Source organism: Pseudomonas vanderleydeniana (genome assembly GCF_014268755.2).
In the GTDB taxonomy this organism is placed as follows: domain Bacteria; phylum Pseudomonadota; class Gammaproteobacteria; order Pseudomonadales; family Pseudomonadaceae; genus Aquipseudomonas; species Aquipseudomonas vanderleydeniana.
Genome location: NZ_CP077093.1, coordinates 5,787,501 through 5,843,567, shown reverse-complemented (window position 1 = coordinate 5,843,567; position 56,067 = coordinate 5,787,501). Strand labels below are relative to the sequence as shown.

At 62.0% G+C, this 56,067-nt stretch carries 52 protein-coding genes, 4 tRNA genes, 2 pseudogenes and 1 riboswitch (1 of these 59 cut by a window edge); of the genes and pseudogenes, 36 read left to right on the top strand and 22 right to left on the bottom strand.

Going from position 1 to position 56,067, the window contains the following annotated elements; translation table 11 throughout:
- Positions 1-87, bottom strand: partial view of an NHL repeat-containing protein gene (locus HU752_RS26255; protein WP_186687170.1) — the 5' portion only. Its footprint begins 1,131 nt before the window's first position; the window shows 87 of its 1,218 coding nt (coding positions 1-87); the start codon lies at positions 85-87; its stop codon lies off the left edge, out of view.
- A 343-nt stretch (positions 88-430) separates the two neighbouring features.
- On the opposite strand from HU752_RS26255, the gene HU752_RS26250 reads away from it, so the two are divergent.
- The 3 genes from HU752_RS26250 (at position 431) to HU752_RS26240 (ending at position 2,570) form a co-directional block, all read left to right on the top strand.
- Positions 431-775: a YciI family protein gene (locus HU752_RS26250; protein WP_186687173.1), complete on the top strand. Its 345-nt coding sequence runs from the start codon at positions 431-433 to the stop codon at positions 773-775.
- Between the two features lie 62 nt (positions 776-837).
- Positions 838-1,329, top strand: a complete 492-nt coding sequence (locus HU752_RS26245) for an SRPBCC family protein (RefSeq protein ID WP_186687176.1) — start codon at positions 838-840, stop codon at positions 1,327-1,329.
- Positions 1,326-2,570, top strand: a complete 1,245-nt coding sequence (locus HU752_RS26240) for an RNA polymerase sigma factor (RefSeq protein WP_189656770.1) — start codon at positions 1,326-1,328, stop codon at positions 2,568-2,570. The genes HU752_RS26245 and HU752_RS26240 overlap by 4 nt, the downstream gene beginning before the upstream one ends.
- Positions 2,571-2,609: 39 nt before the next feature.
- Here HU752_RS26240 and HU752_RS26235 read toward each other — a convergent pair whose 3' ends face one another.
- Entirely contained in the window at positions 2,610-3,464 is an 855-nt protein-coding gene (locus tag HU752_RS26235) for a LysR family transcriptional regulator (RefSeq protein WP_186687184.1), read from the bottom strand.
- Positions 3,465-3,554: 90 nt separating this feature from the next.
- Here HU752_RS26235 and HU752_RS26230 point away from each other — a divergent pair, with 90 nt between their 5' ends.
- Positions 3,555-3,986, top strand: coding sequence for a multidrug/biocide efflux PACE transporter (locus HU752_RS26230; protein WP_186687201.1), 432 nt, complete (start codon positions 3,555-3,557; stop codon positions 3,984-3,986).
- Between the two features lie 5 nt (positions 3,987-3,991).
- On the opposite strand, the gene HU752_RS26225 is transcribed toward HU752_RS26230, so the two are convergent.
- Positions 3,992-4,900 carry a LysR family transcriptional regulator gene (locus HU752_RS26225; RefSeq protein WP_186687204.1) on the bottom strand — a complete coding sequence of 303 codons (909 nt, stop codon included), beginning with the start codon at positions 4,898-4,900 and terminating at the stop codon, positions 3,992-3,994.
- A gap of 112 nt (positions 4,901-5,012) precedes the next feature.
- Here HU752_RS26225 and HU752_RS26220 point away from each other — a divergent pair, with 112 nt between their 5' ends.
- Positions 5,013-5,879: an NmrA family NAD(P)-binding protein gene (locus HU752_RS26220; protein WP_186687207.1), complete on the top strand. Its 867-nt coding sequence runs from the start codon at positions 5,013-5,015 to the stop codon at positions 5,877-5,879.
- A 153-nt stretch (positions 5,880-6,032) separates the two neighbouring features.
- Here the strand turns inward: HU752_RS26220 and HU752_RS26215 are convergent, their stop codons facing one another.
- Positions 6,033-6,791, bottom strand: a complete 759-nt coding sequence (locus tag HU752_RS26215; protein WP_186687210.1) for an SDR family NAD(P)-dependent oxidoreductase — start codon at positions 6,789-6,791, stop codon at positions 6,033-6,035.
- A gap of 122 nt (positions 6,792-6,913) precedes the next feature.
- Here HU752_RS26215 and HU752_RS26210 point away from each other — a divergent pair, with 122 nt between their 5' ends.
- Positions 6,914-7,837, top strand: a complete 924-nt coding sequence (locus tag HU752_RS26210; protein WP_186687213.1) for a LysR family transcriptional regulator — start codon at positions 6,914-6,916, stop codon at positions 7,835-7,837.
- A 33-nt stretch (positions 7,838-7,870) separates the two neighbouring features.
- On the opposite strand, the gene HU752_RS26205 is transcribed toward HU752_RS26210, so the two are convergent.
- Positions 7,871-9,484, bottom strand: a complete 1,614-nt coding sequence (locus HU752_RS26205; RefSeq protein ID WP_186687215.1) for an inorganic phosphate transporter — start codon at positions 9,482-9,484, stop codon at positions 7,871-7,873.
- A gap of 80 nt (positions 9,485-9,564) precedes the next feature.
- Here HU752_RS26205 and HU752_RS26200 point away from each other — a divergent pair, with 80 nt between their 5' ends.
- The gene (locus HU752_RS26200; protein ID WP_217838497.1) at positions 9,565-9,810 is read left to right on the top strand and encodes a hypothetical protein; all 246 of its coding nucleotides are present in this window, start codon (positions 9,565-9,567) and stop codon (positions 9,808-9,810) included.
- 95 nt (positions 9,811-9,905) lie between these two features.
- On the opposite strand, the gene HU752_RS26195 is transcribed toward HU752_RS26200, so the two are convergent.
- Positions 9,906-10,928, bottom strand: a complete 1,023-nt coding sequence (locus HU752_RS26195) for a transporter (RefSeq protein WP_186688682.1) — start codon at positions 10,926-10,928, stop codon at positions 9,906-9,908.
- A 277-nt stretch (positions 10,929-11,205) separates the two neighbouring features.
- Between HU752_RS26195 and HU752_RS26190 the strand changes: the two genes are divergently transcribed.
- A complete protein-coding gene (locus tag HU752_RS26190; protein WP_186688684.1) occupies positions 11,206-12,828 on the top strand; it encodes a methyl-accepting chemotaxis protein in 1,623 nt (540 codons plus the stop codon).
- A 120-nt stretch (positions 12,829-12,948) separates the two neighbouring features.
- A complete protein-coding gene (locus HU752_RS26185; RefSeq protein WP_186688686.1) occupies positions 12,949-13,392 on the top strand; it encodes a hypothetical protein in 444 nt (147 codons plus the stop codon).
- A 98-nt stretch (positions 13,393-13,490) separates the two neighbouring features.
- On the opposite strand, the gene HU752_RS26180 is transcribed toward HU752_RS26185, so the two are convergent.
- The gene (locus HU752_RS26180) at positions 13,491-13,799 is read right to left on the bottom strand and encodes a PepSY domain-containing protein (RefSeq protein WP_054057925.1); all 309 of its coding nucleotides are present in this window, start codon (positions 13,797-13,799) and stop codon (positions 13,491-13,493) included.
- A gap of 137 nt (positions 13,800-13,936) precedes the next feature.
- The gene (locus HU752_RS26175; protein ID WP_186688688.1) at positions 13,937-15,076 is read right to left on the bottom strand and encodes a glycerophosphodiester phosphodiesterase; all 1,140 of its coding nucleotides are present in this window, start codon (positions 15,074-15,076) and stop codon (positions 13,937-13,939) included.
- A 224-nt stretch (positions 15,077-15,300) separates the two neighbouring features.
- Between HU752_RS26175 and HU752_RS26170 the strand changes: the two genes are divergently transcribed.
- Complete coding sequence (locus HU752_RS26170) at positions 15,301-15,627, top strand: DUF2025 family protein (RefSeq protein WP_186688690.1); 327 nt, start codon at positions 15,301-15,303, stop codon at positions 15,625-15,627.
- Positions 15,628-15,645: 18 nt separating this feature from the next.
- On the opposite strand, the gene HU752_RS26165 is transcribed toward HU752_RS26170, so the two are convergent.
- The 6 genes and pseudogenes from HU752_RS26165 to HU752_RS26145 all read right to left on the bottom strand — a co-directional run bounded on the left by HU752_RS26165 (position 15,646) and on the right by HU752_RS26145 (position 20,200).
- Positions 15,646-15,969: an antibiotic biosynthesis monooxygenase family protein gene (locus HU752_RS26165; protein WP_186688692.1), complete on the bottom strand. Its 324-nt coding sequence runs from the start codon at positions 15,967-15,969 to the stop codon at positions 15,646-15,648.
- Positions 15,966-16,676 carry a CTP synthase C-terminal region-related (seleno)protein gene (locus HU752_RS26160; RefSeq protein WP_186688694.1) on the bottom strand — a complete coding sequence of 237 codons (711 nt, stop codon included), beginning with the start codon at positions 16,674-16,676 and terminating at the stop codon, positions 15,966-15,968. The genes HU752_RS26165 and HU752_RS26160 overlap by 4 nt, the downstream gene beginning before the upstream one ends.
- A 164-nt stretch (positions 16,677-16,840) precedes the next feature.
- Positions 16,841-17,275, bottom strand: a pseudogene (locus HU752_RS32295) (methyl-accepting chemotaxis protein); the annotation flags it as partial.
- A gap of 114 nt (positions 17,276-17,389) precedes the next feature.
- Positions 17,390-18,157: pseudogene (locus HU752_RS32290) on the bottom strand (PAS domain-containing protein); the annotation flags it as partial.
- 175 nt (positions 18,158-18,332) lie between these two features.
- A complete protein-coding gene (locus HU752_RS26150) occupies positions 18,333-19,415 on the bottom strand; it encodes a diguanylate cyclase (protein WP_186688708.1) in 1,083 nt (360 codons plus the stop codon).
- Positions 19,416-19,585: 170 nt separating this feature from the next.
- The gene (locus tag HU752_RS26145) at positions 19,586-20,200 is read right to left on the bottom strand and encodes a TetR/AcrR family transcriptional regulator (RefSeq protein ID WP_186688710.1); all 615 of its coding nucleotides are present in this window, start codon (positions 20,198-20,200) and stop codon (positions 19,586-19,588) included.
- Between the two features lie 196 nt (positions 20,201-20,396).
- On the opposite strand from HU752_RS26145, the gene HU752_RS26140 reads away from it, so the two are divergent.
- Entirely contained in the window at positions 20,397-21,446 is a 1,050-nt protein-coding gene (locus HU752_RS26140) for an MBL fold metallo-hydrolase (RefSeq protein WP_186688721.1), read from the top strand.
- 93 nt (positions 21,447-21,539) lie between these two features.
- Here HU752_RS26140 and HU752_RS26135 read toward each other — a convergent pair whose 3' ends face one another.
- The 3 genes from HU752_RS26135 to HU752_RS26125 all read right to left on the bottom strand — a co-directional run bounded on the left by HU752_RS26135 (position 21,540) and on the right by HU752_RS26125 (position 24,097).
- Complete coding sequence (locus tag HU752_RS26135; RefSeq protein WP_186688722.1) at positions 21,540-21,869, bottom strand: helix-turn-helix domain-containing protein; 330 nt, start codon at positions 21,867-21,869, stop codon at positions 21,540-21,542.
- Between the two features lie 211 nt (positions 21,870-22,080).
- Positions 22,081-23,328: a ribonucleotide-diphosphate reductase subunit beta gene (locus tag HU752_RS26130; RefSeq protein WP_186688723.1), complete on the bottom strand. Its 1,248-nt coding sequence runs from the start codon at positions 23,326-23,328 to the stop codon at positions 22,081-22,083.
- A 505-nt stretch (positions 23,329-23,833) separates the two neighbouring features.
- The gene (locus tag HU752_RS26125) at positions 23,834-24,097 is read right to left on the bottom strand and encodes a DUF2790 domain-containing protein (protein WP_186688724.1); all 264 of its coding nucleotides are present in this window, start codon (positions 24,095-24,097) and stop codon (positions 23,834-23,836) included.
- Between the two features lie 401 nt (positions 24,098-24,498).
- On the opposite strand from HU752_RS26125, the gene acs reads away from it, so the two are divergent.
- The 14 genes from acs to astE all read left to right on the top strand — a co-directional run bounded on the left by acs (position 24,499) and on the right by astE (position 40,472).
- Positions 24,499-26,454: an acetate--CoA ligase gene (acs, locus tag HU752_RS26120; protein WP_186688725.1), complete on the top strand. Its 1,956-nt coding sequence runs from the start codon at positions 24,499-24,501 to the stop codon at positions 26,452-26,454.
- Between the two features lie 573 nt (positions 26,455-27,027).
- A complete protein-coding gene (locus HU752_RS26115) occupies positions 27,028-27,804 on the top strand; it encodes an ABC transporter substrate-binding protein (protein ID WP_186688726.1) in 777 nt (258 codons plus the stop codon).
- An 88-nt stretch (positions 27,805-27,892) separates the two neighbouring features.
- A complete protein-coding gene (locus tag HU752_RS26110; RefSeq protein WP_054058800.1) occupies positions 27,893-28,582 on the top strand; it encodes an ABC transporter permease in 690 nt (229 codons plus the stop codon).
- The gene (locus tag HU752_RS26105) at positions 28,579-29,277 is read left to right on the top strand and encodes an ABC transporter permease (protein ID WP_186688728.1); all 699 of its coding nucleotides are present in this window, start codon (positions 28,579-28,581) and stop codon (positions 29,275-29,277) included. The genes HU752_RS26110 and HU752_RS26105 overlap by 4 nt, the downstream gene beginning before the upstream one ends.
- 2 nt (positions 29,278-29,279) lie before the next feature.
- The gene (locus HU752_RS26100; protein ID WP_186688729.1) at positions 29,280-30,392 is read left to right on the top strand and encodes a succinylglutamate desuccinylase/aspartoacylase family protein; all 1,113 of its coding nucleotides are present in this window, start codon (positions 29,280-29,282) and stop codon (positions 30,390-30,392) included.
- A 28-nt stretch (positions 30,393-30,420) separates the two neighbouring features.
- A complete protein-coding gene (locus HU752_RS26095) occupies positions 30,421-31,185 on the top strand; it encodes an ABC transporter ATP-binding protein (protein ID WP_054058797.1) in 765 nt (254 codons plus the stop codon).
- A gap of 124 nt (positions 31,186-31,309) precedes the next feature.
- A complete protein-coding gene (gene argR / locus HU752_RS26090; protein WP_186688732.1) occupies positions 31,310-32,302 on the top strand; it encodes a transcriptional regulator ArgR in 993 nt (330 codons plus the stop codon).
- A gap of 328 nt (positions 32,303-32,630) precedes the next feature.
- Positions 32,631-33,851: an aspartate aminotransferase family protein gene (locus HU752_RS26085; protein WP_186688734.1), complete on the top strand. Its 1,221-nt coding sequence runs from the start codon at positions 32,631-32,633 to the stop codon at positions 33,849-33,851.
- Between the two features lie 138 nt (positions 33,852-33,989).
- Entirely contained in the window at positions 33,990-35,006 is a 1,017-nt protein-coding gene (gene aruF, locus HU752_RS26080; RefSeq protein WP_186688736.1) for an arginine/ornithine succinyltransferase subunit alpha, read from the top strand.
- A 72-nt stretch (positions 35,007-35,078) separates the two neighbouring features.
- Entirely contained in the window at positions 35,079-36,104 is a 1,026-nt protein-coding gene (gene astA, locus HU752_RS26075) for an arginine N-succinyltransferase (protein ID WP_186688738.1), read from the top strand.
- Positions 36,101-37,567, top strand: a complete 1,467-nt coding sequence (astD, locus tag HU752_RS26070; protein ID WP_186688763.1) for a succinylglutamate-semialdehyde dehydrogenase — start codon at positions 36,101-36,103, stop codon at positions 37,565-37,567. The genes astA and astD overlap by 4 nt, the downstream gene beginning before the upstream one ends.
- Before the next feature lie 176 nt (positions 37,568-37,743).
- On the top strand, positions 37,744-39,090 hold the full coding sequence (gene astB, locus HU752_RS26065; RefSeq protein WP_186688740.1) for an N-succinylarginine dihydrolase: 1,347 nt from the start codon (positions 37,744-37,746) through the stop codon (positions 39,088-39,090).
- Between the two features lie 66 nt (positions 39,091-39,156).
- A complete protein-coding gene (locus HU752_RS26060) occupies positions 39,157-39,447 on the top strand; it encodes a topoisomerase II (protein WP_186688742.1) in 291 nt (96 codons plus the stop codon).
- 17 nt (positions 39,448-39,464) lie between these two features.
- Positions 39,465-40,472, top strand: coding sequence for a succinylglutamate desuccinylase (gene astE / locus HU752_RS26055; RefSeq protein WP_186688745.1), 1,008 nt, complete (start codon positions 39,465-39,467; stop codon positions 40,470-40,472).
- 18 nt (positions 40,473-40,490) lie between these two features.
- On the opposite strand, the gene HU752_RS26050 is transcribed toward astE, so the two are convergent.
- Positions 40,491-41,939, bottom strand: a complete 1,449-nt coding sequence (locus tag HU752_RS26050; RefSeq protein WP_186688749.1) for a M91 family zinc metallopeptidase — start codon at positions 41,937-41,939, stop codon at positions 40,491-40,493.
- 147 nt (positions 41,940-42,086) lie between these two features.
- On the bottom strand, positions 42,087-42,578 hold the full coding sequence (locus tag HU752_RS26045; protein ID WP_186688752.1) for a 6,7-dimethyl-8-ribityllumazine synthase: 492 nt from the start codon (positions 42,576-42,578) through the stop codon (positions 42,087-42,089).
- Between the two features lie 132 nt (positions 42,579-42,710).
- A riboswitch (FMN riboswitch) is annotated at positions 42,711-42,880 on the bottom strand.
- A gap of 203 nt (positions 42,881-43,083) precedes the next feature.
- Here HU752_RS26045 and ltaE point away from each other — a divergent pair.
- From ltaE to HU752_RS26010, 7 genes are all read left to right on the top strand, one after another.
- Positions 43,084-44,088, top strand: coding sequence for a low-specificity L-threonine aldolase (gene ltaE, locus HU752_RS26040; protein WP_186688755.1), 1,005 nt, complete (start codon positions 43,084-43,086; stop codon positions 44,086-44,088).
- A 147-nt stretch (positions 44,089-44,235) separates the two neighbouring features.
- Positions 44,236-46,860, top strand: coding sequence for an alanine--tRNA ligase (gene alaS, locus HU752_RS26035; RefSeq protein ID WP_186688758.1), 2,625 nt, complete (start codon positions 44,236-44,238; stop codon positions 46,858-46,860).
- Between the two features lie 95 nt (positions 46,861-46,955).
- A complete protein-coding gene (locus tag HU752_RS26030) occupies positions 46,956-48,194 on the top strand; it encodes an aspartate kinase (RefSeq protein WP_186688760.1) in 1,239 nt (412 codons plus the stop codon).
- A 191-nt stretch (positions 48,195-48,385) separates the two neighbouring features.
- Entirely contained in the window at positions 48,386-48,574 is a 189-nt protein-coding gene (gene csrA, locus HU752_RS26025) for a carbon storage regulator CsrA (RefSeq protein WP_002554426.1), read from the top strand.
- A gap of 62 nt (positions 48,575-48,636) precedes the next feature.
- Positions 48,637-48,727, top strand: a tRNA-Ser gene (locus HU752_RS26020).
- A gap of 107 nt (positions 48,728-48,834) precedes the next feature.
- Positions 48,835-48,911 (top strand) — tRNA-Arg (locus tag HU752_RS26015).
- 72 nt (positions 48,912-48,983) lie between these two features.
- Positions 48,984-49,060 (top strand) — tRNA-Arg (locus tag HU752_RS26010).
- A gap of 39 nt (positions 49,061-49,099) precedes the next feature.
- On the opposite strand, the gene bamE is transcribed toward HU752_RS26010, so the two are convergent.
- The gene (gene bamE / locus HU752_RS31855) at positions 49,100-49,582 is read right to left on the bottom strand and encodes an outer membrane protein assembly factor BamE domain-containing protein (protein ID WP_225920071.1); all 483 of its coding nucleotides are present in this window, start codon (positions 49,580-49,582) and stop codon (positions 49,100-49,102) included.
- Between the two features lie 319 nt (positions 49,583-49,901).
- On the opposite strand from bamE, the gene mgtE reads away from it, so the two are divergent.
- On the top strand, positions 49,902-51,344 hold the full coding sequence (mgtE, locus tag HU752_RS26000) for a magnesium transporter (RefSeq protein ID WP_186689264.1): 1,443 nt from the start codon (positions 49,902-49,904) through the stop codon (positions 51,342-51,344).
- A gap of 124 nt (positions 51,345-51,468) precedes the next feature.
- On the opposite strand, the gene HU752_RS25995 is transcribed toward mgtE, so the two are convergent.
- Positions 51,469-51,795, bottom strand: a complete 327-nt coding sequence (locus HU752_RS25995) for an Arc family DNA-binding protein (protein ID WP_010452248.1) — start codon at positions 51,793-51,795, stop codon at positions 51,469-51,471.
- A gap of 571 nt (positions 51,796-52,366) precedes the next feature.
- Here HU752_RS25995 and HU752_RS25990 point away from each other — a divergent pair.
- Positions 52,367-52,443 (top strand) — tRNA-Arg (locus HU752_RS25990).
- Between the two features lie 66 nt (positions 52,444-52,509).
- On the opposite strand, the gene HU752_RS25985 is transcribed toward HU752_RS25990, so the two are convergent.
- Positions 52,510-52,995, bottom strand: a complete 486-nt coding sequence (locus HU752_RS25985; RefSeq protein WP_186689268.1) for a hypothetical protein — start codon at positions 52,993-52,995, stop codon at positions 52,510-52,512.
- A gap of 121 nt (positions 52,996-53,116) precedes the next feature.
- On the opposite strand from HU752_RS25985, the gene HU752_RS25980 reads away from it, so the two are divergent.
- Complete coding sequence (locus HU752_RS25980) at positions 53,117-54,004, top strand: AraC family transcriptional regulator (RefSeq protein ID WP_186689270.1); 888 nt, start codon at positions 53,117-53,119, stop codon at positions 54,002-54,004.
- A gap of 114 nt (positions 54,005-54,118) precedes the next feature.
- On the top strand, positions 54,119-55,663 hold the full coding sequence (locus HU752_RS25975; RefSeq protein ID WP_186689273.1) for a class I SAM-dependent methyltransferase: 1,545 nt from the start codon (positions 54,119-54,121) through the stop codon (positions 55,661-55,663).
- Positions 55,664-56,067 lie beyond the last annotated feature (404 nt).

Here is a 56,067-nt window from a genome sequence, read left to right as displayed (position 1 = left end):
CAGCGTGCCGGGGCGCCGCGCAGGTTCGGGAATACTGGCCGGGGAGGCGGCAGGGGGCTCGTTCGAGGTCCGGTTTCTCATGTCCATTTTACGTTGATTCCTTTCAATTCATTGATTGATCGCCCTGCTGGTCCTTTAAAAAAGCAGGTACGGATTCATTTAATGACTGAAGGGAAAGTTTGCCCAGCGTTCAAGTTTTACCAGGGATGAACAACTGATCTCATATACATGGCTATGCTGTTTCATCCGGTAGGAAGTTGTCTTGCATAAAGGTGGAAATTCATCTCCCGACAGCAGTCGCGCGTTTTTTTCCGGCGTTTGTCGATCCGCTTGCCGCTCGTTCGACTAACAGGTGTCCCTACCGGATTCAGGGCATTTCGCCAAACCTGGAAAAACAGCCATAGTTGTTCGACTGTCTCGGAGACCTCCCATGAAATACCTGTGCCTGATCTACAGTAACGAAGACGTGCTGCACTCCCACCCCGACAGACCCCGGGACCCCGAATGCCTGGCCTATGCCCAGTCGATCCGCGAGAGCGGGCGCATGCTCGCGGCCGAGCCGCTGGAGTCGGTGAGCACCGCGACCACTGTGCGCATGCGTGGCGGCAAGTTGTCGATCACCGACGGGCCGTTTGCCGAAACCAAGGAGCAATTGGCCGGTTTCTACCTGGTGGAGGCCCGGGACCTGAACGAGGCCCTGCAGATCGCCGGGAACATTCCGGCGGCCCGGGTCGGTAGTGTTGAAGTCCGCCCGGTTCGGGAGTTGAATCTCTGATACGCCGCATCGGCGCCGAGCCTTGTGTGGCGGCCCATAACAATAAAAACAGGAGCCCTGCCATGAGCAGCCTGCCGTTTCAAACGATGAATGCGGAGTACGAACTGTCCATCAGCCGCTTGCTGGAGGCCCCCCGTAACGAGGTTTTCCGGGCCTGGACCGAGCCCGCCCTGCTGGCCCGCTGGTGGGGGCCCCATGGCATGACCACACCGGTCTGCGAGATGCAGTTGTGGGTCGGGGGGCTGTTTCGCACGGTCATGCGTGCGCCGGATGGCAGCGAGTATCCGTACCAGGGGGTATTCCTGGAGATCGCTGCGCCCGAGCGGATCGTCTTCACCGATGCCTTTGCGCCAGGCTGGACGCCAACCGGCAAGCCGTTCATGACCGCGCGGATCACCCTTGAGGAGGCGCCCGGCGGCACGCTGTACACCGCCAGCGCGATGCATTGGAGTGCGGCCGAGCGCGACAGCCACGAGCAGATGGGCTTCCATCAGGGCTGGGGCGAAAGCCTGGACCGACTGGCCCTGCTGCTTGAACAGGGGCTGCCGGATTGACCGTGAGCGCCCAGGACATCAGGCAGCAGGTCGAGTCGGTCTATCGTCGGGATTCGCGGCGGATCCTGGCGACGCTGATTCGCCTGCTCGGTGATTTCGACCTGGCGGAGGAGGCCCTGCACGAGGCGTTCTTCGTTGCCGTCGAACGTTGGGAGCGTGACGGCGTGCCCGCCAACCCGCGGGCCTGGCTGGTCTCCACCGGACGCTTCAAGGCCATCGACACCTTGCGTCGGCGGGCACGTTTTGCCGCCTCCCAGGAGCGCCTGATCGTCCAGGCCGAGGCATTGGAAAAGGCCGAATGGGAAACCGGGGACCTGGAGGATGACCGCCTGCGGCTGATCTTCACCTGCTGCCACCCGGCGCTTGCGGCCGATGCCCAGGTGCCGCTGACGCTGCGGGAAGTCTGTGACCTGACCACCGAGGAAATCGCCCGGGCCTTTCTCTCGACACCCTCGACCATCGCCCAGCGGATCGTCCGGGCCAAGGCGAAAATCCGCGATGCGCAGATTCCCTACCAGGTACCGTCCCTGAACGAGCTGCCCGAGCGTCTCGATAGTGTCCTGCGGGTGATCTACCTGGTCTTCAACGAGGGCTATTCGGCCTCGCAGGGGGCCAGTGCGATTCGTGCCGAATTGACCGGTGAGGCGATCCGGCTGGCGCGGCTAGTGCTCGAGTTGCTGCCGGATCCGGAAGTCATGGGGCTGCTGGGGCTGATGTTGTTGCATGAGTCGCGGCGCCAGGCCCGGGTTTCAGCCGGCGGCGAGCTGGTGCTGCTCGATGCCCAGGACCGTACGCTATGGGACGCGCAACTGATCGCCGAGGGCTGTGCCTGGGTCGAGAGGGCCCTGGCCTCGGGGCGGTTCGGTGCCTACGGGTTGCAGGCGGCGATCGCGGCGGTGCATGCCGAGGCGGCCAGCGCCGCCGAGACTGACTGGGCGCAGATCGTCGGGCTGTATGACCTGCTGCTGCAGGTCGTGCCGTCGCCGGTGGTCGAGTTGAATCGTGCGGTAGCCGTGGCCATGCGTGACGGGCCGTTGGCGGGGTTGCAACTGTTGGAGTCCATCCTCGGGCGCGGCGAGTTGCAGGACTACCACCTGGCCCATTCCGCGCGGGGCGAGTTCTGCCGTCGGCTGGGGCGGTTGGCGGAGGCGCGCGAGGCCTACGAGCGGGCGCTGCAACTGACGCGACAGGAGCCGGAACAGCGCTTCATTCGAGGCCGCCTGGACGCGTTGGCGGAGTAGTCCCGGATGACGTGGGTTGTTCGCGGATTATCGATCCGTTCACTCCAACATCCTTTCCAATAGCCAGTTGCCTGCCGGCCCCGGCGGGTGCAGGCGCGACCAGAGGGCATCGACCGCCACCGGCCTCGGCCAGCCGCGTACCTGCAACTGCACCAGCGAACCTGCGTCAAAACGCTCCACCAGCCAGCGTGGCAGTGGTGCCCAACCCACGCCACGTTGAGCCATCTCCAACAGCATCAGGTAGCTGGACGACGACCAGACCCGCCCCTGGGCACGATCTTCGTAGGGATTGACGATGCTGGTCAGGCGCAGTTCACGGTGCTGCCGCAAGGCGGTCTGATCGACCTTCGCCAGGCTTGCCAGGGGATGATCACGATGGACGAACACGGCGAATTCGGTGCGTTCGTCCACGGTGGCACTGCCCAGGTCCGGCGGGTAGCTGTCCTGTCTCTCGGCGAAGGCCACCTGGGCCCGGCCCTGCTGTATCAGTTCCACCAGGTCGGCACATTCGGCGATCAGGCATTCCAGCTCCAGGTCCGGATAGCGTTCGGCGAATCCGCCGAGGGCGGCTTCGAAGCGTTCGGACTGGTAGGTGTCGGAAATCACTACGGTCAGTTTCGGCTCCAGCCCCTGGGACAGCTGGTTGGCGGCCATTTCCAGGCGGTTGCTCGCGGCGAGAATGTCCTCGGCCTTGCGCAGCATCACATGGCCGGCAGCCGTCAGGCCGGGCTTGCGGGTGCTGCGATCGAACAGTTCCAGGCCCAGGTCGATTTCCAGGCCGGCAATGGCCGCGCTGATGGTCGACTGGCTCTTGCCCAGTTGGCGGGCGGCGGCGGAGAAGGAGCCGAGGGTGGCGGCCTGGACAAAGGCCTGGAGTACTTCGTTGGAGGCCATGAACTATCGTCTCGCTCGATGGTAATCGACTTTTAGTATCTGTATCGGTGGCGATAATCACAAGCCTCGATACTTCGGGGAGAGCCCGCCATGAGTACCAGCAAGTCCTTTACCGAACGCGTTTTCCAGGCCATTGGCTTCGAGGTTTTCGCGGTGTTGCTTTGCACTCCGCTGTTTGCCTGGGTGATGAGCAAGCCATTACTGGATATGGGGGTGGTCACGGTTGCCAACTGCTTTATCGCCCTGGGCTGGAACGTATTGTTCAACAGCCTGTTCGACCGGCTGCGCGAGCGTCTGGCGCTGGCGCAGAATGGCTGGACCCGGTTGTTGCACGCCGTGCTGTTCGAGGGCGGGCTGGTGGTGGTGAGCGTGCCGCTGATCGCCTGGTGGCTGGAGTTGAGCCTGTTGTCGGCGTTGTTGCTGGATATCGGTGTGCTGCTGTTTTTCCTGCCGTACACCTACGTCTACCACTGGGTCTATGACCTGTTGCGCGAGCGTGTGCTGCTGCGGCGCATGGCCTGAACGGTTCAGCGTGAGCTGAGCTCGATGATGAAGTCGAGGAAGGCCCGGACCTTGGCGGGCGGCAGGTGCCGGGAGGGGTAGAGCGCGTAGAGGGGAAAACGCTCGTCGGGCCAGTCGGGGAACAGTTCCACCAGGCGGCCCGAGGCGAGCATCGGCTGCACGCCCAGGTCGAGTACCTGGGCGATCGCGTAGCCATTCTCGCAGATGCTGTGCAGGGTCCCGACATCATTGAGCACCAGCCGCGCGTTGTTGCGCACATCGACCCGCTGGCTGCCACGATGGAATTCCCAGGGAAACGGCCGGCCCGTCTCCGGATCGCGGAATGACACGCAGACGTGCCGTTCCTCTTCCATTTCCAGTGGTGTCAGTGGCCGTCCATGGCGTTTGAGGTACGCGGGCGCGGCGCAGGTCAACACGCGCACGTCGAGCAGTTTGCGCGCCACCAGCGACGAGGACGCCGGATGGCCGAAACGTACCGCCAGGTCGAAGCCGTCGGCGACTACGTCGCCCAGTTGGTCACGGGTATACAGTTCCAGTTGCAGCCGTGGGTGGCGGCTCATGAACTCGCCGAGCGCGGGGCCGAGGATCAGCCGGGAGAAGTACGGGTCGATGTTCACCCGCAGGCGCCCCCGTACGCTGTTCGCGCTGCCGCTGGCATTGTGGGCGGCTTCCTCCAGCCCGGCCAGCAGTGGCGCGATTTCCTCGTAGAGGCGTCGGCCCTCGTCGGTCAGCTTGACCGAGCGGGTAGTGCGATCGAACAGGCGGATTCCCAGGCGTTGTTCCAGACGTGCGATCGCCCGGCTGACGCCCGAGGGCGTCATGTCGAGGCTGTCGGCGGCCCTGGCGAAGCTGCCGCTGTCAACCACGGCGCTGAGGACGCCCATGCCGCTGGCCAGGCTGGAGTCGAAGCTCATTGATGATTTCCAGTCATTTATCCAATGACATCCATGCTATCGGAGAATGTCGGGCGGCTGCGGATAATTCTCTCCATCGCGACAGACGTCGCTTCTCGTGGGAGGACATTCTATGTATGCAGTCATGGGAACCACCGGGCAGGTGGGGGGGGCCATCGTTCGTCATTTACTGGCTGCCGGCCAGCCGGTGCGGGCGGTGGTCCGTAGTACGGACAAGGGGGCCCCGTGGGCGGCGCAGGGTTGCCAGGTGGCAGTGGCCGATACCGACGATGTGCAGGCAATGACCCAGGCGTTCAGTGCTGCCGAGGGGGTGTTCGTGATGCTGCCGTCGAACTTCGACCCGAGTCCGGGTTTTCCTGAATCCCGGCAACGGGTGGAGAACCTGCGTTCGGCGTTGGAGCAGGCCCGGCCGGGGAGGGTGGTATGCCTGTCGACCATCGGCGCACAGGCCACGCAGCCGAACCTGCTCAATCAGTTGCAGATCCTCGAGCAGGGCCTCGCGGGTATGGATAGACCGGTGACCTTCCTGCGGCCGGGCTGGTTCATGGAAAACGCGCTGTGGGATGTACCGGCGGCAGTTGAACGCGGGGTGATCCCGAGTTTTCTGCAGCCGCTGGACAAGCCGGTGCCGATGGTCGCCACGGCGGATGTTGGCCGTTTGGCAGCGCAGCTGTTGCTTGAGCACTGGAGTGGCAAGCGCATCGTCGAGTTGGAGGCGGCACAACGGGTGACACCGAACCAGATCGCTGCCGGCTTCGCCGAACTGCTGGGCAAGCCGGTACGCATGGAAGTGGTACCACGGGATACCTGGCAGGCGCTGTTCACGGCCCAGGGGATGAACAACCCCTTGCCACGGATGCAGATGCTCGATGGCTTCAACGAGGGTTGGATCGAGTTTGCCGGCGAATCGCGCAAGGGGCGGGTGGAGTTGTTGACGGTGCTCGGGGAGTTGCTGGCGCGCAGTGGCGTGCCTGTCTGATCAGGTGTGCGGGGGCTGGCCTCTTCGCGGGCTAGTTGCTCCTACAGGTCCGTAGTCGAACGTTGAATCTGTGTTCGACTACGGACCTGTAGGAGCACGGCGGTGCGGCGATCCGACTTGCCCGCGAAGAGGCCGTTGAGAGCCCCGCGAAACTTACAGGAACATCCCGCCCGAAGCCTCGATCCGTTGCCCGTTGATCCACTGCCCACCCTCACCGAGCAGCAGCGCGATCGCCCCGCCGATGTCGTCCGGTAAGCCAGCCCGGCCGAGTGCCGTGACGCTGGCCACGAAGGCATTCAACTCCTGGTTGTCACGCACCGAGCCACCGCCGAAGTCGGTCTCGATGGCGCCGGGTGCCAGTACGTTTACGCTGATGCCCCGGGCACCGAGTTCCTTGGCCTGGTAGCGGGTCAGCACTTCCATTGCGCCTTTCATTGCCGCGTAGGTGCCGTAGCCCGGCAGGCTGAACCGCGCCAGGCCACTGGAAATGTTGATGATGCGCCCGCCGTCGGCGATCAGCGGCAGCAGTTGCTGGGTCAGGAAGAATGGCCCCTTGAAGTGGACATTCAGCAGGTGGTCGAACTGCTCTTCCTGGACATCGACGAACAGCCCATGCAGGCCGACGCCGGCGTTGTTCACCAGGAAATCGAAATGCCGTTGGCCGAAGGTGGTTTCCAGCACTTGCCCGAGGTGTTCGACAAAGCCCTTGAAGCCGGCGACGACACCGACGTCCAGTTGCAGCATGGCCGCGCGTCCGCCGAGTCGTTCGATTTCGGCGACCACGGCCTGCGCCTCGTCAGCCCGGCTGTGGTAGGTGCCGATGATGTCCACGCCGCGGGCGGCGAGTTGCAGGGCGGTGTTCTTGCCCAGGCCGCGGCTGGCGCCGGTGATCAGTGCGATCTTGCGAGTCATGTCGTACTCCTCAGGTGATGGGTGACCGTGGGAAGAAGTTTATTTGTCCGCCGCGCGAGCGATAAACTGAGCGAAAACGGAAACACTGGTCGCCCACGGCGAACAATTGGAGTTGCCAGGCCATGAACAAGCTGGAGTTGCTGCGCACCTTCATCCGGGTCACCGAGCTGTCGAGCTTTACCCAGGCCAGCGAGAGCCTGGGGCTGCCCAGGTCGAGTGTGTCCGAGCACGTGCAAACCCTCGAGGACCTGCTCGGCACCCGCCTGTTGCAACGCACCACGCGCAAGGTCCAGGCGACCCAGGATGGCCTGGTGCTGTACGAACGCAGCAAGGACCTGCTGTCGCAGATGGATGAGCTGGAAGGCTTATTCCGCCAGGATGCGCGCCTGCTCAGCGGGCGCATCCGCTTCGACATGCCGAGTGCCATGGCCCGTCGCGTGGTGATGCCGCGACTGCCGCAATTCATGGCCCGACATCCGCAGGTCGAACTTGAGATCAGCAGCACCGATCGCCGGGTCGACCTGCTCAGCGAAGGATTCGACTGCGTGCTACGGGTCGGCGCGCAGCCGGACCAGTCAGTGGTGGCGCGGCATGTGAGTTCGTTGCCGGTGGTCAACTGTGCCAGTCCTGCCTATCTGGAGCGCCATGGTGTCCCACTGGGCCCGGAAGATCTTGCTGATCATCGGCTGATCCACTACGTCGGCGTGCTGGGCTCACGCTCCTCGGGTTTCGAGTACCTGCGCGACGGCAAGCCGGTCCAGGTGCCCATGGCCGGCCGTGTCACGGTCAACGGTATCGATTGCTACGAAGGTGCCTGCCTCGGTGGCCTGGGATTGATCCAGGCGCCGCTGCTGGGAATGGCCAGGCACCTGGAGCGTGGCGACCTGGTCGAGGTACTGCCCGGGTTTCGACCGGCGCCGCTGGAGGTGTCACTGTTGCATGCCGGGCAGCGGCACCTGCCGCAGCGGGTGCGGGTGTTCATGGACTGGCTGGAGCAGGTGCTGCAGGACGCCTACGAAGATGTGAAACGACAAACCCCGCCTTGAGGCGGGGTTTGCCGGTATTGCCCAGGGGCTATTTCAGAACAGCCTGGTGAACAGCCAGTAAAGGCTGCCCGACAGCACGATTGCCGCCGGCAGGGTCAGGACCCAGGCCATCGCCAGGTTGCGGATGGTCTTCATCTGCAGGCCGCCGCCGTTGGCGACCATGGTCCCGGCCACGCCCGAGGACAGCACGTGGGTGGTCGACACCGGCAGCCCGTACATGTCCGCCGCGCCGATGGTCAGCATCGCGACCATCTCCGCCGAGGCACCCTGGGCATAGGTCAGGTGGCTCTTGCCGATCTTCTCACCGACCGTGACCACGATCCGCTTCCAGCCGACCATGGTGCCCAGGCCCAGGGCGATAGCCACGGCGATCTTCACCCACAGCGGGATGAAACGGGTGGCGCCGTCGATCTGTTGCTTGAACAGTTGCAGCTTGCCCTGGGTATCGGCGTCGAAGTTGCCGACCTTGTTCTTGTCCATCAGGCGAATGGCTTCGGAACTCAGGTACATGTCGTTACGCACGTTGCCCATGGCCTCGGCCGGCACCTTGGCCAGCGAGCCGTAGCCTTTCACCTCTTCGCCGATCTGGCCGGTCAGGGCGGCCAGGGCTGGAACCAGTGCCGGGTTGGCCTGCTGGGTGCGGATGTATTCGGTGAGTACCGGACGCGGATCGGCCGGTGCCGGTTGTGGGGCGGCCTTGACCAGCGCGGCCTGGGTCACCTCGGCCACGGCGGCGAACTGCAGGGCCTGTTCGGCCGGCATGGTGCGGTTCAGGGCGTAGGCCATCGGCAGGGTGCCGACCAGGATCAGCATGATCAGGCCCATGCCTTTCTGGCCGTCGTTGGAGCCGTGGGCAAACGACACGCCGGTGCAGGTCAGGATCAGCAGGCCACGGATCCACCATGGCGGTGGCTCGTTACCCTTGGGCGCCTTGTACAGGGCGCGGTTCTTCACGAACAGGCGCAGCGCCACCAGCAGCAGGGCGGCCAGGGCGAAACCGATCAGCGGGGAAAACAGCAGGGCGTAGCCGATCTTGGTCACCTGGCTCCAGTCCACGCCGCTGGTGCCGTCACGCCCGTGCATCAGGGCGTTGGCCACGCCGACGCCGATGATCGAGCCGATCAGGGTGTGGGATGAGGACGCCGGCAGGCCCAGCCACCAGGTGCCGAGGTTCCACAGGATGGCGGCGATCAACAGGGCGAAGATCATCGCGAAGCCGGAGGACGAACCCACCTGCAGGATCAGCTCCACCGGCAGCAGGGCGATGATGCCGAAGGCCACCGCGCCGCTGGAGAGCAGCACGCCGAGGAAGTTGAAGCAGCCGGACCAGACCACGGCGAAATGCGGTGGTAGCGAGTGGGTGTAGATCACGGTAGCCACGGCGTTGGCGGTGTCGTGGAAACCGTTGACGAACTCGAAGCCCAGGGCGATCAGCAGGGCGACGCCCAGCAACAGGAAGGGCGTCCAGGTGGTGACGACGGTGCCGAACTCGTGCATGTCGTGCACGAGGCTGTAGGCGGTGAACAACAGGCCGATGGCCACCAGCGCGAAGAAGATGACGGCGGTGAAGACGCGGGGTTTGCTTTCCAGCTGCGGCCTGCCGTCGCCGGCGGCAGACGAGGCAGCGGTCAATGAAGGGGTAGCCATGCCTGAAATCCTGTTTGGGAACGGGTATCAGTCATGATCATTGCTAAATGTTACAGAGAAGCTGCCGCAGATCAGTCTTCGTGGATTTTACCGGCCCGATGGTCCGGCTGAATGGTGTTGTTGTTGTTGTTGTTGTTGTTGTTGTTGTTGTTGTTGTTGTTGTGGTGGTGGTGGTGGTGGTGGTGGTGGTGGTGGTGGTGGTGGTGGTGGTGGTGGTGGTGGTGGTGGTGGTGGTGGTGGGGCTGCTGCTGGGGTTTGGTGGCGAGCGGGCTTGCCCGCGCTGGGCCGCAAGGCGGCCCCAAAGCCAGCTGGCTCGGTGTGCCTGACTGCATGGGATTGCAGATTTTGCGGCTGCTTTGCAGCCCAGCGCGGGCAAGCCCGCTCGCCACAGAAACAGCCATCACCGGGCGACCTCGTCGTTCTAGTAATCCTGGCGCTTGCGAAACGCCCAGCGTCCCGCCAGCAGGGTGAAGGTCGCCACCAGCGCCACCAGGATCCAGAAGCCTTCCGGGTCACCGGCCAGCGGAATACCACCGACGTTCATGCCGAAGAAGCCGGCGATGATGTTGATCGGCAAGGCCAGCACCGTGACCACCGTCAGGGTGAACAGGCTGCGGTTGGTCTGTTCGTTGACGCTGGCGGCGATCTCTTCCTGAAGCAGCTTGATTCGCTCGCCCAAGGCCTCCAGGTCGCTGAGGATCAGCGAGAACTCCTCGGTGGACTTGCGCAGTTCCTTGACGTCCTCCTTCTGCAGCCATTGTGGTGGCCGATTGAGCAGCCGCAGCAGTGAACCCGGCTCAAGGGCCAGCAGCCGTTGCAGGCGTACCAGTACCCGACGCATGGCGCCCAGCTCCGCGCGGTTGTTGGTCAAGCGCTGGGCGAGCAACTGGTCCTCGATCTGATCGACGCTGAGGGTGGTCTTGCGCACGATCTGGGTCAACACCTCGCCCTGGTCGCGTAGCAGGTGCACCAGCAGTTCCAGCGGCGAGCGGAAGCGTTCACCGGCCTTGACCGAGGAACGCAGCTTGTCGACCGAGTGCAGAGGTTGCAGACGAGCACTGATCAGCAGCTTGCTGCGAGCACAGACCCACAGGGTGGAAACATCCGAGGAGGTCATGTTGCCGAGGTTGAATACCACGTCGTTGACCACTGCCAGCAAGGCGTTGTCGACGTGTTCGATACGGGTCGAACGCGAGCCTTCGTGCAGCGCCTCGAAGAACTCCTCGGGCAACGCCAGGTGCTTCTGCATCCAGCGTTCGCAGGCCGCGTGAGCGAGGTTCAGGTGCAGCCAGAGAAACTGCTCGGGGTCGTCGGGTTGTTGCAGGTGCCTCAGTGCGGTGGCGGAGTCGATTTCCTCGCCGCGTTCACCAGCGCGAAAGCGAAAGCCGTAAAGCAGGCCGAACAGGTCCGTATCGCGGTGGCTTTGGTCAAGGCTGTGGTTCATGGAGGCTCGCTGAGGTGAAGCGCCTGAAACATTTTTTTACAGGTTCGCTTGAATCACATCATCTCAAGGCTTTTTGACATTTTTGTTACGAATTGAAGTGCAGTGTTGGCAGCCATGACCGGTAGTCGGCCAGATTCAAGCAATACGCTGGCTGGCCGATGGTGGATGTGTAAGCTGCTGCACTTTTCTGGCCACAAGCCATGATGTCGCTGACAGGGACGTTTCGACTGTTCGCGCTCCCGATCGGAGTGCTCAATCCTTGTTAGAGACTCACCCCATGCTGCAGAAATCCCTGAGAGCCCAAACCCTCGCGCTGTTGAGCGGCAGCCTGCTGGCGATGTTGCTGATCGCCCTGACCTGCTTCCAGTTCCTCTCCAATGGCGTACAGGGTTATCGCGAGCTGATCGAAGGACCGTTGCGCGCCTCGCAGTTGGTCGACGAAGCCAACCTGCGCTTCAAGGAGCAGGTCCAGGAATGGAAGAACGTACTGCTGCGCGGCAAGCAGCCTCAGGACATGAACCAGTACTGGAAACAGTTCGAGGATCGCCAGCGCGACGTGCAGGACATTCTCGGACGCCTGGCGGCCCAGCCGGGGATCGACAGCAGCCTGAAGTCCCAGGTCGAGCGCCTGCGCGAGGAGCACCGCCAGCTTGGCCAGGCCTACCTGAAGGGGCGCGATGCCTATGTCGCCGCCGGCGGCGATCCGAGTGCCGGCGACCAGGCGGTCAAGGGCGTGGACCGTGCCGCCAGCGAGCAGATGAGTACCCTGGTCAGCCAGTTGCGCAAGGCCAGTGACGCGCAGTCGGTCAGCATCAGCGAAGCGGCCGCGCGTACGGTCTGGATCGGCCTGGTGGTGATGCTGGTCTCCGGGTTGCTGATCGCGCTGCTGAGCCTGTGGCTGGTCAACCGCAACATGGTCGAGCCGATTCGCCGCCTGATCGACTACGTGGCGCAACTGAGCCATGGCAAGTTCGCCGAGCGTGTCGCCGCCGACCGCCAGGATGAACTGGGCCGTCTGGCCGTCGCCGCCAACACCCTGCGCGATTTCCTTGCCGATACGTTCAACCGCCTCAAGCTCAGCACCTCGGACCTGGACAGTGCCAGTGGCGAACTGAATGCCATTGCCAGCCTCATGGCCACCGGTACCCATGAGCAGTTCGAGCGTACCGACCAGGTCGCCACGGCGATGACCGAGATGTCCGCCACCGCCCAGGAAGTCGCCCGCCATGCCGCCGATGCCGCCGGTGCCGCTGATGAAGCCGATCGTTCGGCACAGCAGGGCGAGCTGGTGATGCAATCGACCATCCAGACCATCACCCGCATGCGCACGGAAATCTCCACCACGGCCACGGTCATTCGCCAGCTGGAAAGCGATAGCGGGCGGATCGGCAAGGTGCTCGAAGTGATTCGCGGGATTGCCGAACAGACCAACCTGCTGGCGCTCAACGCGGCGATCGAAGCGGCTCGGGCCGGCGAGGCCGGGCGTGGTTTCGCGGTGGTAGCCGACGAGGTTCGCAGCCTGGCCCAGCGCACCGCCGCGTCGATCCTGGAGATCAACCAGATCATCCAGTCGGTGCAGACCGGCGCAGTCGATGCGGCCCAGGCCATCGAGGGCGGCCAGGCGCGCAGCGATGAAAGCGTCGAGCAGGTGACCGAGGCGGGGGCGATGCTCGAACGCATCACGGCTGCTGTGGAAGCCATCCGTGACATGAACCGGCAGATCGCCACGGCCGCCGAGGAGCAGACTTCGGTTGCCGAGGACATCTCCCGCAACCTGACCGAGATCACCGCGATCGCCAGTACCAACCTGGACAACGTCAAGCGTACCGAGGCAGCCAGCAGCAACCTGCACGGCCTGTCGGGGCAATTGAACGAAGTCACCGCCAGGCTGGGGGCCTGATTCGCCAGTGAGCGGGGGGACTGTGTATCGAGACGCTGACCAACGCGATACAGGATAGGTCTCAAGCCGGCCGGCGTTATGTCGATCATGGGGTATCACCACCTGAATAGGGCGTTTCCCATGGTCAGCATCACCTCGGTCACCATCACCCCAAGCCTGTCCACCAGCACGTCCACCAAGGCGGCGAGCAGCGACGACACCACGACGACCGGTACTGTCGCGGCCAGCACCACGGACACCACCAAGACCGGTGGTACCCAGGCGGCGGCTGGTGGCGGCGCGGCGGGCAGCAGCGACAGCTCGAGCTCGGAGTCCGATACCGTCAAGGAGCTGCGCAAGCAACTGGCCGAGCTGCAGAAGCAGTTGCAGGAACAGGAGCAGCAAATGCAGAAGGCCCAGACCAGCAACGACAGCGACGAAGCCAAGGCGACCGCCGTGGCCACCGCTGCGGCCCAGGTCGCGACGATTTCCGCCTCGATCCAGACGGTCACTGCGGCCTTGACCCAGGCACTGCAGGAGTCCGGCAGCAGCACCTCGGGCGGTACCGTCAACACGACCGCCTGAGTGCCTGGACAGCCTCTCCCGGGGTTATGGGAGGACGAAAACGAACAAGCCGCACGTTCCGGGTGGAACGCGCGGCTGGTGATTCACGAGGCGGACAATCAGCTGTCGCGCTTCTCCTGCAGGACGGCGGCGCTCTTGGCGTCGAGCTTGACTTCCCACTTCACGCCGTCGGCGGCCTTGAGTTCGACTTCATAGACATAGCCACCACTGGTGCCATGGTCCAGTTCGGTGTCGGTGATGGTCGCGCCGGGGTACTTGGCCAGGGCGGCCTGGTTGAGCTTGTCGAAGTCGGCGATCGCACCGGATTTCAGCAGCCCGGGAATGTGGTCCGGGCGGACATCGGCCGAGGCGAAGCCGGCAACGAGAGTCAGGGCGGAGGCGGTCAGCAGGGTCGAGAGGGCTTTCATCGGGGGATTCCTTGTCTGGATGATTTCAGTGGGGTCAGCCTAAGTGTTGCAACTTAATTCACCCTTAAATTGACCCCTGTCCCTGCTGACTGGCGATTGCGCCGTTTGTTCAATCGCGCGTAGGGCGCCTCCTTCACTCAGTAACCGTTGGCCTCGAGGATCTGCGGCACGGTTTTCGGCGAGGCGCGCTTGAAGTACTTGAGCAGCTCCGAGGCGCGGTTGGTGAAGATGCCATCGACCCCGACGTCCATGACCTTCTTGAAGTCCACCGGCTCGTCGACCGTATAGACGTGGACCAGCAGGCCCTTGTCGTGGGTCAGCTGGTTCATCCACGGCTTGACCAGGTCCGAGTAGCTCTGGTCGCCGCCGTGGGTGAGTTCGGCGGATGGGCCGGTACCGATGGCGCCGTTGGCCTTGGCGAAGTCGACCCACTTGATGAACTCGGCCTTGTCCTTCGGTTCCTGCTTGGCGTAGTAGGCGGCCTTGGTCTTCTCGCCGGAGTCGGCGTAGCTGACGTTCGACTTGGGTTCGATACTGCCTTCGCCGACCCACAGCAGGAGGATCTTCGGCGTATTCGGCATTTCCTTCTGCAGCAGTTCCAGGCTGCTCTTCTCGAAGGTCTGCAGGATCACCCGGCCGGCGCCCTGGCCGACCTGTGGCTTTTCCTTGGAGACGGTCTTCTCGGCGCTGAGCAGGCCGCGTTCCTGCAGCTTGTTCTTCAGGTCATGCTCGATGCCGGGGAACTGCTTGGGCTCCTTGGTCTCGATGTACAGGCCGGGGCGGTGCTTGGGGTTGGCCTGGGCAATGTCGATGATCTGGTCCAGGCTGAGGATCTTCAGGCCGACATAGGACGGCCGTGCGCGCTCGGGGTAGGCCTTGTTGAACCAGCTGCCGGCGTCCAGGGTTTGCAGTTCGGCCCAGGTGAACTCGTTGGCCGGGCTGTCCTTGCGCTCGGGGAACTTGCTGGCGACGTCGGTGGTACGCGACAGGTTGTTGTCGTGCAGGGCGAAGATCACCCCATCCTTGCTGCGCTGCAGGTCCATTTCCAGGTAGTCGGCACCCAGGTCGCGGGCCAGCGTATAGGAGGCCGCGGTGGACTCGGGCGCATCGTAGGACGCGCCACGGTGGGCGATCACCGCCGGATGGGGGATCGCGGCCTTGGCGGCGAGCTCGGCCGGGGTGCTGTTGGCTTGTGCCGTGTCCAGCCCGATGGCCAGCAACAGGCTCATGAGCAGAGCGCTTTTCTTGAAGGTGGCGGTGCTGAAAGTGACAGGCATTTCGAATTCCTTTCGTGCGAAATAAGCGCCCCTTTTAACAACTGAATGCTTCAAGTGCTATCGCGAAATGCATGCAAGTCGTGTGTGTGTCGTTTTTTCGACACAATCCGGACGGATTTTGCAGTAGGCTTGAACCGCAGTTTCCCCGGCAGAGGGAAACGCACTGCCCACCTTGTGTGTAAACCATCGACCCATGGGCCTTTGGCCCTCCAGTGAGGTTTACCATGCGCATCACTTCTGAACTCATCTGCCAGGCCGCCGACCAGCTCAAGGGGTTCGTCGGCCTGAACCGCAAGACCGGCCAGCACATCGTCCGTTTCAGCGAGGACTCCTTCGGCATGGATGTGGCGGATGACGGGATCATTCCGGCCAGCGAGTTCGTCTGGCTGCCGCAGGGACCCGAGGCCATGTGCCTGGCCCGCGAACGGATCCAGCTGCTGCTGGACCAGAACATCGACGAGCGGATCAACATCACCGAGCCACTGCGGGTGTACATGCGGCGGGTGGAGATCCCGCAGATTGCCGCGCTGCGCCGGGTCGTGCCGGGCTGAGACGACCCGGCGACCGGTTCAGCGATCGAAGCGATAGGCGCGTTCGACCTTGCATACGCGCGTCTGGCACGTCTCGTACCAGGTCGAACGGCCGCGTTCGCGGATTTCGCTGTGCTCGGCATGCTGCTTCCAGGCGAGGATCGCCGCTTCGTCCTGCCAGTACGAGACGGTGATGCCCAGGCCGTCATCCCCGCGTGCCGACTCGACACCGAGGAAGCCTGGCTGCTCGCGAGCCAGGTCGAGCATGCGCTGGGCGGCCTCGGCGTAACCCTGGTCGCCTGCCGTGCGCAGTGAGGTGAAGATCACCGCGTAGTAGGAGGGCTGGGGCGTGCTGGCAATCATGACTGTTCTCCGCTGCAGGCACTCAGGAAAGCGCTGACCAGGGGCGGCGTGACGCCTTGCAGCGCAGCCCGTTCCGGCTGGAACAGTGTCGCGACGAAAAACGGATGGTTCCTGAGCTCGACGGCGCGCAACTCGCCCAGGTCGTCGTGGCCGGTGGCTTGCAGATCGCCGTCGAGCAGTGCCGCCTCGAAGGCCGGGTTGATACCGTAGCGACAGTGATAACCCTCGTGGGTGCGCAGGTTGGCATAGGCCCTGGCGATACGCGAGCCTTCGACCAGGCGAATACCGTCACTGGCTTCCACCAGCGCACAACTGAGCGGCGAGATCACCGCGCGTGGCGAGTCCGGGGCCTCCTCGCCGTGTTCGGCATCGGTCCAGCCAAGCACATGGCGGGCATATTCGAGAATCCCGTACTGGAAGCCGGCGCAGGTACCGAGGTAGGGGATCCGCTGTTCGCGGGCATGGCGGATCGCGAGCAGCGCGCCATCAAGGCTGCGGTACGGGCTGGCGGGAACGCACCAGATGCCATCGAAGCCCGAGAGGTCGTCAGCGGTCTCGATGCTCTCGCTGGCGACCCAGTGGGCCTTTACCGGCAGGCCGGCGGCCTGGCCGGCCAGTTGCAGGGCCACGGGGATAGCCTTGTGGGCCGTCACTTGCGGGTCGTGATCGCCGACCAGGGCGATCTTCAGGGCAGGGCGCAGATCCATGGGGCTTCTCCGGCTTGTCGTTGTCTGCGCGGACTATAGAACTGCGTGCTCGCAAGCAGAATAGGCATCTGCTCAAGTGAACAATGCCGTCGTGCAATCAACCCGCCGAGGTTGGGTGCAGGCACCCCAGGGCATCTGCGGCTGCCCTGGGGGGCGCAGCCCGATCAGTGTGCCCTGTCGGTGGCGAACATGCTGACCGCCTGTACGGCATTGCTCGCACCGTCGCGAATCTGCAGGATCACCGTGCCAGCCTCGTCCGCCAGGCCGACACCTTTTGACGCTCGGTCACGGGTGCCGTTCATGCTCTGGATGGCCTGTTGGGTTTCGTTCTGGATCATCCCGATCATGTTCGAGATCTCTGCGGTCGAGCCGCTGGTGCGCGCCGCGAGCAGGCGCACTTCATCGGCCACCACGGCAAAGCCGCGCCCCTGTTCACCAGCCCGGGCCGCTTCGATCGCCGCGTTGAGGGCCAGCAGGTTGGTCTGGTCGGCAATCCCGCGGATGGTGTTGACGATGGCGGTGATCTGCTCCGAGCGTTCACCCAGCTTGGCGATGAGGTTGGAGGAACCTTCGATGTTCGAGGCGATCTCGCGCATTTCGGTGGCGGCCTGCTGGATCACCTCGGTGCCTTGCTCGGCGACCCTGCGGGTTTCCACCGAGATGTGATAGGCCTGGCTCGCGCTCATGGCGTCCTGGGCGTGTTTTTCCTCCCGCTGGGTCACGTCCGAGGCGAACTTGACCACTTTGCACAGTTTGCCGCTGGCGTCGTAGACCGGGTTGTAGCTGGCTTCGAGCCAGACACTCTGGCCACGCTTGGTCACGCGTTCGAACTGGCCGTTGAAGAACTCGCCCTGGTTCAGGCGCCGCCAGAAGTCCTGGTAGTCGCTATGGCCGGTGGTGGCCGGGCTGCAGAAAATCCGGTGGTGCTTGCCGCGGATCTCGGCCTGGCTGTAGCCCATCAGATCGAGGAAGTTCTGGTTGGCGCAGATCACCGTGCCGTCGGGGTTGAACTCGATGGCGGCCATGGCCCGGTCGATCGCCTGCAGCTTGCCGTTGGCCTCGCTTTCCTGCTGGACCTTGGCCGTGACGTCCATTGCGTACTTGACGATCTTCACCGCCTTGCCGTGCTCGTCACGGATCGGGTTGTAGCTGGCTTCGAGCCAGATGCTCCGGCCGTCGGCCGTGACCCGTTCGAAGGTGCCCGACTCGAACTGCCCGGCCTTCAGGCGCGACCACAGCTGGTTGTATTCGGCACTGCGGGCATAGGCCGGTGGGCAGAACAGGCGATGGGGCTGGCCGACCACCTGGTCCTGGCGATAGCCCATGGTCTTGAGGAAGTTGTCGTTGGCTTTCAGGACGGTACCGTCGAGGTCGAACTCGATGACGGCCATGGAGCGGTCGATGGCAGCGAGCAGGTGGGCCTGTTGGTCGATGATCTGCTGCAGGTCGTGCAGGGCTTTCTTATGGGCGGCAAAAAACATGGCGTGAACTCGGAGAGAGGGGAGATCTATCCCTTTCGAGGCCCGGCAGATCCTGGCAGGAGGACGCCGGTGGCCAGCGTTCCATAGATGGCACTTTGCCTTCTATCCTTATACAAAATTGACCGATGTTGTACAAGAATCCGCCGTGTGGTTCTTTGCAGCCGCCCAGTGGCTGTCAGGCAGAGCTGGCCAGGTACTCGCCGGTAGCGGCGATACTCTCCGCGTCGACACAGTTGACCTTGTTGCGGCCGGTGTTCTTGGCGATGTAGAGGGCCTTGTCGGCCTCGTTCAACCAGTCCCCGGCATCCTTGAAGCTGGCGCGGAAGGGTGCCAGGCCGATGCTGAGGGTGACTCGCAGCTCCGGTATTTCCTCACTGCGGAAATTACCGAAGACCTGGCGCAGTCGCTCCATGATGTCCCGGGCCTGCTCCAGCGACCTGTCCGGCAGGATCACACAGAACTCGTCGCCGCCATAGCGCCCGGCCAGGTCGTGTTCGCGCAGGTTGGCCTTGAGGTCACGGCTCAATTGGCGCAGCACGCTGTCGCCGATCAGATGGCCATAGCTGTCGTTGATGGTCTTGAAGTGGTCGATGTCGATCAGCGCGATTGCTGCCTGGCACTGCGTCTGTCGGCATTTGTGGAACTTGATCTGCAGCAGGTCCTTCCAGGTCCCGTGATTGAGCAGGCCGGTCAGGCTGTCGGTGCGGCTCAGGGCACTCAGCGCGCGCTTGTGGTCGGCGAGCTTGATCGCCACCTTGAAGCTGCCCATGCCGATCACCATAGGGTACAGGACCATGACGGGCAGGCAGGCGTAGATCTGTATCTGGCTGGTCACTCCATTGAACGCCGGGGTGAAGATCAGCCAGGAGACGATGATCCCCAGCAACTGCGCGAAGAAACCCCTGATCATCAGCCGCAGGCCGCCTGCCGCGACGTTGTGCATGGCCATCAGGGCGAGCATGTTGACAGTGACGAGGGGATTGAACTGGATGGTTGCAGCCCAGAAACCACCCATCAGCGAATCGACCAGGATATTGCGTCGCTCTGCCCGGTACGGATACGCGGAACGCCGGGCGACCCGGTACGCCAGGTGCGGCCAGATCACCGCGTTGATTGCCAGCAGGCCCCAGATCCACACTGGCATCGACAACGGGGCGAGTGCGGCGATTATGCTGAAGCAGCCGATGCCGACGCCTACCATGCGGGGCAAGTAGATGCGTCTGGCAAACGATTGCCCTTTGCCTCGATGGATTTCCATAGGTCTCTGCGTCGCTGATTTCTTTATCTGAACACAGGCGATGTGTTCGGCACGGAATGGCTATTCGTCGGATAAGCAGGATGAATATTGTCGAGGATTCCGTAAAGAATAATCAGTGTCCTTCCGGGCCATTTCTAGGGTTTGGAAGGTGATTTGCCCTTTTGTGTCGGCTATTTGGCGATTTCGTAGCCGGAAAGGAACAGATCCAGCGCCGATTCTATGACGTGTGTCTGCGTCGGGGCGTCCAGGGGCGGTTGCCCCAGCGTGATCTGGGGCCAGAAGGCGAAGGTCTTGAGCAGGCCGTAGATCTGGTGGCTGGCGAACTCCGGGTCGGCGGCCTTGAACTTGCCATCGGCCTGGGCATCGCGGATCCACTGCTTGAACCCGTCCTCTTGGCTGGCCAGGCGTGCAACCATTTCCTGGGCACGTTCGGGCACATGAATGGTCGCCGCGATCACCACCCGTGCCAGGTCGAGGAAGTTGCTATCGTTGAACAGGCGCATCTTGCGCATGAGCAGCTCCCGCAACTGTTCCCGTAGCGGCCGCTGCGAGTGGTAGGTCATGTCCAGTTGCGCGGCGCTGGTGGCCCAGAGGCGACGGAGAATTTCGGAGAACAGTTCCTCCTTGCTCTGGAAGTGGTTGTACACCGTGCGCTTGGAGACCTCGGCCTTGGCTGCGATCCGGTCCATGCTGGCCACCTCGAAACCGTCGGCGCGAAAGGCCGCGATGGCCGCCTGGATGATGGCTTCGCGTTTACGATCGGTGAGGCGCAGGGGGGCGGTCATGGGCAGGCTTCGGCAGGTCAATAAAAGTTACACTTGGCAGTTTACTTGTCGAGGGCTTTGGCGCAAGCTAGAAACTACACTGTGTAGTGTAGTTCTTTTCTGCAACCTCATTCGGTCGAGGGTCGTCTGTGGCGACCGGCGATCCTCCAGCACCTGAACGTGGGAACTCCTCCGGGTTCCTGGGAGTCACCCTGTCATGGCCACTCGTTCGCGCACTTTCGATAAATCTCCGTCCTTGAAAGAGCAGGGCGTCTTTCGCAACCTGGCACCGACCCCGCAGGGTGGCCTGGGCAAGACCCTGGGCATTTTCTGGCGAATGACTTTCCAGAAACCGCGCAATACCCGGCCAACGGGTAGCGTACCGGTCCAGGCGCTGACTCGTGAGCAACTGCTCGCCGCTTCCGATTTCAGCGTATTCCGCCTTGGCCATTCGACCTTGCTGCTCAAGATGCATGGCAAGTTCTGGCTGACCGACCCGGTGTTTTCGCAGCGGGCATCACCGGTCCAGTGGGCCGGACCGAAGCGTTTCCACCAGCCGCCCATCAGCCTGGAAGACCTGCCGCCGATCGAGGCGGTGATTCTTTCCCACAACCACTATGACCACCTGGACCAGAAGGCGGTCTTGGCACTGGCTGACAAGACCCGGCATTTCCTGGCTCCGCTCGGGGTCGGCGACCAGTTGGTCAAATGGGGTATTGCCCCGGATAAAGTGCAGCAGCTGGATTGGTGGGAAGAAACGTCCGTGGAGGGCATCCGTTTCGTGGCCACGCCGTCGCAGCATTTTTCCGGACGGACACTGTTCGACAACAACCAGACCCTGTGGGCGTCCTGGGTCATGATCGCCGGTGGCGTACGGATCTTCTTCAGCGGTGATAGCGGCTACTTCGACGGCTTCAAGCAGATCGGCGAACACTATGGGCCGTTCGACCTGACCCTGATGGAAACCGGTGCCTACAACGTCGACTGGCCCCATGTGCACATGCAGCCCGAACAGAGCCTGCAGGCGCACCTGGATCTCAAGGGGCGCTGGCTGTTGCCCATTCACAATGGCACGTTCGACCTGTCGTTCCATGCCTGGTACGAACCCTTCGAGCGGATTCTGGCGTTGGCCTGGGACAACAATGTATCCATCACTACCCCGGCCATTGGCGAGGCCTTCAGCCTGATGCAGCCCCACCGTGGGCGAGCCTGGTGGTTGGAAGTAGAGCAGGCGCTGGACAACGAGTCTGCTCTAAGCACTCGCTGAGCCGTTCAGGAGGCGTGCCTGGTTGCGCCCAAAGCCATCGGCTTGATCTGGCGTTCGCTCTGGTTGGGTGGAGAGGGCGCCAGTCTGAATCGGTCACTCGATCAGTGTGTAGTCCTGTCGCTCCATGGGGTCCGGTGTTGTGCCGCGGATGTTCATTCCACGCCCAGGGGCAAATCCCGGGAAAAACACCAGGCCTTCAGCCTCGAGCCGAAAGGCCAGGGCCAGCCGGGTGACATCCCTGAGCGCATCCCCTTTTTCGAAACGCTGCACGGCAGCAACCGAGACACCTGACTCCTGGCTCAACCGCTCGCGGCTCCAGCCCAGCATCGCGCGGGCCTGCATGCAGTGCAGTGGGGTGAATTGATGCAGGACCATGCGTTCAACGGTGGTACTCATCACATGAATGGCGGCTTGGCTGGACATGGCGCTCTCCAGGATCGATCGGTTGATTTGAAAGTACTGTATTTTTGTACAGTTGTTCCGCGCCGAGATCAAAGCTTTTTTTGGTGATCCGACTATCGGTAGCCGGTCGGGGGCGGGAGCTGTCGTGAACAGCGGTCAACCGATCGCCCAATAAAAAGCCCTGAACCAGGTTCAGGGCTTCGGGTGTCGCGGTCGCTTCGTGCGGGACGAATCAGTCCCAGCTCAGCGCACCACCGGTCTGGTACTCGATCACACGGGTTTCGAAGAAGTTCTTCTCCTTCTTCAGGTCCATGATCTCGCTCATCCACGGGAACGGGTTGGTGGTCCCTGGGTACTCTTCCTTCAGGCCGATCTGCGACAGGCGACGGTTGGCGATGAACTTGAGGTAGTCCTCCATCATCGCCGCGTTCATGCCCAGTACGCCGCGCGGCATGGTGTCACGCGCGTATTCGATCTCCAGCTGGGTGCCCTGCAGGATCATCTGGGTCGCTTCTTCCTTCATCTCGGCATCCCACAGGTGCGGGTTCTCGATCTTGATCTGGTTGATCACGTCGATGCCGAAGTTCAGGTGCATGGACTCGTCGCGCAGGATGTACTGGAACTGCTCGGCGACGCCGGTCATCTTGTTGCGACGGCCCATGGAGAGGATCTGGGTGAAGCCGCAGTAGAAGAAGATGCCTTCCAGCACGCAGTAGTAGGCGATCAGGTTGCGCAGCAGTTCCTTGTCGGTCTCGACGGTGCCGGTGTTGAACTGCGGGTCGGAGATCGAGCGGGTGTACTTCAGGCCCCAGGTGGCCTTTTTCGCCACCGAGGGAATCTCGTGGTACATGTTGAAGATCTCGCCTTCATCCATGCCCAGCGATTCGATGCAGTACTGGTAGGCGTGGGTGTGGATCGCCTCTTCGAAGGCCTGGCGCAGGATGTACTGGCGGCACTCGGGGTTGGTGATCAGGCGGTACACGGCCAGGGCCAGGTTGTTCGCCACCAGCGAGTCGGCGGTGGAGAAGAAGCCCAGGTTGCGCATGACGATGCGCCGCTCGTCGTCGGTCAGGCCTTCCGGATTCTTCCAGAGGGCGATGTCGGCGGTCATGTTGACCTCTTGCGGCATCCAGTGGTTGGCGCAGCCGTCGAGGTACTTCTGCCAGGCCCAGTCGTACTTGAAGGGGACGAGCTGGTTGAGGTCGGCGCGGCAGTTGATCATGCGCTTCTCATCGACCGCGACGCGGGCCGAGGCGCCTTCGAGTTCAGCCAGGCCTTCGGCGACGTCGAGGGCGTCGAGGGCGGCCTTGGCGCGGATGATCGCGGCGGAGTCGCTGGCGGTCACGGCACGGGCTTCGAGGGCGGCGGCACCGCCGGCGCTGTCCAGGCGGTCAATGGTGGCTGCGCTGGCCTGGCCGGTCTTGCTCTCTTTTTCTGCTACTTCGCCGTCTTCTTTGTCGAATTCGTCCCAGCTCAGCATGACGTGTCGTCTCCTGCGTGAGGGCCTGTCGCCCGTGTGAAAACACTGATGGTCGGTTTTTCACACGGCACGATGACCGCGTTGGATATAAGGAATCGTTTCTTGCGCTGGCTGTGCAGGCAAACAACGGAAATTTGTACGGGGCCCTCGAGGGGCGGATGGCGCAGGGCGTGACGCCTGTTCCTGCGGCGATGCCAGCATGGGAACGTTACCCTGCAAGGGAGTGTTGCAAGCCCGTTTTACCGGGACATTATAAGGGCTTTTTGCGGTCAGTGGTGTGACGGATTCTGCCCTTGCGTGTGCTTTTCAGGACACGGCTCGGGATTGCAGGGCTTTGGCGGCAAAAGAATTTTTTGCCTGGCGGGGGTGTTTTCGACGAGTGGTTTGCGAGCCGGGCCATGGTTATGGCCAAGTCGCCTGGCACCGGGGGGAGCGTCCTGTCGAGGGACCTTTGCCGCAGCCGCAAGAATCACTTCCTGCGGCACGCGGTTTTCAGGGCGGGCTATCAGCCGTTGGAACAACCATTCCCCATTACACGATATTCCATGACATGCCGAACACCCTGGGAGTCTTCATAAACCATGCGCGCCGGAACAACTTCACAAACTTCCGGGATTTCACTCATGGAAATAACTTTATGGATATCCGGATGCGAAGAGTAAGTGTATTCCTCTACTGGCAGGTTCTGGCTGGCCACGTCGGTCGCCGCCTCGTCGGCCATGGCGGTTGCACACAGGCTGCTGAGGACTAAAGCGGCAAAAAGTTTCATCGGTTCACCTATTGATGGTCGTGTAGGGTCACGCGGCCCTTGTGGGACCACGTGTGAAGCTCTGGAAGTTTGAATTCGAATTAACGGCCTTCGTGGGGGCTGTCGCTTGGTTAATTCGTTGCCTTAGTTGGCGAAGTTGATTTTAAGAGTGCGCAAAACATTCATACAGGTGGGGTTTTGATAAAGACTATTGACAAAACCTGTAACAATCGTCGAAAAACGTCTTGCCCGAGATATTTTCCAGGGGCCGGAAAACGCCACAGGCTGCGTGCTTGAGCCCTGTCGGCGGTAAATACGACGTTTTGTAGGGTTTTGTTACTACCATCGTCGAATGGCCCGACAGCGTCAGCCCGGCTACAACAGGGCCATAAAACAACAACTATGTCACCGAGGTAAGAAAGATGAGTGCGGCTTCCCTGTACCCCGTTCGTCCTGAGGTTCTGGCCAATACGCTGACCGACGAGGCGACCTACAAGGCGATGTACCAGCAGTCGGTCGTCAACCCTGATGGCTTCTGGCGCGAACAGGCCAAGCGTCTCGACTGGATCAAGCCTTTCACCACGGTAAAACGGACCTCCTTCGACGATCACCATGTCGACATCAAATGGTTCGCCGACGGTACCCTGAACGTTTCCTATAACTGCCTTGACCGTCACCTGGCCGAGCGTGGCGATCAGGTCGCCATCATCTGGGAAGGCGACGATCCTGCCGATTCACGCAACATCACCTACCGCGAGCTGCACGAGCAGGTCTGCAAGTTCGCCAACGCCCTGCGTGGCCAGGACGTCCATCGCGGCGACGTGGTGACCATCTACATGCCGATGATTCCCGAAGCCGTGGTCGCCATGCTGGCCTGTGCGCGGATCGGTGCGATCCATTCGGTGGTGTTCGGCGGCTTCTCTCCCGAGGCCCTGGCTGGCCGGATCATCGACTGCCGCTCGAAAGTGGTCATCACCGCCGACGAGGGCGTACGCGCCGGCAAGAAGATCCCACTCAAGGCCAACGTCGACGACGCGCTGACCAACCCGGAAACCAACAGCATCCAGAAGGTCATCGTGTGCAAGCGCACCGGTGGCGACATCAAGTGGAACCAGCATCGCGACATCTGGTTCGAAGACCTGATGAAAGTGGCGGGCAGCGTCTGTGCGCCGAAGGAAATGGGGGCTGAAGAAGCCCTGTTCATCCTCTACACCTCCGGTTCCACCGGCAAGCCCAAGGGCGTGCAGCACACCACGGGTGGCTACCTGCTGTACGCGGCCCTGACCCACGAGCGCGTGTTCGATTACCGTCCGGGCGAGATCTACTGGTGCACCGCCGACGTCGGTTGGGTTACCGGCCACAGCTATATCGTCTATGGGCCGCTGGCCAACGGTGCGACCACCGTGCTGTTCGAGGGCGTACCGAACTATCCGGATATCACCCGGGTGGCGAAGATCGTCGACAAGCACAAGGTCAACATTCTCTACACCGCACCAACGGCGATCCGCGCGATGATGGCGCAGGGCTCGGCTGCGGTCGAAGGCGCCGACGGCAGCAGCCTGCGCCTGCTCGGTTCGGTGGGCGAACCGATCAACCCGGAGGCCTGGGACTGGTACTACAAGAATGTCGGCAAGTCGCGCTGCCCGATCGTCGATACCTGGTGGCAGACCGAGACCGGCGGCAACATGATGAGCCCGCTGCCGGGTGCCCATGCCCTCAAGCCAGGCTCTGCGGCCCGCCCGTTCTTCGGCGTGGTACCGGCACTGGTGGACAACCTGGGCAACATCATCGAGGGCGCCGCCGAAGGCAACCTGGTGATCCTCGATTCGTGGCCAGGCCAGGCGCGTACCCTGTACGGCGACCATGACCGCTTCGTCGATACCTACTTCAAGACCTTCCGCGGCATGTACTTCACCGGTGACGGTGCGCGTCGCGACGAGGACGGCTACTACTGGATCACCGGTCGCGTCGACGACGTACTCAACGTCTCCGGCCACCGCATGGGTACCGCCGAGATCGAAAGTGCCATGGTCGCCCACCCGAAAGTTGCCGAGGCGGCGGTGGTCGGGGTTCCGCACGACATCAAGGGGCAGGGCATCTATGTCTATGTCACGCTCAACAGTGGCGAGGAGCCCAGTGAAGCACTGCGCCTGGAACTGAAGAACTGGGTGCGCCGCGAGATCGGGCCGATCGCTTCGCCGGATGTCATCCAGTGGGCGCCGGGCCTGCCCAAGACCCGCTCGGGGAAAATCATGCGGCGTATCCTGCGCAAGATTGCCACGGCGGAATACGACGGGCTGGGTGATATCTCCACCCTGGCGGACCCGGGCGTGGTGCAGCACCTGATCGACACCCACAAGACGATGAACGTCGCCTAAGGCGATCGGAGGTCTGCAGCCCCGTCCGGCGTGGAGCCGGGCGGGGCTTTTTCATTTGGAGAGATGTTCCCGTATGCACGGTTGAAAAGAGATAAATATCGGTTTTTGCTGTGCGACCTTTCTGGTTGTTACCCGTGCCCAGTGAAGTAACCGAATATGTCACCTGCTGCCCGCACGCGGGGCATAGGGAAACGCTTTTGCCTGTTTTTGGGGTTCGATTTCTGTCGAAAACCACCCGGTCACACACTGCGCTTGCCGTAATAGAAGGCTTTGCCAATAATAGGCCCGCAATTTGCAGCATGGATCGGTTGCCTTTCTTTTGCCCTTGCATGAATTTCAGGGGCTGTCAATGTGCCGGGTCGGCATTCTCGATGCTTCTGTAATTACTTGTCGCATTGAGGAAATATCGACTTCCGGCCTGTCGTTAGAATGCCGATCACTCGCTGGTCGTTGTGCATGGACCGCCGCCTAATCGGCCCTCGCAGGACGCGGCGCCATAATTCCTGTCCACCCTTCGCATATTGGGCTCGCGCTCACTCTGCCGTTTTTGCCCTTTACCGATGGAGTCCTAAGATGAAGAAACTCGTGCTTCTTGGTGCCCTGGCACTGTCCGTGCTGTCGCTGCCTACTTTCGCCGATGAAAAGCCTCTGAAAATTGGTATCGAAGCGGCCTACCCTCCGTTCGCCTCGAAGGCCCCGGACGGCAGCATCGTCGGTTTCGACTACGACATCGGCAACGCCCTGTGCGAAGAGATGAAGGTCAAGTGCGTGTGGGTCGAGCAGGAGTTCGACGGCCTGATCCCGGCGCTGAAGGTTCGCAAGATCGATGCGATCCTGTCGTCGATGTCGATCACTGACGATCGCAAGAAGTCCGTCGACTTCACCAACAAGTACTACAACACCCCGGCGCGCCTGGTCATGAAGGAAGGCACTGTGGTCAGCGACAGCCTGGTCGAGCTCAAGGGCAAGAAGATCGGTGTGCAGCGTGGGTCGATCCACAACCGCTTCGCCGAGGAAGTCCTCAAGCCGCTGGGCGCCGAGATCAAGCCATACGGCTCGCAGAACGAGATCTACCTGGACGTGGAAGCCGGTCGCCTGGACGGCACCGTGGCTGACGCCACCCTGCTGCAGGACGGTTTCCTGAAGACTGACGCCGGCAAGGGTTTTGCCTTCGTTGGCCCACAGTTCACCGACGTCAAATACTTCGGTGACGGTGTCGGTATCGCCGTGCGCAAGGGTGACAAGGCCGAACTGGACAAGATCAACGCCGCCATCGCCGCGATCCGTGCCAACGGCAAGTACAAGCAGATCCAGGACAAGTACTTCGACTTCGATATTTACGGCAAGTAAATTTCGCCAGCTCGTCCGAAATGGCGCAAGCAACAGGATCCCTGCGGTTTGCGCCATTTTTTCATCCCAATTTTCGAGGACCTGAATCATGTTGAAAGGCTACGGGGCTGTCATCCTCGATGGCGCTTGGCTGACGCTTCAGCTCGCCTTGTCGTCCATGGCCCTGGCCATCGTTCTGGGTCTGATCGGAGTGGCGCTGCGCCTGTCGCCGGTACGCTGGCTGGCCCGGCTCGGTGACCTGTATGCCACTGTGATCCGCGGCATTCCCGACCTGGTGCTGATCCTGCTGATCTTCTATGGCGGCCAGGACCTGATCAACCGCGTCGCGCCGTTGCTCGGCTATGACGACTACATCGACCTCAACCCGCTGGTCGCCGGTATCGGCACGCTGGGTTTCATTTTCGGCGCCTACCTGTCGGAAACCTTCCGGGGTGCCTTCATGGCGATCCCCAAGGGGCAGGCCGAAGCCGGCATGGCCTACGGGATGAGCAGCCTGCAGGTGTTCTTCCGGGTGCTGGTGCCGCAGATGATCCGCCTGGCAATCCCCGGTTTCACCAACAACTGGCTGGTGCTGACCAAGGCGACCGCGCTGATTTCCGTGGTCGGCCTGCAAGACATGATGTTCAAGGCCAAGCAGGCAGCCGATGCCACCCGCGAGCCTTTCACCTTCTTCCTTGCAGTGGCGGCGATGTACCTGGTGATCACCAGTGTCTCGTTGCTGGCATTGCGTCACCTCGAGAAGCGCTACTCGGTAGGCGTAAGGGCGGCTGATCTATGATCTTCGACTACAACGTCGTCTGGGAGGCCATGCCGCTGTACCTTGGCGGCTTGCTGACCACTCTGAAACTGCTCGCCCTGTCGCTGTTCTTCGGCCTGCTGGTGGCGGTGCCGCTGGGGCTGATGCGGGTTTCCAAGCAGCCGCTGGTGAACGGCGCGGCGTGGCTCTACACCTACGTGATTCGCGGCACGCCGATGCTGGTGCAATTGTTCCTGATCTACTACGGCCTGGCCCAGTTCGAGGCGGTGCGCGAAAGTTTCCTCTGGCCCTGGCTGTCGAGCGCGACCTTCTGTGCCTGCCTGGCTTTCGCGATCAACACCAGTGCCTACACCGCCGAAATCATCGCCGGCAGCCTCAAGGCCACGCCCAATGGCGAGATCGAGGCGGCCAAGGCGGTCGGCATGTCGCGCTACAAGATGTATCGGCGCATCCTGCTGCCGTCGGCCCTGCGTCGGGCGCTGCCGCAGTACAGCAACGAGGTGATCATGATGTTGCAGACCACCAGCCTGGCCTCCATCGTGACCCTGATCGACATCACCGGTGCCGCCCGGACCGTCAACGCGCAGTACTACCTGCCGTTCGAGGCCTACATCACCGCGGGTGTCTTCTACCTGTGCCTGACCTTCATCCTGGTGCGCCTGTTCAAGTTGGCCGAGCGCCGCTGGCTGAGCTACCTGGCTCCACGGAAGCACTGAGTATGGAACGTATCGATCATTGCCTGCCCTGGGGCAGCCTGGGCACCGAGCGCCGGCTGTCGGTGTTCCGTTTCGGCAGCGGCGAGCGCAAGGCCTACATCCAGGCCAGCCTGCATGCCGACGAACTGCCGGGCATGCGCACCGCCTGGGAGCTGAAGAAGCGCCTCGCCGAGCTGGAAACCCGTGGTGCCCTGAAGGGGGTCGTCGAGCTGGTGCCGGTGGCCAACCCGATCGGTCTCGGGCAATTGCTGCAAGGCAATCACCAGGGGCGTTTCGAGTACTCCAGCGGCAAGAACTTCAACCGCGATTTCGTCGAGTTGAGCGAGCCGGTGGCGGCGCTGGTCGATGGCCGGCTGGGGGATGATCCCCATGCCAACGTGCAGTTGATTCGCCAGGCCATGCGTGACGTGCTGGCCGCGTTGCCACCGGCCAGCAGCCCGCTGCAGGGCATGCAGCGGATTCTGCTCGGTCACGCCTGCGATGCCGATATCGTGCTCGACCTGCACTGCGACTGCGAGGCGGCGCTGCACATGTATGCGTTGCCGCAGCATTGGCCGCAGTGGCGCTCGCTGGCCGCGCACCTGAATGTGCGGGTGGCGCTGGTGGCGGAGGATTCTGGCGGCACTTCGTTCGACGAGGCCTGTTCGCTGCCCTGGCTGCGCCTGTCGCGGCGCTTTCCGCAGGCTTCGATTCCGCTGGCGGGGATGTCCACCACCATCGAGCTGGGTGGCCAGGCCGACACCGGGCGTGAAGAGGCGGTGGCCCATGCCGAAGGCATCCTGGCCTTCCTTGCCGAGCAGGGGCTGATCGACGGCGAGTGGCCGGCGGCGCAGCACGAAGCCTGCGAAGCGATGCCGTTCGAAGGCACCGAGCTGCTCTATGCGCCCCATCCCGGCGTCGTCAGCTACCTGTGTCCGGTGGGCGGTTGGGTCGAGCCCGGCGAGCCACTGTTCGAAGTGATCGATCCCTTGTCCGACCAGGCCAGCACGGTTCGTGCTGGCACGGCCGGTGTGCTGTTTGCCGTGGAACGGCTGCGTTACGCCCAACCCTCGATCTGGCTGGCCAAGGTGGCGGGGCGTGAACCCCTGCGCCACGGGCGCCTGCTCAGCGACTGACCTGACTGTTTTTGTGAGAACCGACCGCATGTACAAGCTTGAAGTCCAAGACCTGCATAAACGCTATGGCAGTCACGAAGTGCTCAAGGGTGTGTCCCTGGCGGCCCAGGCTGGCGATGTGATCAGCATCATCGGCTCCAGTGGCTCCGGCAAGAGTACTTTCCTGCGCTGCATCAACCTCCTGGAGCAGCCCCACGCCGGGCGTATCCTGCTCAACAACGAAGAGCTCAAGCTCGTCGCGAACAAGGACGGCGCCATGAAGGCCGCCGACCCCAAGCAACTGCAGCGCATGCGCTCGCGGCTGTCGATGGTGTTCCAGCATTTCAACCTGTGGTCGCACATGACCGCGCTGGAAAACATCATCGAGGCACCCGTGCACGTGCTGGGTGTGTCGAAGAAGGAAGCGCTGGAAAAGGCCGAGCACTACCTGAACAAGGTCGGTGTCGCCCACCGCAAGGATGCCTATCCAGGGCATATGTCCGGTGGCGAGCAGCAGCGCGTGGCGATTGCCCGGGCCCTGGCCATGGAGCCGGAAGTCATGCTGTTCGACGAACCGACCTCGGCCCTCGACCCGGAGCTGGTGGGTGACGTGCTGAAGGTCATGCAGTCGCTGGCCCAGGAAGGCCGGACCATGGTGGTGGTGACCCATGAAATGGGCTTTGCCCGTGAAGTCTCCAACCAGTTGGTGTTCCTGCACAAGGGGCTTGTGGAAGAGCGTGGCAACCCTCGCGAAGTGTTGGTCAATCCGCAATCCGAGCGCCTGCAGCAATTTTTGTCGGGCAGCCTGAAATAGTCGTCGCTTTTTCTGCTGCCACTGTGCACCAAAATAGGTCATCCTGCGCGCCGTGTGCGGCCTGGTCTACTTTGATGAGGTCGCTCCCGGCCTTTAACCCTGTTCTGCTTTCGGATTGCACGCCATGACTGCCCATCGAATTGGTTTCCTGATTTGGCCCAGCACTAAAGCCTTGACGCTGGCGCTGGCCGAGGAGGCCTTGCGTGTTGCCCAGCGCGTGCATCCGGAAGTGGTCTACGAGTTGTCCTTCCTGCACGCCGAGACGCCGGCCGAAGGTGTTGCCACCGGGGACTGGCAGCTGCCGGGAGAGCCCTGGGCCGGCAAGCTCGAAGGCTGCCAGAAGCTGTTCCTGCTGGCCGATGAGCCGCCGGCCGTGCTGGCTCCGGCACTGGTCAGCGCGCTCAAGCAGTTGGTGCGCTCCGGCTGCATGATCGGCGGCCTGTCCGCCGGGGTCTATCCACTGGCACAGCTGGGCCTGCTCGATGGCTACCGGGCGGCGGTGCACTGGCGCTGGCAGGATGATTTCGCCGAGCGTTTTCCCAAGGTAATCGCTACCAGCCATCTGTTCGACTGGGATCGCGATCGCCTGACGGCCTGTGGCGGGATGTCGGTGCTCGATCTGTTGCTGGCGGTGCTGGCCCGCGATCACGGTGCCGAACTGGCGGGGGCGGTGTCCGAGGAGCTGGTGGTCGAGCGCATCCGTGAAGGCGGCGAGCGCCAGCGGATTCCATTGCAGAACCGCCTGGGGTCCAGTCATCCGAAGCTGACCCAGGCGGTCCTGCTGATGGAGGCCAATATCGAGGAACCGCTGACCACCGACGAAATCGCCCAGCATGTCTGCGTTTCCCGTCGGCAACTGGAGCGAATCTTCAAGCAGTACCTCAATCGCGTGCCCAGCCAGTACTACCTGGAATTGCGCCTGAACAAGGCCCGGCAGATGCTGATGCAGACCAGCAAGTCGATCATCCAGATCGGCCTGTCCTGCGGGTTCTCCTCGGGGCCGCATTTCTCCAGTGCCTATCGCAACTTCTTTGGCGCCACGCCGCGCGAAGACCGTAACCAGCGCCGCAGCAGCAGCCCGTTCGAACTCTCCCCGGTACCGGCCGAGCGCGGCTGATTTGCGCTACCTGGCGTCGTTGCCCTGGTGACCGCCACTTCTTCCTACCGGATGGGTGGTCCATCCGGATTCCGCGCATTTTCCTAAAATTCACGCGGCGAGGTTCGTCAGTCGAAAATCTCCTCGTCGCGACCCTGCATGAAAAGCCTCTCACCGTTTAAACTGCGCCTTTGCGATGCTATTTGTCGCATTGCCGAAAACCCCGGCAAAACCCGGTTTGGCGCTATAAGAAGTTGTCGCTTCGCGGCAAGGCCAGACCGAAATCTGTCCTTACAATCCCCCCATCGCTCGCCAGTTTCAGGCAGGCGTTCCTCTTCAGGAGACTCCGATGTCCGTTGAGCAAGCTCCGGTGCAACGCGCCGATTTCGACCAGGTAATGGTTCCCAACTACGCACCCGCGGCCTTCATTCCCGTGCGGGGTGCCGGTTCCCGAGTCTGGGACCAGTCCGGTCGTGAGCTGATCGATTTTGCCGGTGGGATTGCGGTGAACGTCCTGGGCCACGCCCATCCGGCGCTGGTCGGTGCGTTGACCGAGCAGGCCAACACCCTGTGGCACGTCTCCAACGTGTTCACCAACGAGCCGGCCCTGCGCCTGGCCAAGAAGCTGGTGGACGCGACCTTTGCCGAACGCGTGTTCTTCTGCAACTCCGGTGCCGAAGCCAACGAAGCGGCCTTCAAGCTGGCCCGTCGTGTGGCGTTCGATCGTTTCGGCGAGGAAAAATACGAAATCATCGCCGCACTCAACAGCTTCCACGGTCGTACCCTGTTCACCGTGAACGTCGGTGGCCAGTCGAAGTACTCCGATGGTTTCGGTCCGAAGATCACCGGTATCACCCATGTACCGTACAACGACCTGGACGCGCTGAAAGCCGCTGTTTCGGACAAGACCTGTGCCGTGGTGCTGGAACCGATCCAGGGCGAGGGCGGCGTGCTGCCGGCCGAGCTGGCCTACCTGCAGGGCGCACGCGAACTGTGCGACCAGCACAACGCGCTGCTGGTGTTCGACGAAGTACAGAGTGGCATGGGCCGTACCGGCAAGCTGTTCGCCTACATGCACTACGGCGTGACCCCGGACATCCTGACCAGCGCCAAGAGCCTGGGCGGCGGTTTCCCGATTGCCGCCATGCTCACTACCGAAGCGTTGGCCAAGCACCTGGTGGTCGGCACCCACGGCACCACCTATGGCGGCAACCCGCTGGCGTGTGCCGTCGGTAACGCGGTGGTCGATGTGATCAATACCCCAGAGGTCTTGAACGGTGTCGCAGCCAAGCACGACGCCTTCAAGACCCGCCTGGAGCAGATCGGCGCCAAGTACGGCCTGTTCACCCAGGTCCGCGGCATGGGCCTGCTGCTTGGCTGCGTACTGGCCGATGCCTGGAAAGGCAAGGCCAAGGACGTGTTCAATGCCGCCGAGCAGGAAAACCTGATGATCCTGCAGGCCGGTCCCGACGTGGTCCGCTTCGCGCCGAGCCTGGTGGTCGAGGACGCCGACATCCAGGAAGGCCTGGATCGTTTCGAACGCGCCGTTGCCAAGCTGACTCAGGCCTGATCGGCCCAGACGTGGTACTTCCGTCGTCGAGCCAACCGGCCGGCGACGGACAGATTATTCCTGTGCCGGGCATGCCCGGCATTTTTTTCCCTGCGCTGGCGATGTCGCCGGCCTGTTTTTCAATTAAGGAGTGACACCATGCTGGTGATGCGCCCCGCGCAAATGGCTGACCTGGACGAGGTACGGCGTCTGGCCGCCGACAGCCCCATTGGTGTCACTTCCCTGCCGGATGACGAGGGACGACTGCGCGACAAGATCGCCGCGAGTGAGGCGTCGTTCGCTGCCGAGGTCAGTTTCAATGGCGAGGAAAGCTATTTCTTCGTGCTCGAGGACACCGACACCGGCAAACTGGCGGGTTGCTCGGCGATCGTCGCCTCGGCCGGCTATTCGGAACCGTTCTACAGCTTCCGCAACGAGACCTTCGTGCATGCTTCCCGCGAGCTGAAGATCCACAACAAGATCCATGTGCTCTCCCAGTGCCACGACCTGACCGGCAACAGCCTGTTGACCAGCTTCTACGTGGTCCCGGAGCTGGTGGGTTCGGCCTGGTCGGAGCTCAATTCCCGCGGCCGCCTGCTGTTCGTGGCCAGCCATCCGGAGCGTTTCGCCGACTCGGTGGTGACCGAGATCGTTGGCTACAGCGATGAGCATGGCGACTCGCCATTCTGGGACGCCATCGGCCGCAACTTCTTCGACCTGAACTATGCCGAGGCCGAGCGCCTCTGCGGCCTCAAGAGTCGGACCTTTCTCGCCGAGCTGATGCCGCATTACCCGATCTACGTGCCGCTGCTGCCGGACGAGGCCCAGGAAGCGATGGGCCAGGTACACCCGCGGGCACAGATCACCTTCGACATCCTGATGCGTGAAGGTTTCGAGACCGATCACTACATCGACATCTTCGACGGTGGCCCGACCCTGCATGCGCGGGTCAGTGGTATCCGTTCGATCGCCCAGAGCCGCGTGGTACCGGTGAAGGTCGGCGACACCGGCAATCCCGGTCGCCAGTACCTGGTTTCCAACGGCCAGCTCCAGGATTACCGCGCCGTGCTGCTGGAGCTCGACTACGCCCCTGGCAAGCCGGTGACCCTGGACCAGGAAGCCGCCGAAGCCCTGGGCGTCGGCGAAGGTGGCAGCGTGCGCCTGGTGGCGGTCTGACGCCGGTATCGAAAGCAGCCTTACAGCGAGTTTCGCGGGTGCCGCCAGGCGGCGCCCGTCTGAGGAGATAGCATGATCGTTCGTCCCGTACGCAGCAGCGATTTACCCGCTCTGATCGACCTGGCCCGCAGCACCGGTACCGGCCTGACCACCTTGCCGGCCAACGAGGCGCGCCTGGCCCATCGGGTCGGTTGGGCGGAAAAAACCTTCCGTGGCGAGGCTGGACGTGCCGATGCGGACTACCTGTTCGTGCTTGAGGACGACAATGGCCGGGTGGTCGGCATTTCGGCGATCGCCGGGGCCGTCGGTCTGCGCGAGCCCTGGTACAACTTCCGCGTCGGCCTGACGGTCAGCGCGTCCCAGGAACTGAACATCTATCGCGAGATCCCGACGCTGTTCCTGGCCAACGACCTGACCGGCAACTCCGAGCTGTGCTCGCTGTTCCTGCATGCCGACTACCGCAGTGGTCTCAATGGGCGGATGCTGGCCAAGGCGCGGATGCTGTTCATCGCCGAGTTCCCGCAGCTGTTCGGCCAGAAGATCATCGCCGAGATGCGCGGCATGTCCGACGAGGCCGGACGCTCGCCGTTCTGGGAGAGCCTGGGGCGGCATTTCTTCAAAATGGAATTCAGCCAGGCCGACTACCTGACCGGTGTCGGCAACAAGGCGTTCATTGCCGAACTGATGCCGAAGTTCCCGCTGTACACCTGCTTCCTTTCCGAGGGTGCGCGGGCGGTGATCGGCAAGGTGCACACCGATACCGAGCCGGCCCTGTCGATGCTCAAGAGCGAAGGTTTCAGCTACCAGGGCTATGTCGATATCTTCGACGCCGGCCCGGCGGTGGAGTGCGAGACCGGCAAGATCCGTGCGGTCCGCGACAGCCAGGCGCTGGTGCTGGCCATCGGTACGCCAGGTGATGACGCCACGCCATTCCTGATCCACAACCGCAAGTGCGAAGACTGCCGGATCACGGCGGCACCCGCCCGGTTCGCGGCAGGTACGCTGGTGGTCGATCCGCTGACCGCCAAACGTCTTCAACTGAGTGCGGGTGACCAGGTCCGCGCCGTTCCGCTGTCTGCTTCCCGGGAGTCGAAATAATGAGCACGCTTTACATCGCAGGCCAATGGCACGCCGGCCAGGGCGAGGCCTTCGAGTCGCTGAACCCGGTGACCCAGCAGGTACTGTGGCGCGGCAATGGCGCCGCTGCGGCGCAGGTCGAGCAGGCCGTGCAGGCGGCTCGCGAAGCGTTCCCGGCCTGGGCACGGCGCAGCCTGGACGAGCGCATCGTGGTGCTCGAGGCGTTTGCTGCCAGCCTGAAGAACCATGCTGACGAACTGGCCCGTGGCATCGGTGAGGAAACCGGCAAGCCGTTGTGGGAAGCGGCCACCGAAGTGACCAGTATGGTCAACAAGGTTGCTATCTCGATCCAGAGCTACCGTGAGCGCACCGGCGAGAAGAGCGGTCCGCTGGGCGATGCCAACGCGGTGTTGCGCCACAAGCCGCATGGCGTGGTGGCGGTGTTCGGCCCCTATAACTTTCCGGGGCACCTGCCCAACGGCCATATCGTTCCGGCCCTGCTGGCCGGTAACAGCGTGCTGTTCAAACCGAGCGAGCTGACGCCGAAGGTCGCCGAGCTGACGGTCAAGTGCTGGATCGAGGCCGGGTTGCCGGCCGGCGTGCTGAACCTGCTGCAGGGCGCCCGGGAGACCGGTATCGCCCTGGCGGGCAACCCGGGTATCGACGGCCTGTTCTTCACCGGCTCCAGCCGTACCGGCAACCACCTGCACCAGCAGTTCGCCGGTCGCCCGGACAAGATCCTCGCCCTGGAAATGGGTGGCAACAACCCGCTGGTGGTGGATCAGGTCGCCGACCTGGATGCGGCGGTCTACACCATCATCCAGTCGGCCTTCATCTCTGCCGGCCAGCGCTGCACCTGTGCCCGGCGCCTGCTGGTGCCGGAAGGCGCCTGGGGCGACCAGTTGCTGGCGCGGCTGGTCGAGGTCAGCGGGAACATCGCGGTCGGCGCATTCGATCAGCAGCCGGCGCCGTTCATGGGCTCGGTGATTTCCCTGGCGGCGGCAAGCGCACTGATGGAAGCCCAGGCCAGCCTGCTGGCCAAGGGTGCGCTGGCGTTGTTGCCGATGACTCAGCCACAGCCTGGCGCAGCCCTGCTGACCCCGGGCATCCTCGATGTGACGGCGGTCAGCGGGCGCCCCGACGAAGAGTTCTTCGGGCCGTTGCTGCAGGTGATCCGCTATGTCGGTTTCGACGCAGCGATCGCCGAGGCGAACAACACCCAGTTCGGTTTGGCGGCGGGCCTGCTGTCCGACTCCGAAGAGCGTTACCGGCAGTTCTGGCTGCAGAGCCGGGCCGGGATCGTCAACTGGAACAAACAACTGACGGGCGCCGCGAGCAGTGCGCCGTTCGGCGGAGTAGGGGCCTCGGGCAATCATCGCGCCAGCGCCTATTACGCCGCGGACTACTGCGCGTATCCGGTGGCCTCGCTGGAAACGCCGAGCCTGGTGGTGCCGGCGAGCCTGACGCCGGGTGTGAAACTCTAACCTGCGTGGGCCTCATTCGCGGGCAAGCCCTGCTCCTACAGGACTCGGGCCGACCGCGAAGGCGGGACCGGGCGCCGAGCCTGTGGGAGCCGGCTTGCTGGCGATGACCGCGCAGCGGTCGCCACCCACCGCATTACCTGATGCCTATAACAACAGTTTTTCCTGGAGCCTCGCCGATGAAAACCTTTGAAGTCAATTTTGACGGTCTTGTAGGCCCGACCCACAACTACGGCGGCCTGTCCTATGGCAACGTCGCCTCGCAAAGCAACAGCCAACAGGCTTCCAATCCCAGGGAAGCGGCCCTGCAGGGCCTGGCGAAAATGAAGGCGCTGATGGAAATGGGCTTCGTCCAGGGCGTGCTCGCACCCCAGGAGCGCCCGGACGTTGCCGCCCTGCGTCGGCTCGGTTTCGCCGGCAGCGATGCCCAGGTGATCGAGCAGGCCGCCAGGCAGGCCATGCCGTTGCTGGTTGCCAGTTGCTCGGCGTCGAGCATGTGGGTGGCCAACGCCGGTACTGTCAGCCCCAGCGCCGACACCGCCGACGGCCGTGTGCATTTCACTGCGGCGAACCTGAACTGCAAGTACCACCGCAGCATCGAGCACCCGACCACCAGCCGTGTGCTGGGCGCGATGTTCGCCGACGACAGGCACTTTGCCCACCACGCCGCCTTGCCGGCGGTTGCCCAGTTCGGCGACGAGGGGGCGGCCAACCATACGCGCTTCTGTCGCGAGTACGGCGAGGCCGGTGTCGAGTTCTTCGTGTTCGGTCGCAGCGCGTTCGATACCCGCTACCCGGCGCCGCAGAAATACCCGGCGCGCCAGACCCTCGAGGCGTCGCAGGCGGTCGCTCGCCTGCATGGCCTGAGCGACGATGGCGTGGTCTACGCCCAGCAGAATCCCGCGGTGATCGACCAGGGCGTGTTCCACAACGATGTGATCGCGGTGGGTAACGGCGAGGTGCTGTTCTACCACGAGGACGCGTTCCTCGACACCGACCGGGTGCTCGCCGAGCTGCGCGACAAGCTGGCCCTGCGTGGTGGCAACTTCCAGGCGATCTGCGTGCCGCGTGCCCAGGTCAGCGTGGATGACGCCGTGCGCTCCTACCTGTTCAACAGCCAACTGCTCAGCCGTGCCGATGGCAGCATGATGCTGATCGTGCCGGAGGAGTGCCGCAAGAACGAGCGCGTCTGGCAGTACCTGCAGGGCCTGACCGCCTCTGGCGGGCGGGTTCGCGAAGTGAAGGTGTTCGACCTCAAGCAGAGCATGCAGAACGGTGGTGGGCCGGCATGCCTGCGTCTGCGTGTCGCGCTGAATGAATCCGAGCTGGCGGCGGTCAACCCAGGGGTTATCATGACCGCGCCGTTGTACGACACGCTGACCCAATGGGTCGAAAGGCACTACCGCGATTCCCTGCGCGAAAGCGACCTGGCCGACCCGCAGTTGTTGCTCGAGTGCCGGACGGCGCTGGATGAACTGACGCAGATCCTTAAACTGGGCTCGGTTTATCCATTCCAGATCAATTGAAAGCGTGAGCCCGGTCTTGCATTGCCAGGTTGGGCCCGCGACTTTTCTCCCGATGAGAGCACGAACATGAGCGATTCACCCCTGCAGCTGATTCTTGAAGACACCGATGGCACCCAACTGCAAACTTCCTGCACGCGTTTTGCCGTGATCTGGCAGGGCAAGGAAGTGTGGATCCAGCAGGACGGTCGTGGCCAGTTGTTGATCGGTGTCGACGTCGAAGAAGGCGATACCGAGTATGCCAACCTGCTGCTGCGTCCATTGGCGACTAATCTTGTAAGCCTGCAACTGGAAATGGAACCGGCCGACGTTGGCGACGACGATCATGTGCACGGTCCCGACTGCAATCACGATCACTGATCAAGGAACACCGCGCTATGCTCGCCCTCGGCAAACTGCTTGAACTGACCCTCGCCGGTCGTGAACCGGCGGAGAAGACTCAACTGACGGTCGAAGGCGTACGGATGCGCTGGCTGAGTGAGGGCGCGCTGGAAGTGCGGCCTCCCCAGGGGCGGGACAACGGGCTGGACCTGTTGTTGTCCGCCGGCATCCACGGCAACGAGACAGCGCCGATCGAACTGCTCGATCGCCTGTTGCACGACATTGCCCGCGGCGATCTCAAGCCACGGGCGCGCATTCTGTTCCTGTTCGGCAACCCCGAGGCGATGCGTCGCGGCGAACGGTACATCGAGCAGGACATCAACCGCCTGTTCAACGGGCGTCATGAGCAGAGCAGTGGCCACGAGGCGTTGCGCGCCTGCGAGCTGGAACGCCTGGCGGCGAGCTTCTTCAGCGTGGCCGAGCGCAGCCGCCTGCACTATGACCTGCATACCGCGATTCGCGGCTCGAAGATCGAACAGTTCGCACTCTATCCCTACAAGGACGGTCGCCAGCATTCGCGTCATGAGCTGGCGCGCCTGCAGGCCAGCGGGATCACCGCGGTGCTGCTGCAGAACAAGCCATCCATCGTTTTCAGCAGCTACACCTACGACAAGCTCGATGCCGAGGCCTTCACCCTGGAACTGGGCAAGGCCCGGCCATTCGGGCAGAACCAGGGGGTTGACGTATCGCGTCTCGAACGGCGCCTCAAGCAGATCATCGAGGGCAGTGAGCCGGACACCGAGCAGGGACTCGATGGCCTGCAACTGTTCAGCGTGGCGCGGGAAGTGATCAAGCACAGCGACGCCTTCCTGCTGCATCTGCCGGCGGATATCGAAAACTTTTCACCGCTGCCCAAGGGTTATCTGCTGGCCGAGGACCTGGCCGGCAGCCGCTGGGTGGTCGAGGAAGACGAGGCCCGTATCATTTTCCCCAACCCCAAGGTGAAAAACGGACTGCGAGCCGGGATCTTGGTGGTGCCTTGCGCTGGCGAACAACTGGCCTGATATCCCGGCAGCGCCTGCTCATTCCTCCCGGTACTGTTTGCGCGGCTCGATACCGAATTCCCGGCGCAAGCCGTTTTCGCTGAAGGCTTCAGGGTTGCTGCTCAGGGGCCCGGGTTGGCCGGCGAACCGAAAGGCCATCCCCTCGACATTCAGCCCGACGGCCTGCAGCTCAAGGTTGGGGATTGCATGGCGCGGCCTGTCGCCATCGATGCCATCCGGGCTCAGTCCCGGAAACATTGTCCCGGTCACATAGTTATAGGCATGGCACAGCTCGTGGTAGAGATGCACGATGCTGGTGACCTCACCCTTGAGGAACGAGGGGTCGTAGTAGACCTGGCAGCTGTCGGTCGGTGGCCTGGCCTGGCCGTTCTCCACGAACGGATAGTCCTGCTCCTGGTGATTCGGGATGCACATGCCGTTTTCCTCTTCACTCAACTCCCGGACCACCACGGCGATGCCGCTTTTCTGCCTGGCCTGGCCGAGGGCATCGAGCAGTTGCCGGCCATTTTCCGAACCCAGCAGCAACCGCAGATCGTCATTGACCCGCTCCCTGAAGGCTGCCGAGCCCTCGACGACTACGCCGCAACTGTCCAGGGCCTTGGCCGCGATGATCACTCCGGGGTCGCTCAGGTGGCCGGCGGGGGGCGGTTCGGCGGCGGAATAGGCATTGAACAGTTGAACCTGCGGCCCCAGGTTGTCGACGACATCGGTGCCAGTCCCGGTATAGGCGGTGGTACGGGTAGTCCCGGCGATGATGTGGTCGTCGCCATCGGATCCGCTGAGTACGCTGTGGCCCGTTCCACCTTGCAACAGGTCATCGCCCTGGCCGCCGTCGAGAAAGCACGGGCCTGCGCCGCCGATCAGCGTGTCACGGCCCGGGCCGCCATAGGCGGTGATGGCTGCGCTACCCAGGGCCCTGACCAGGTCGTCGCCGGCGCCGGCCTCTATGTAGCTGGCGCCGCTGCGAGTGAAAATCCGGTCGTTGCCGTCGCCGGCATTGACCTTGGTGAAGCCGCCGCCGCTCACGATCAGGTCGTTTCCCTCTGCCGAATCGATGAACACCGTGGTTTTCACCGTGTCGTCCACTCGAATGTCGTCGTCGCCCGCCTGGGTACGCAGGACGATCACCTGGCTATCTGACGCCAGGTCCAGGTGATAGCGCCGGTCGTTGATGTCGACGACCAGGTGATCGGTCTTGTAGACATGGATACGGTCGTCGTGGCTGCCGCTGGTGAAAACCAGGTGGTCGGTAGGGCCACGGTAGCTGGGGGGCGCCTGCAATCGATGGCGTTCGATCCGGACATTGGTGTCCTCATGCAGGCTGTGCACTTGCAGGCTTCGCTCATCGTCCGGGTATTGCTGCAGCGGGCTGATGACAGGGCTGGTGGTCTCGATACTGCCGTCGATCCGGTATTCGTGCTCGGGCAGGACGGGCTGGATCGGGTCCAGCTTGGGTAAATCACTCATGGGGCCTCCGTGGGCATGCGGTCTCGATAGCGCCGAACGGCGCATTGATCGGGTCCACTTAACCCTGAAAGGAAGGCGGGGAGAGCGTAGATAGTTATACGGGGGGCAAGCTGACCTGCCGGCGAGGGCCGACAGGTCGAGGCGAGGTCAGACCGCCAGTTTCTGCGGGGCGGGACGCGGCAGTGCGCGCAGCTTGTTCAGGGTGTCGGCACAGGTTTTCGCCGCTTCCTGGCCCTTGTGCACGAAGTGATCGAAGAAGAACTTCTGATGTTCTTCGCCTGCGTGGAAGTGGTGAGGGGTCAGGACCACGGAGAACACCGGTACCTCGGTGTCCAGCTGGACCTGCATCAGTCCGTCGATCACCGCCGTGGCGACGAAGTCGTGGCGGTAGATCCCGCCGTCGACCACCAGGCCGGCAGCCACGACACCGGCATAACGACCGGATTTGGCCAGCAGCTTGGCATGCAGGGGAATCTCGAAGGCGCCGCCGACTTCGAAGAAGTCGATATCGCTTTCCTGGTAACCCAGCTTGGCGATTTCGCTGACGAAACCGTGGCGGGCCTGATCGACAATATCCTTGTGCCAGCAGGCCTGGATGAAGGCGATACGCTGGTTGTGGTGGATAGTGGTGGTTTGCATCTGTTCTGACTCCTGTTTGTATGAAAAACAGGGCGTTATGAATCGAATGGGATTCAAGGGTACGTCCAGGTCGGCAGTACGATGCTGTCAGGCAAGCGCACGGCGGTGCTGGGAACGGCCCTTTGGTGCCAATCCCGTTCTCTCTTCATCCGGACTGTGACCGTCGGCCCCGGAATCGCACCGGGTCTGCTGACCTTGGCAGCGGACCGTCGTGACCGTCCGCTTCGTCAAGCGCTCGCGGGCTAGGCGCCTTGCGCACCATTACCGCCGGTGGGGAATTACACCCCGCCCTGAGAACGTTGCCACCCGTCATTCTGGTGGCGGCGATTTTTTACCATATATTTCCGGGGTATGCATGGGGGAGATTACGATGATCATCATCGAAATTTTCTCACCCGCGCCGCTGTTTAGCGCGCCAGCGCTTGATTATCGTGGGCCATGGCCGCAGTAATGGCATTCGAACGGGATGTTCCCGACACCACCACTTCATGACGAGGCCCTTTTCATGACTGTCATCGATCTTCGTAGCGACACGGTTACCCAACCCAGCGCCGGCATGCGCGCCGCCATGGCGAATGCCCCTCTGGGAGATGATGTGTACGGCGAGGATCCGACGGTCAACCGCCTTGAAAGCGAGCTGGCCGCCAGGCTGGGGTTCGCGGGTGGGTTGTTCGTGCCCTCCGGAACCATGAGCAACCTGCTCGGCCTGATGGCCCATTGCGCACGGGGCGATGAATACATCGTCGGCCAGCAGTGCCATACCTACAAGTACGAAGCCGGCGGGGCCGCCGTGCTCGGCTCGATCCAGCCGCAGCCGCTGGAAGTGCAGGCCGATGGCTCGCTGGACCTCGAACAGGTCCGAGCGGCGATCAAGCCTGACGACTTCCACTTCGCCCGCACCCGGCTACTGGCCCTGGAAAACACCATGCAGGGCAAGGTGCTGCCGCTGGAGTACCTGGCTGCGGCCCGCAAGCTGACCGACGAACACCGATTGGCACTGCACCTGGACGGAGCCCGGCTGTATAACGCCGCGGTCAAGCTGGGCGTCGATGCGCGGGAGATCACCCGGCATTTCGATTCGGTGTCGGTCTGCTTGTCCAAGGGGTTGGGGGCGCCAGTGGGTTCGGTGCTGTGCGGCAGCGAGGAGTTGATCGGCAAGGCGCGGCGGCTGCGCAAGATGGTCGGCGGTGGCATGCGTCAGGCCGGCCTGCTGGCGGCTGCGGGACTGTATGCCCTGGACCACCAGGTCGAGCGCCTGGCCGAAGACCATGCCAACGCGCTGCATCTGGCCGACGGGCTGCGCGATGCCGGTTATCGCGTCGAGGCGGTGCAGACCAACATGGTTTACGCTGACCTGGGGGCGCGGGCCGAGGCGCTCAAGGCATTCGCGGCCGAGCGGGGTGTTCGCCTGAGCGCCGCGCCACGCTTGCGGATGGTCACGCACATGGACGTCAATCGTACACAAATCGAGCAGGTGGTCGCGGTATTCGCCGAATTTAACCGCCAATGAGCCTGCAGGCCGTCCAATTGACGGCTTCTATCGTATAAACACACTGTACCCAGGGCTCAGGGCCGATATAATGCGGCCCTTTGCAAGTCGCAAATCCATTCAGACGTGATGCACTTGCCTCCGGCTGCAGACTCCGTGGAAGAACCTATGAAAAGCGCAGAAATCCGTGAAGCCTTCCTTCGCTTCTTCGAAGAGCAGGGCCACACCCGTGTCGCCTCGAGCTCTTTGATTCCGGGCAACGACCCGACCCTGTTGTTCACCAACGCGGGGATGAACCAGTTCAAGGACTGTTTCCTGGGCCAGGAAAAGCGCGCCTACACCCGCGCGGTCAGCAGCCAGAAGTGCGTTCGCGCCGGCGGCAAGCACAACGACCTGGAAAACGTCGGTTATACCGCACGTCACCACACCTTCTTCGAAATGCTGGGCAACTTCAGCTTCGGCGACTATTTCAAGCGTGACGCCATCACCTTCGCCTGGACCTTCCTGACCTCCGACAAGTGGCTGAACCTGCCCAAGGAGAAGCTCTGGGTCACCGTCTACGCCAGCGATGACGAAGCCTACGATATCTGGACCAAGGAAGTCGGCGTGCCCGCCGAGCGCATGGTCCGTATCGGCGACAACAAGGGTGCGCCCTACGCCTCCGACAACTTCTGGACCATGGGCGATACCGGCCCGTGCGGTCCTTGCACCGAGATTTTCTACGATCACGGCGCCGACATCTGGGGTGGCCCGCCCGGCTCGCCGGAAGAGGACGGCGACCGCTACATCGAGATCTGGAACAACGTGTTCATGCAGTTCAACCGTACCGCCGACGGCGTACTGCACCCGCTGCCAGCGCCGTCGGTGGACACCGGCATGGGCCTGGAGCGGATCAGTGCGGTGCTGCAGCACGTTCACTCCAACTACGAGATCGACCTGTTCCAGAGCCTGCTGAGCGCTTCGGCCAAGGCCATCGGTTGCGCCAACGACAACCAGGCTTCGCTGAAAGTGGTCGCCGACCATATCCGCTCCTGCGGCTTCCTGATCGCCGACGGCGTGCTGCCGTCCAACGAAGGCCGTGGCTATGTGCTGCGCCGGATCATTCGTCGGGCCTGCCGTCATGGCAACAAGCTGGGTGCCAAGGGCAGCTTCTTCTACCAGATCGTCGCTGCGCTGGTGGCCGAGATGGGCGAAGCCTTCCCGGAACTGAAATCCCAGCAGGCGCACATCGAGCGTGTACTCAAGGCCGAGGAAGAGCAGTTCGCCAAGACCCTTGAGCAGGGCCTGAAGATCCTCGAACAGGACCTGGCCGAGCTCAAGGGCACCATCGTCCCAGGCGACGTGGTGTTCAAGCTCTACGATACCTACGGTTTCCCGATGGACCTGACTGGCGACATCGCCCGTGAGCGCAACCTGACCCTCGACGAGGCCGGTTTCGAGCGCGAGATGGAAGCCCAGCGTGAGCGCGCGCGTTCCGCCAGCTCCTTCGGCATGGACTACAACAGCCTGGTCAAGGTCGATGTCGCCACCGAGTTCACCGGCTACAGCGCCACCAGCGGTTCGGCGAAAGTGGTCGCGCTCTATAAAGAAGGGCAGTCGGTCAACGTCCTGAATGAGGGGGAAGAGGGTGTGGTGGTCCTGGATCGCACGCCGTTCTACGCCGAGTCGGGCGGCCAGGTCGGTGATTGCGGTTACCTCAAGGCGGCTGCCGGTCGTTTCGACGTGCGCGATACCACCAAGACTGGCGGTGCCTTCCTGCATCACGGCGTATTGGCCCAGGGCAGCCTGCTGGTCGGCGCCGAGGTCGAGGCCCAGGTAGCTGCCGAAGTGCGTCAAGCCACGTCGCTGAACCACTCGGCCACCCACCTGCTGCACGCTGCGCTGCGCCAGGTGCTGGGCGAGCACGTACAGCAGAAGGGTTCGCTGGTCGACAGCCAGCGCCTGCGCTTCGACTTCAGCCATTTCGAAGCGATCAAGCCGGAGCAGATCAAGGCCCTGGAAGATATCGTCAACGCCGAGATCCGCAAGAACTCGGTGGTGGAAACCGAAGAAACCGACATCGACACCGCCAAGAAGAAAGGCGCGATGGCGCTGTTCGGCGAGAAATACGGGGATACCGTGCGCGTGCTGAGCATGGGCGGTGACTTCTCCGTCGAACTGTGTGGCGGTATCCATGCCAATCGCACCGGCGACATCAGCCTGCTGAAGATCGTCAGCGAAGGTGGTGTGGCGTCGGGTGTGCGGCGCATCGAGGCAGTGACTGGCGCTGCGGCGCTGGCCTACCTGAATGCTGCGGAAGAACAACTCAAGGAAGCCGCGAACCTGATCAAGGGCAATCGCGACAACCTGATCGACAAGCTGTCGGCTGTGCTGGAGCGCAACCGCCTGCTGGAAAAACAACTCGAGCAATTGCAGGCCAAGGCCGCGAGCGCTGCGGGTGACGACCTGTCGGCCCAGGCCCAGGACGTCAAGGGTGTGAAAGTCCTGGCTGCACGCCTGGACGGCCAGGACGGCAAGGCCCTGCTGGCACTGGTCGATCAGCTGAAAAACAAACTCGGCCGCGCAGTGATCCTGCTCGGCAGTGTCCATGAGGAGAAGGTCGTGCTGGTTGCTGGCGTGACCAAGGACCTGACCGGCCAACTCAAAGCCGGTGATCTGATGAAACAAGCCGCTGCGGCGGTGGGTGGCAAGGGCGGTGGTCGTCCGGACATGGCGCAGGGCGGTGGTACCGACGCCTCGGCGCTGGACGCAGCACTGGCCCTGACCGCGCCATTCGTCGAGCAGGGCGTTTAAGGCTTCGCGCCAATGCCTATCGTCTAGTGATAGGCAGCGAGGCTGTGGTTTGAATGATTAATGGGCGCCCCTTTACGGGCTGAGGCGGCTTAGAAATGGCTTTGATCGTACAGAAATTTGGAGGCACCTCAGTCGGCACTGTCGAGAGAATCGAGCAGGTCGCCGACAAGGTTAAGAAATTCCGCGAAGCCGGCGATGACCTGGTGGTTGTACTGTCTGCGATGAGCGGCGAAACCAATCGCCTGATCGATCTGGCCAAACAAATCAGTGGCGAGAACCAGCCGGTTCCGCGCGAACTGGATGTGATCGTTTCCACCGGGGAGCAGGTGACCATCGCCCTGCTGGCCATGGCGCTGATGAAGCGCGGCGTGCCAGCGGTGTCGTACACCGGCAACCAGGTGCGGATCCTGACCGATAGCGCGCACACCAAGGCGCGCATCCTGCAGATCGACGATCAGAAGATTCGTGCTGATCTGAAGGAAGGCCGTGTGGTTGTCGTTGCCGGTTTCCAGGGCGTCGACGAGAACGGCAACATCACCACCCTCGGTCGTGGCGGTTCCGACACCACCGGCGTGGCGCTGGCGGCGGCCCTGAAGGCCGATGAATGCCAGATCTACACCGACGTCGATGGCGTCTACACCACCGACCCGCGTGTCGTGGCGTCGGCCCAGCGCCTGGACAAGATCACCTTCGAAGAAATGCTGGAAATGGCCAGCCTCGGCTCCAAGGTCCTGCAGATCCGTGCAGTCGAGTTCGCCGGCAAGTACAACGTTCCGCTGCGCGTTCTGCACAGCTTTAAGGAGGGTCCGGGTACCCTCATTACTATTGATGAAGAGGAATCCATGGAACAGCCGATCATTTCCGGCATCGCCTTCAACCGCGATGAAGCCAAGCTGACCATCCGTGGCGTACCTGATACTCCGGGCGTGGCCTTCAAGATTCTCGGCCCGATCAGTGCCGCCAACATCGAAGTCGACATGATCGTGCAGAACGTTTCGCACGATAACACCACCGACTTCACCTTCACCGTACACCGCAATGACTACCAGTCGGCGCAGAGCGTACTGGAGAACACCGCGCGCGAAATCGGCGCTCGGGAAGTGATTGGCGACACCAAGATTGCCAAGGTCTCGATCGTTGGCGTCGGCATGCGCTCCCACGCGGGCGTTGCCAGTCGCATGTTCGAGGCGCTGGCCAAGGAAAGCATCAATATCCAGATGATCTCGACTTCCGAAATCAAGGTTTCGGTCGTGATCGAGGAGAAGTACCTGGAGCTGGCCGTACGTGCACTGCACACGGCGTTCGAGCTGGATGCGGCCCGACAGGGCGAGTAATGGCGTTATCCCAAAGGGCGCGGTCGAACCGCGCCCTTTGTATTTTTTGATAAGTGCGGGCAGTCGCTGTTCTTTTGCCCGCTCTCGTCAATACTTAGGGGCGTAGGGCTATGGCTATCTTGCGTGTAGGCCGAAGCCCTTTTTTTTGCAGACTGTGTTGTCCCTGAACTGAAATGCGTGAGGAGATAGGTATGTTGATTCTGACTCGTCGGTGCGCAGAAAGCCTGATCATTGGTGATGGCGAAATCACTGTGACCGTGCTCGGCGTCAAAGGAAATCAAGTGCGTATTGGTGTCAACGCGCCCAAGGAAGTGGCTGTCCACCGTGAGGAAATCTACCTGCGGATCAAGAAAGAGAAGGACGAAGAACCAAGCCATTAATTTTTCTCGTTTTTTTTGTTTGCAAACGGGGAAAAAGCTGGTTAATATACGCCCCGTGTTGCGGAGAGCTGGCCGAGTGGCCGAAGGCGCTCCCCTGCTAAGGGAGTACACCTCAAAAGGGTGTCGGGGGTTCGAATCCCCCGTTCTCCGCCATTATTTGTTTAGTGCGTTACGATCTGGCTTCTTCGGTAAGTTGTTGAAATTACTAGAAAAAGTGCTTTACAAAAAGATTTAACGACCTATAATGCGCGGCAACAAATGCACTCGTAGCTCAGCTGGATAGAGTACTCGGCTACGAACCGAGCGGTCACAGGTTCGAATCCTGTCGAGTGCACCATTTAAGCGTCATTGGTAGTAATGCGGATGACGTGGCTTCAACCAGTTGTGGTCTGGTCTAAAAACACAAAATGCACTCGTAGCTCAGCTGGATAGAGTACTCGGCTACGAACCGAGCGGTCACAGGTTCGAATCCTGTCGAGTGCACCATACAACAGAAAGCCCGCAAATTTGCGGGCTTTTTGCTTTCTAGCGTTTGGCAACGCACCCTTTCTCATCGAACTGCACCAGGCTGCTGCGACCTTTCTTCGGGTTGTAGTGATAGCGCGTGGTGCTGTTGCTCGTACTGATCCTGTCCGGTTTGCCCAGGGCGCTTTCCACTTCCTGACGATTCATGCCGGGGCGTACCTCTTGCTGGATGATGGCCTGGCGGCGTGATCGGGCATCGAGTTGGTTGCCGCATCCATCGTCATGTTCGCCTACTACGATCAGCTCCTGCAGGGGCGTGACATTTGCTCGCTTGTCCGCTGGCTGCCTGCTGGGGCGGGGGCCGCTGCCGGGTGGTGGGTTGTGCACTCGCTGCGCATGGCGGTGGGTGCCGTGTGGGCAGCCCAGCGTGGTGAAGGTGATATGGCCGTTGCTGTCTTCGCAGCGCTGTACCGTGGCGGCGGCTTCTCCAGGAGGTGGGTACAACACGAGCGGGATCAGCAGGCAGCAGGTTCTGGGTGGCATTGGCAGTCCTCCGTGACGGTCGTCATTCCAGCCTAGTCGTGAACTTTTGCCGTGGTCGTGTGTTTTCTTTTCGGGATACGTCGTCGAATGGGAAAGCAGCTGAAGATTCTCCGGCTTTTCTCGCAAGCGCTTGTTCTTGCCAAGATTTTTGCCGTTAAAGCGTCTAAGGCAGTGTATGATTGCGCCCGTCAGCCCCGCCGGGGCTTGTGGAAAACCTCCATGGACTTACCCAGTAGTTACTCAGTATCCCGCTTTGCCAATCAAGAATTGACTGATTGATCCTTCCGGCGTGTTCCACTGCTGGGAGTGGAGTTCGCCTATGACCGAAATCGAAGTAAAGAAATCTCAAGAAAGCTTGCAGGACCGCCTGGCTCAAGTCGTTGAGCTGCTGCACCGTCAGCGGGTGGTCGAGGACCTGACTCATCGTCAGGAAGGTCATCATCAGGACCGGGTGGAGAACCTGGTTCACCGGCAGAATCTGGTCGAGCTGCAGCGCAAGCTCGATGATCTGCACTCTGCCGACGTCGCCCACATTCTTGAAGCCTTGCCCCTGGATGATCGCCTGACCGTCTGGCAACTGGTCAAGGCCGAGCGCGACGGCGACATCCTGCTCGAAGTATCCGACGCCGTTCGTGAAACGCTGATCGCCGACATGGATGATCACGAACTCCTGGCCGCAGCCAAGGAGATGGATGCTGACGAGCTCGCCGACCTGGCACCCGAGCTGCCACGAGATGTCGTGCACGAGCTGATGGAAGCGCTCGATGGTCAGCAGCGTGAGCGTGTTCGCTCCGCGCTGTCCTACGACGAGGAGCAGGTCGGTGCGCTGATGGACTTCGAGATGGTCACCATCCGCGAGGATGTCAGTCTCGAAGTGGTATTGCGCTATCTGCGCCGGCTCAAGGAGCTGCCGGGGCATACCGACAAGCTCTTCGTGGTCGATTATGACGGCGTGCTCAAGGGCGTGCTGCCGATCAAGCGGCTGCTGGTCAATGATCCCGAGAAGCAGGTTGCCGATGTCATGGCCAGCGATCCGGTGAGTTTCCACCCGGACGAGGATGCCTACGACGCGGCCCAGGCTTTCGAGCGTTATGACCTGATTTCGGCTCCGGTGGTCGACAAGAATGGCAAGCTGATCGGCCGCCTGACCATTGACGAGATGGTCGACCTGATTCGTGAGGAGAGCGAAAGCGAAGTCCTCAACATGGCGGGTCTGCGGGAAGAGGAAGACATCTTCGCGTCGGTCTGGAAATCCCTGCGCAACCGTTGGGCCTGGCTGGCCATCAACCTGATCACGGCGTTCATCGCCTCGCGGGTGATCGGTCTTTTCGAGGGTTCCATCGAGAAGCTGGTTGCCCTGGCCGCGCTGATGCCGATCGTTGCGGGAATTGGCGGCAACTCCGGCAACCAGACGATCACCATGATCGTGCGCGCCATGGCGCTGGACCAGGTCAGCACTGGCAATACCTCGCGGCTGATGCGCAAGGAACTGGCGGTTGCACTGCTCAATGGCCTGATATGGGGTGGTGTTATCGGTGTGGTGGCTTATGTGCTTTATGGCAGTTGGTCACTGGGCCTGGTCATGACGGCCGCGATGACGCTGAACCTGCTGCTGGCGGCCTTGATGGGGGTACTTATCCCAATGACCCTGGCGCGTATGGGGCGTGATCCGGCGATGGGTTCCAGTGTGATGATCACAGCCATGACCGACAGTGGCGGTTTCTTTATTTTCCTCGGACTGGCGACGCTCTTTCTGCTCTGAGTCCCCGAGGCGCAGTCTTTCCGGCTGCGCCGTCTCTTCAGCCCCTCTGTCCCAGCCGGGGCTCTTCCCGAATTTGACGCAAAAAAAAGCCAGCACATGGCTGGCTTGAGCTTTCAGGGATGAATCAGTTGGCGTCCGCAGCCATTTCGGCGTCGTGTGCAATCAGCGACACCAGGGCATTCTGTTGGCGATGGGAAAGTTGGCGGAAGCGTTGCAGCAGCTCGCGCTCATGCAGGGACAGTTCAGGGCTGTCCAGGCGCATGCTGAGCTCGTCGCCCAAGGCACCTTCCTGAATAAGACTCTGCTCCAGGCGTGCAATGATCTCGGAATTCATGCTGCGGTGGTGGTTACGAGCCACGTCGGCGATGCGTTCCCGCATTCCATCGGGCAGACGCACGACGAATTTGTCAGCTGTACGGCTGGAATAAATTGCCTGTTTCAATGGGCGCATAGTTTTAAACCGGTTAGTTCAGGGGAGCGGTTCTCGGAATTGGCCGCAGGATGTCAGTAGGACAGCATGCTTTGCCAAATGTTCAACCTGAATTGAGATGAGGCCCGCATCATGCCTCAAATTTGCCAGATCATTGGCGTCAATTCTGTGACAAATATTGAACTGGATAAAGGCGATATGCCAGCACCAATTATCAGAAATGCGCACTGGTTTGAAAGTTTTTCGCCCGTGCGGTGCTCTGATCGGCCATCCCAAGCCAGTCTGGAGGCTTAGAGCCTTCCTGCCGCATATGCTACGCGGTGATCTGGCCTTTTGCCTCTATTGTTGAAGCATAGTGGCAAATAGCTGATTTTCTAGTGGACGAACGGCTAGAGGCGGGGGATGGCTGTCGTTTTCCGACCGACGAGCGTTGGTTGGATCGAAGGGGGTGCTGATTATCGGGGGTAGCCTGGTCTCAGGGCTGTCGAGAGGTGGCCGACTGCTAAAAAGCCCATGGATGACATGACAAACGGTGGCATGCCCGTTAACATGCACGCCGTCCTTCGTGCCACCTGTCCTGGTGGCACTCGTTGTCTCAGTAGCTCAATTGGATAGAGCATCCCCCTCCTAAGGGGAAGGTTGGCAGTTCGAACCTGCCCTGGGACACCATTTAAGCCAAACCTCGCCTTCTTCGTGCCAAGCATTCGAGCCTGGCGCAACGCTTCTGCCTACCCGCTACGCAAACTGCCCTCGTCTCTTGCGCAGGTACACCATTTGCGCGCCCAGCCCGATAACCAGCGCCACGGCGATGGCAGCTTGCGCCCCCAGCAGCAGTGGCGACTTCAGGTCGGTGACGAACGGATGCCCGTCGGGTACTCGACGCAGCGTCTCGGAGACCGTGGGCAGCATCAGGAAAAACGCAGTCAGGCTCAGGAAAATGGTTTCCAGGTAAGTACGGGCCCGCCCGAGCCAGGTCATGCTCCCCACGCCATAACCGGCCAACAGTAGTGTGATCGTGATGACGCCAATGATATTGCTGATGGGTTGATGGGCCACCAGGAAGACGCTGAAGCCGCCGATCAGCATCGACACCAGGTAGAACAGGCCGGGTGTGGAGCGAGGGACGATGCGGCCGTGGCGGATGAACATGTAGGTCGCCAATGGGATGGCCGGCAGGCTGCCAAGTGTGTGTACCCAGCCGAGGGTGGAGATTCCGAACATGTGATTTTCCCCGCGTGAATGGACGATGTGCATGAACGGCCAAGGCTGCAAGACGTCGTCTCGTTTGCCTCGGCGCGTTATGATTCGGGAGTCAGCTTAATGAAGGCGTGGCCGGCCAGACATGATGGATCCCCTCGAAAACTTGATCATTCATCCGGAAATGCAGTTGGAAGGGCTTGCCAAGGGGGATCTGTTGTCCCAGGTACTGGCGCAGATTCGCCTGACCGGGGATCGGGTCTATTCCTCGGCACTGGCGCCCGGGCAACACCTCGAGCTTGATGAAAAGAGCGCTCATATCTGTGTGCTGCAGGCCGGGCGGTTGCAGCTCGAGCAGGCTGGCCAGCCGGTCGTCGTGTTGGCGCAGGGAGATCTCATCCTGCTTCCTCACGATCCCTCCGGGATAAGCATTGTCGCCGGCGAGGAAGCGGTCGCCTTGGTGATTTGCCGGTTCTGGTTCGATGCGAGCAGTTTCCAGGCCATGCTGTTCACCCTGCCTCGGTTGATTCATATCGGCAAGGCCGAAGCCGTGACCTGGGCTGAAGGCATCCTGCATTTCATGTTGCTCGAAGCCAATGACACGCAACCGGGTGGTGCGCTGATGGTTTCGCGCCTTATTGACCTTACGGTCATCCGCATACTGCGAACATGGGTTCAGCACAACGCCGCATCAGGTTGGCTGGGTGGGCTTTCGGATGCCCGCATTGCCCGCGCCTTGAGGGCTATCCACGGAACGCCGGGGCAACAATGGCGCATTGACGCACTGGCGGAAATCGCTGGCATGTCTCGCTCCAGTTTCTGCGACCGCTTCAGCACATTGGTTGGGCGCTCGCCGCTGCGTTATCAGAATGAATGGCGGCTGACGCTGGCAAAAACGATGTTGTCGAAACACGACAGTCGGATTGGTGAGGTCGGCTTCGCGATCGGCTATGAGTCGGAGGCGGCCTTCAGTCGTGCCTACAAGGCTTTTTTCGGTCGCTCTCCCCGAGAGGATAGCGGTCGGCCCAGATAGTCCATCAATGATACCCGCGGCGCTGATCTCCTGATGGTTCTGCTTGTGATGTGCAGCAGCTACCTCTTATATAGGAGGAGTTTTCTGTTTTGATAATCAGGAAGGGAGCAAGCCATGAGTGACGCATGGAACGAAGGTTATTTTACCGATGAGGGTTACACCTACGGTTATTCCCGGGAGATCAACCCGGTATTCCAACGCTACTGCCTGCTGTTGCGTGGCTTTGCCACCCTGGAGAGCGCCAATGCCCATCACTGCGAGCTGGGGTTCGGGCAGGGTGTCTCGATCAATATCCATGCCGCGGCCAATCCGGGGCGTTATGTCGGTACCGATTTCCATCCGGCCCAGGCGGCTCATGCCAATACCCTGGCGGTGGCCAGTGGCAGCAACGCCCAGTTGCATGACGATAGCTTCGAACAACTACTGGCTCGTGATGACCTGCCGCAATTCGACAGTATCAGCCTGCACGGCATTTGGACCTGGGTCAGTCGTGATAACCAGAAGTTGATTGTCGAGTTCGTCCGGCGGCACCTCAAGCCAGGCGGGCTGCTGTATGTCAGCTACAACTGCTTTCCGGGGTGGTCGCCTTCGGCACCGCTGCGTCAGCTGTTCAGCCTCCACAACCGTTTTGCCTCCAATGCCGCGATGGCTCCGGCCGAGCGGATAGATGCGGCGTTGCAATTCTCCGAGGCGTTGCTGGCGGCCAATCCGCTATACGCCGACGCGGCTCCGAATGTTGGGGCCAAGCTGCAGAGCGTCAAGGGGCAGAATCGCCAATATGTTGCCCATGAGTATTTCAATCGCGATTGGAACTGCATGTACTTCACCGACGTGGTGGATGCCCTCTCTGCTGCCAAGCTCGATTATGCCGCGACGGCCGTACCGCTGGACTCGGTGGACCCACTCAACCTGACGGGGGAGGGCATGGATTTCCTGGAAGGCATCGAGCAGCCGATCATGCGCGAGCAGGCCCGTGACTATTTCGTCAATCAGCATTTCCGTCGGGACCTGTATCAGCGCGGCGCCATTCGATTGTCTGCCGCGGAACGACGCGAGGGCATGCTCAATACCCGTTTTGTCCTGTTGCAGGCAGCGGAAAGCGTTCCGGGTAGCGTCAAGGGGCCAGCCGGTGAGGCGACATTGCAGGTAGAGGTCTATGGTCCCGTGCTGGAAGCCCTGGCGGCGGGGGCGTATATGCCGAAGACCTTGCGCCAGTTGCTGGGGGCTGTGCCCTCGATGCCTTATGGCGACCTGGAGCAGGCGGTAACTGTTTTGGTCGGCATGGGGGTTGCGGCACCCTGCCAGACCGAGGCTGCCGAAAAGCAGGTGTTGGCAACTTGCAGTGCCCTCAACCTGCATCTGTGCAAGCGCTCGCTGTTCAATAGCCATATCCAGACATTGGCCAGCCCGGTGACTGGAGGGGGTGTGCCGGTCAGCCGCTTCGGACAACTGTTCCTGATCTCGATCATGCAGGGCAAGAAACAACCTGCCGAATGGGCACAGTTTGCGTGGGGCATCATCAATGCGCAGGGGGAGGGGCTCGTGAAGGATGGCAGGGCTCTTACCACGGCTGAAGAAAATATTGCGGAGCTGTTGGCGCAGGCCGAAGTATTCGGGGAAAAGTCGCTGGCTATTTTGAAAGCGCTGAAGATCGTTTGATTGCGGTCGGCATGTCTCTGCCGATTTTGTGGAAGCCGGCTTGCTGGCGATCCGCCGCAGGCGGCCATCCAGTTAGGTCGCTGGCTATAGAGGGGGGGCGCCATCGCCAGCAAGCGGAGCGCCGCCCGGCCGTCTTCTACAAGGGGCCGGCGTTTAACCGTAAGCCCATGTTTTTGGCCTTTATGACAGAAATCTGAAAATAACGGTTGACGCTGGTTCCCAGGGGCCTATAATGCGCCCCACTTCCGGCGCAGACTGAACGGAAAACTCCTTGAGATTCAATGAGTTATCAGGTTTCAGACGGTGCAGTTTCAAATCAGCGAAACACGGAAATGGCTGTAAAAGAGGTGTTGACAGCAGCGTGTAACGCTGTAGAATTCGCCTCCCGCTAACGAGAGATCGGA

Coding starts and splice junctions, on each gene's coding strand:
- HU752_RS26220 (WP_186687207.1), top strand. CDS start 5,013: ATGTATGCAGTCATGGGAACCACCGGGCAGGTGGGGGGGGCCATCGTT.
- HU752_RS26150 (WP_186688708.1), bottom strand. CDS start 19,415: ATGGAAATCCATCGAGGCAAAGGGCAATCGTTTGCCAGACGCATCTAC.
- HU752_RS26225 (WP_186687204.1), bottom strand. CDS start 4,900: ATGAGCTTCGACTCCAGCCTGGCCAGCGGCATGGGCGTCCTCAGCGCC.
- HU752_RS26160 (WP_186688694.1), bottom strand. CDS start 16,676: ATGGATCTGCGCCCTGCCCTGAAGATCGCCCTGGTCGGCGATCACGAC.
- HU752_RS26180 (WP_054057925.1), bottom strand. CDS start 13,799: ATGAAAGCCCTCTCGACCCTGCTGACCGCCTCCGCCCTGACTCTCGTT.
- acs (WP_186688725.1), top strand. CDS start 24,499: ATGAGTGCGGCTTCCCTGTACCCCGTTCGTCCTGAGGTTCTGGCCAAT.
- HU752_RS26140 (WP_186688721.1), top strand. CDS start 20,397: ATGGCCACTCGTTCGCGCACTTTCGATAAATCTCCGTCCTTGAAAGAG.
- HU752_RS26115 (WP_186688726.1), top strand. CDS start 27,028: ATGAAGAAACTCGTGCTTCTTGGTGCCCTGGCACTGTCCGTGCTGTCG.
- HU752_RS26205 (WP_186687215.1), bottom strand. CDS start 9,484: ATGGCTACCCCTTCATTGACCGCTGCCTCGTCTGCCGCCGGCGACGGC.
- HU752_RS26145 (WP_186688710.1), bottom strand. CDS start 20,200: ATGACCGCCCCCCTGCGCCTCACCGATCGTAAACGCGAAGCCATCATC.
- astB (WP_186688740.1), top strand. CDS start 37,744: ATGAAAACCTTTGAAGTCAATTTTGACGGTCTTGTAGGCCCGACCCAC.
- aruF (WP_186688736.1), top strand. CDS start 33,990: ATGCTGGTGATGCGCCCCGCGCAAATGGCTGACCTGGACGAGGTACGG.
- HU752_RS26170 (WP_186688690.1), top strand. CDS start 15,301: ATGCGCATCACTTCTGAACTCATCTGCCAGGCCGCCGACCAGCTCAAG.
- HU752_RS26195 (WP_186688682.1), bottom strand. CDS start 10,928: ATGAACCACAGCCTTGACCAAAGCCACCGCGATACGGACCTGTTCGGC.
- HU752_RS26095 (WP_054058797.1), top strand. CDS start 30,421: ATGTACAAGCTTGAAGTCCAAGACCTGCATAAACGCTATGGCAGTCAC.
- HU752_RS25985 (WP_186689268.1), bottom strand. CDS start 52,995: ATGTTCGGAATCTCCACCCTCGGCTGGGTACACACACTTGGCAGCCTG.
- bamE (WP_225920071.1), bottom strand. CDS start 49,582: ATGCCACCCAGAACCTGCTGCCTGCTGATCCCGCTCGTGTTGTACCCA.
- HU752_RS26235 (WP_186687184.1), bottom strand. CDS start 3,464: ATGGCCTCCAACGAAGTACTCCAGGCCTTTGTCCAGGCCGCCACCCTC.
- HU752_RS26050 (WP_186688749.1), bottom strand. CDS start 41,939: ATGAGTGATTTACCCAAGCTGGACCCGATCCAGCCCGTCCTGCCCGAG.
- HU752_RS26135 (WP_186688722.1), bottom strand. CDS start 21,869: ATGTCCAGCCAAGCCGCCATTCATGTGATGAGTACCACCGTTGAACGC.
- astE (WP_186688745.1), top strand. CDS start 39,465: ATGCTCGCCCTCGGCAAACTGCTTGAACTGACCCTCGCCGGTCGTGAA.
- HU752_RS26185 (WP_186688686.1), top strand. CDS start 12,949: ATGGTCAGCATCACCTCGGTCACCATCACCCCAAGCCTGTCCACCAGC.
- HU752_RS26210 (WP_186687213.1), top strand. CDS start 6,914: ATGAACAAGCTGGAGTTGCTGCGCACCTTCATCCGGGTCACCGAGCTG.
- HU752_RS26230 (WP_186687201.1), top strand. CDS start 3,555: ATGAGTACCAGCAAGTCCTTTACCGAACGCGTTTTCCAGGCCATTGGC.
- HU752_RS25995 (WP_010452248.1), bottom strand. CDS start 51,795: ATGCGCCCATTGAAACAGGCAATTTATTCCAGCCGTACAGCTGACAAA.
- alaS (WP_186688758.1), top strand. CDS start 44,236: ATGAAAAGCGCAGAAATCCGTGAAGCCTTCCTTCGCTTCTTCGAAGAG.
- HU752_RS26215 (WP_186687210.1), bottom strand. CDS start 6,791: ATGACTCGCAAGATCGCACTGATCACCGGCGCCAGCCGCGGCCTGGGC.
- HU752_RS26165 (WP_186688692.1), bottom strand. CDS start 15,969: ATGATTGCCAGCACGCCCCAGCCCTCCTACTACGCGGTGATCTTCACC.
- argR (WP_186688732.1), top strand. CDS start 31,310: ATGACTGCCCATCGAATTGGTTTCCTGATTTGGCCCAGCACTAAAGCC.
- HU752_RS26110 (WP_054058800.1), top strand. CDS start 27,893: ATGTTGAAAGGCTACGGGGCTGTCATCCTCGATGGCGCTTGGCTGACG.
- HU752_RS26060 (WP_186688742.1), top strand. CDS start 39,157: ATGAGCGATTCACCCCTGCAGCTGATTCTTGAAGACACCGATGGCACC.
- ltaE (WP_186688755.1), top strand. CDS start 43,084: ATGACTGTCATCGATCTTCGTAGCGACACGGTTACCCAACCCAGCGCC.
- HU752_RS26030 (WP_186688760.1), top strand. CDS start 46,956: ATGGCTTTGATCGTACAGAAATTTGGAGGCACCTCAGTCGGCACTGTC.
- HU752_RS26130 (WP_186688723.1), bottom strand. CDS start 23,328: ATGCTGAGCTGGGACGAATTCGACAAAGAAGACGGCGAAGTAGCAGAA.
- mgtE (WP_186689264.1), top strand. CDS start 49,902: ATGACCGAAATCGAAGTAAAGAAATCTCAAGAAAGCTTGCAGGACCGC.
- HU752_RS26250 (WP_186687173.1), top strand. CDS start 431: ATGAAATACCTGTGCCTGATCTACAGTAACGAAGACGTGCTGCACTCC.
- HU752_RS26175 (WP_186688688.1), bottom strand. CDS start 15,076: ATGCCTGTCACTTTCAGCACCGCCACCTTCAAGAAAAGCGCTCTGCTC.
- HU752_RS26125 (WP_186688724.1), bottom strand. CDS start 24,097: ATGAAACTTTTTGCCGCTTTAGTCCTCAGCAGCCTGTGTGCAACCGCC.
- HU752_RS26190 (WP_186688684.1), top strand. CDS start 11,206: ATGCTGCAGAAATCCCTGAGAGCCCAAACCCTCGCGCTGTTGAGCGGC.
- HU752_RS25975 (WP_186689273.1), top strand. CDS start 54,119: ATGAGTGACGCATGGAACGAAGGTTATTTTACCGATGAGGGTTACACC.
- HU752_RS26100 (WP_186688729.1), top strand. CDS start 29,280: ATGGAACGTATCGATCATTGCCTGCCCTGGGGCAGCCTGGGCACCGAG.
- HU752_RS26085 (WP_186688734.1), top strand. CDS start 32,631: ATGTCCGTTGAGCAAGCTCCGGTGCAACGCGCCGATTTCGACCAGGTA.
- astA (WP_186688738.1), top strand. CDS start 35,079: ATGATCGTTCGTCCCGTACGCAGCAGCGATTTACCCGCTCTGATCGAC.
- HU752_RS26105 (WP_186688728.1), top strand. CDS start 28,579: ATGATCTTCGACTACAACGTCGTCTGGGAGGCCATGCCGCTGTACCTT.
- HU752_RS25980 (WP_186689270.1), top strand. CDS start 53,117: ATGATGGATCCCCTCGAAAACTTGATCATTCATCCGGAAATGCAGTTG.
- HU752_RS26045 (WP_186688752.1), bottom strand. CDS start 42,578: ATGCAAACCACCACTATCCACCACAACCAGCGTATCGCCTTCATCCAG.
- csrA (WP_002554426.1), top strand. CDS start 48,386: ATGTTGATTCTGACTCGTCGGTGCGCAGAAAGCCTGATCATTGGTGAT.
- HU752_RS26245 (WP_186687176.1), top strand. CDS start 838: ATGAGCAGCCTGCCGTTTCAAACGATGAATGCGGAGTACGAACTGTCC.